General features: G+C 63.4%; 50 protein-coding genes (1 of these 50 only partly in view). 20 read left to right on the top strand and 30 right to left on the bottom strand.

The window, feature by feature from the left end; translation table 11 throughout:
• Nucleotides 1-36 precede the first annotated feature (36 nt).
• Nucleotides 37-270 (top strand): hypothetical protein, encoded by a 234-nt coding sequence (locus ACFOJ9_RS34335; RefSeq protein ID WP_352870067.1) that lies wholly within the window; start codon nt 37-39, stop codon nt 268-270.
• A gap of 216 nt (nt 271-486) precedes the next feature.
• Complete coding sequence (locus ACFOJ9_RS34330) at nt 487-1,473, top strand: methyltransferase (protein WP_378985925.1); 987 nt, start codon at nt 487-489, stop codon at nt 1,471-1,473.
• Nucleotides 1,474-1,539: 66 nt separating this feature from the next.
• On the opposite strand, the gene ACFOJ9_RS34325 is transcribed toward ACFOJ9_RS34330, so the two are convergent.
• From ACFOJ9_RS34325 to ACFOJ9_RS34245, 17 genes are all read right to left on the bottom strand, one after another.
• Nucleotides 1,540-2,598: an aminopeptidase gene (locus tag ACFOJ9_RS34325; RefSeq protein ID WP_378988244.1), complete on the bottom strand. Its 1,059-nt coding sequence runs from the start codon at nt 2,596-2,598 to the stop codon at nt 1,540-1,542.
• A gap of 93 nt (nt 2,599-2,691) precedes the next feature.
• Nucleotides 2,692-2,877: a hypothetical protein gene (locus ACFOJ9_RS34320; protein ID WP_378985923.1), complete on the bottom strand. Its 186-nt coding sequence runs from the start codon at nt 2,875-2,877 to the stop codon at nt 2,692-2,694.
• A 487-nt stretch (nt 2,878-3,364) separates the two neighbouring features.
• Entirely contained in the window at nt 3,365-5,437 is a 2,073-nt protein-coding gene (locus ACFOJ9_RS34315) for a hypothetical protein (RefSeq protein WP_378985921.1), read from the bottom strand.
• Nucleotides 5,438-6,430: 993 nt separating this feature from the next.
• A complete protein-coding gene (locus ACFOJ9_RS34310; RefSeq protein ID WP_378985918.1) occupies nt 6,431-7,402 on the bottom strand; it encodes a branched-chain amino acid ABC transporter permease in 972 nt (323 codons plus the stop codon).
• A gap of 43 nt (nt 7,403-7,445) precedes the next feature.
• Nucleotides 7,446-8,333: a branched-chain amino acid ABC transporter permease gene (locus ACFOJ9_RS34305; RefSeq protein WP_378985914.1), complete on the bottom strand. Its 888-nt coding sequence runs from the start codon at nt 8,331-8,333 to the stop codon at nt 7,446-7,448.
• 7 nt (nt 8,334-8,340) lie between these two features.
• Entirely contained in the window at nt 8,341-9,051 is a 711-nt protein-coding gene (locus ACFOJ9_RS34300; protein WP_378985911.1) for an ABC transporter ATP-binding protein, read from the bottom strand.
• Nucleotides 9,044-9,823: an ABC transporter ATP-binding protein gene (locus ACFOJ9_RS34295; RefSeq protein WP_378985909.1), complete on the bottom strand. Its 780-nt coding sequence runs from the start codon at nt 9,821-9,823 to the stop codon at nt 9,044-9,046. The genes ACFOJ9_RS34300 and ACFOJ9_RS34295 overlap by 8 nt, the downstream gene beginning before the upstream one ends.
• A 12-nt stretch (nt 9,824-9,835) precedes the next feature.
• Nucleotides 9,836-11,044 (bottom strand): ABC transporter substrate-binding protein, encoded by a 1,209-nt coding sequence (locus ACFOJ9_RS34290; protein WP_378985907.1) that lies wholly within the window; start codon nt 11,042-11,044, stop codon nt 9,836-9,838.
• 266 nt (nt 11,045-11,310) lie between these two features.
• A complete protein-coding gene (locus ACFOJ9_RS34285; RefSeq protein WP_378985905.1) occupies nt 11,311-13,074 on the bottom strand; it encodes an ABC transporter ATP-binding protein in 1,764 nt (587 codons plus the stop codon).
• A gap of 136 nt (nt 13,075-13,210) precedes the next feature.
• Entirely contained in the window at nt 13,211-14,155 is a 945-nt protein-coding gene (locus tag ACFOJ9_RS34280; RefSeq protein WP_378985903.1) for an acetamidase/formamidase family protein, read from the bottom strand.
• Complete coding sequence (locus ACFOJ9_RS34275; RefSeq protein WP_378985901.1) at nt 14,145-15,788, bottom strand: ABC transporter substrate-binding protein; 1,644 nt, start codon at nt 15,786-15,788, stop codon at nt 14,145-14,147. Before ACFOJ9_RS34275 ends, ACFOJ9_RS34280 begins: the two co-directional genes overlap by 11 nt.
• 82 nt (nt 15,789-15,870) lie before the next feature.
• The gene (locus ACFOJ9_RS34270) at nt 15,871-16,791 is read right to left on the bottom strand and encodes an ABC transporter permease (protein WP_378985899.1); all 921 of its coding nucleotides are present in this window, start codon (nt 16,789-16,791) and stop codon (nt 15,871-15,873) included.
• Nucleotides 16,788-17,654 carry an ABC transporter permease gene (locus ACFOJ9_RS34265; protein WP_378988241.1) on the bottom strand — a complete coding sequence of 289 codons (867 nt, stop codon included), beginning with the start codon at nt 17,652-17,654 and terminating at the stop codon, nt 16,788-16,790. Before ACFOJ9_RS34265 ends, ACFOJ9_RS34270 begins: the two co-directional genes overlap by 4 nt.
• Before the next feature lie 19 nt (nt 17,655-17,673).
• Nucleotides 17,674-18,291, bottom strand: coding sequence for an ANTAR domain-containing response regulator (locus tag ACFOJ9_RS34260; RefSeq protein WP_378985897.1), 618 nt, complete (start codon nt 18,289-18,291; stop codon nt 17,674-17,676).
• Nucleotides 18,288-19,382: a transporter substrate-binding protein gene (locus ACFOJ9_RS34255; protein ID WP_378985895.1), complete on the bottom strand. Its 1,095-nt coding sequence runs from the start codon at nt 19,380-19,382 to the stop codon at nt 18,288-18,290. Before ACFOJ9_RS34255 ends, ACFOJ9_RS34260 begins: the two co-directional genes overlap by 4 nt.
• Before the next feature lie 187 nt (nt 19,383-19,569).
• Nucleotides 19,570-20,058, bottom strand: coding sequence for a hypothetical protein (locus ACFOJ9_RS34250; protein WP_378985893.1), 489 nt, complete (start codon nt 20,056-20,058; stop codon nt 19,570-19,572).
• Between the two features lie 222 nt (nt 20,059-20,280).
• Nucleotides 20,281-21,150 (bottom strand): helix-turn-helix domain-containing protein, encoded by an 870-nt coding sequence (locus ACFOJ9_RS34245; RefSeq protein WP_378985891.1) that lies wholly within the window; start codon nt 21,148-21,150, stop codon nt 20,281-20,283.
• A 93-nt stretch (nt 21,151-21,243) separates the two neighbouring features.
• Between ACFOJ9_RS34245 and ACFOJ9_RS34240 the strand changes: the two genes are divergently transcribed.
• Together ACFOJ9_RS34240 and ACFOJ9_RS34235 are read left to right on the top strand one after the other, a co-directional pair.
• Nucleotides 21,244-22,788: a 4-hydroxyphenylacetate 3-hydroxylase N-terminal domain-containing protein gene (locus tag ACFOJ9_RS34240; RefSeq protein WP_378985889.1), complete on the top strand. Its 1,545-nt coding sequence runs from the start codon at nt 21,244-21,246 to the stop codon at nt 22,786-22,788.
• A gap of 6 nt (nt 22,789-22,794) precedes the next feature.
• The gene (locus tag ACFOJ9_RS34235; RefSeq protein WP_378985887.1) at nt 22,795-23,304 is read left to right on the top strand and encodes a flavin reductase; all 510 of its coding nucleotides are present in this window, start codon (nt 22,795-22,797) and stop codon (nt 23,302-23,304) included.
• A 332-nt stretch (nt 23,305-23,636) separates the two neighbouring features.
• Here ACFOJ9_RS34235 and hpaR read toward each other — a convergent pair whose 3' ends face one another.
• Nucleotides 23,637-24,113, bottom strand: coding sequence for a homoprotocatechuate degradation operon regulator HpaR (gene hpaR, locus ACFOJ9_RS34230; RefSeq protein WP_378985885.1), 477 nt, complete (start codon nt 24,111-24,113; stop codon nt 23,637-23,639).
• A 134-nt stretch (nt 24,114-24,247) separates the two neighbouring features.
• On the opposite strand from hpaR, the gene ACFOJ9_RS34225 reads away from it, so the two are divergent.
• Genes ACFOJ9_RS34225 through hpaH form a run of 5 tightly spaced genes read left to right on the top strand, consistent with a single transcriptional unit; the run spans nt 24,248 to nt 28,862 of the window.
• Nucleotides 24,248-24,634, top strand: a complete 387-nt coding sequence (locus tag ACFOJ9_RS34225) for a 5-carboxymethyl-2-hydroxymuconate Delta-isomerase (RefSeq protein ID WP_378985883.1) — start codon at nt 24,248-24,250, stop codon at nt 24,632-24,634.
• 11 nt (nt 24,635-24,645) lie between these two features.
• A complete protein-coding gene (hpaE, locus tag ACFOJ9_RS34220) occupies nt 24,646-26,163 on the top strand; it encodes a 5-carboxymethyl-2-hydroxymuconate semialdehyde dehydrogenase (protein ID WP_378985881.1) in 1,518 nt (505 codons plus the stop codon).
• A 14-nt stretch (nt 26,164-26,177) separates the two neighbouring features.
• Nucleotides 26,178-27,158 (top strand): 3,4-dihydroxyphenylacetate 2,3-dioxygenase, encoded by a 981-nt coding sequence (gene hpaD / locus ACFOJ9_RS34215; RefSeq protein ID WP_378985879.1) that lies wholly within the window; start codon nt 26,178-26,180, stop codon nt 27,156-27,158.
• Nucleotides 27,159-27,186: 28 nt separating this feature from the next.
• Nucleotides 27,187-28,059, top strand: coding sequence for a fumarylacetoacetate hydrolase family protein (locus tag ACFOJ9_RS34210; protein ID WP_378988239.1), 873 nt, complete (start codon nt 27,187-27,189; stop codon nt 28,057-28,059).
• The gene (gene hpaH, locus ACFOJ9_RS34205) at nt 28,056-28,862 is read left to right on the top strand and encodes a 2-oxo-hept-4-ene-1,7-dioate hydratase (protein ID WP_378985877.1); all 807 of its coding nucleotides are present in this window, start codon (nt 28,056-28,058) and stop codon (nt 28,860-28,862) included. The genes ACFOJ9_RS34210 and hpaH overlap by 4 nt, the downstream gene beginning before the upstream one ends.
• A gap of 30 nt (nt 28,863-28,892) precedes the next feature.
• On the opposite strand, the gene ACFOJ9_RS34200 is transcribed toward hpaH, so the two are convergent.
• The 6 genes from ACFOJ9_RS34200 to ACFOJ9_RS34175 are packed head-to-tail and all read right to left on the bottom strand — an operon-like array spanning nt 28,893 to nt 35,341.
• Nucleotides 28,893-29,915: a phosphotransferase enzyme family protein gene (locus tag ACFOJ9_RS34200; protein ID WP_378985875.1), complete on the bottom strand. Its 1,023-nt coding sequence runs from the start codon at nt 29,913-29,915 to the stop codon at nt 28,893-28,895.
• The gene (locus ACFOJ9_RS34195) at nt 29,912-31,198 is read right to left on the bottom strand and encodes an aminotransferase class III-fold pyridoxal phosphate-dependent enzyme (protein ID WP_378985873.1); all 1,287 of its coding nucleotides are present in this window, start codon (nt 31,196-31,198) and stop codon (nt 29,912-29,914) included. The genes ACFOJ9_RS34200 and ACFOJ9_RS34195 overlap by 4 nt, the downstream gene beginning before the upstream one ends.
• A gap of 56 nt (nt 31,199-31,254) precedes the next feature.
• The gene (locus ACFOJ9_RS34190) at nt 31,255-32,604 is read right to left on the bottom strand and encodes an aminotransferase class III-fold pyridoxal phosphate-dependent enzyme (RefSeq protein WP_378985871.1); all 1,350 of its coding nucleotides are present in this window, start codon (nt 32,602-32,604) and stop codon (nt 31,255-31,257) included.
• Nucleotides 32,605-32,625: 21 nt separating this feature from the next.
• A complete protein-coding gene (locus ACFOJ9_RS34185) occupies nt 32,626-33,294 on the bottom strand; it encodes an HAD family hydrolase (RefSeq protein ID WP_378985869.1) in 669 nt (222 codons plus the stop codon).
• Nucleotides 33,291-34,571: a Tm-1-like ATP-binding domain-containing protein gene (locus tag ACFOJ9_RS34180; protein ID WP_378985867.1), complete on the bottom strand. Its 1,281-nt coding sequence runs from the start codon at nt 34,569-34,571 to the stop codon at nt 33,291-33,293. The genes ACFOJ9_RS34185 and ACFOJ9_RS34180 overlap by 4 nt, the downstream gene beginning before the upstream one ends.
• Entirely contained in the window at nt 34,571-35,341 is a 771-nt protein-coding gene (locus ACFOJ9_RS34175) for an IclR family transcriptional regulator (protein WP_378985865.1), read from the bottom strand. Before ACFOJ9_RS34175 ends, ACFOJ9_RS34180 begins: the two co-directional genes overlap by 1 nt.
• A gap of 158 nt (nt 35,342-35,499) precedes the next feature.
• Between ACFOJ9_RS34175 and ACFOJ9_RS34170 the strand changes: the two genes are divergently transcribed.
• The 6 genes from ACFOJ9_RS34170 to ACFOJ9_RS34145 all read left to right on the top strand — a co-directional run bounded on the left by ACFOJ9_RS34170 (nt 35,500) and on the right by ACFOJ9_RS34145 (nt 42,609).
• Nucleotides 35,500-36,945, top strand: a complete 1,446-nt coding sequence (locus ACFOJ9_RS34170) for an APC family permease (protein WP_378985863.1) — start codon at nt 35,500-35,502, stop codon at nt 36,943-36,945.
• A gap of 58 nt (nt 36,946-37,003) precedes the next feature.
• Entirely contained in the window at nt 37,004-38,197 is a 1,194-nt protein-coding gene (locus ACFOJ9_RS34165) for a cytochrome P450 (protein ID WP_378985860.1), read from the top strand.
• Nucleotides 38,194-39,681 (top strand): aldehyde dehydrogenase, encoded by a 1,488-nt coding sequence (locus ACFOJ9_RS34160; protein WP_378985858.1) that lies wholly within the window; start codon nt 38,194-38,196, stop codon nt 39,679-39,681. Before ACFOJ9_RS34165 ends, ACFOJ9_RS34160 begins: the two co-directional genes overlap by 4 nt.
• 253 nt (nt 39,682-39,934) lie before the next feature.
• Nucleotides 39,935-40,789, top strand: a complete 855-nt coding sequence (locus ACFOJ9_RS34155) for a MetQ/NlpA family lipoprotein (protein WP_378985856.1) — start codon at nt 39,935-39,937, stop codon at nt 40,787-40,789.
• Between the two features lie 91 nt (nt 40,790-40,880).
• Entirely contained in the window at nt 40,881-41,972 is a 1,092-nt protein-coding gene (locus tag ACFOJ9_RS34150; protein WP_378985854.1) for a methionine ABC transporter ATP-binding protein, read from the top strand.
• Entirely contained in the window at nt 41,953-42,609 is a 657-nt protein-coding gene (locus ACFOJ9_RS34145) for a methionine ABC transporter permease (RefSeq protein WP_378985852.1), read from the top strand. Before ACFOJ9_RS34150 ends, ACFOJ9_RS34145 begins: the two co-directional genes overlap by 20 nt.
• A gap of 158 nt (nt 42,610-42,767) precedes the next feature.
• Here ACFOJ9_RS34145 and ACFOJ9_RS34140 read toward each other — a convergent pair whose 3' ends face one another.
• From ACFOJ9_RS34140 to ACFOJ9_RS34125, 4 genes are all read right to left on the bottom strand, one after another.
• Nucleotides 42,768-43,898 carry an aminomethyltransferase family protein gene (locus ACFOJ9_RS34140; protein WP_378985850.1) on the bottom strand — a complete coding sequence of 377 codons (1,131 nt, stop codon included), beginning with the start codon at nt 43,896-43,898 and terminating at the stop codon, nt 42,768-42,770.
• 154 nt (nt 43,899-44,052) lie between these two features.
• Nucleotides 44,053-44,826 carry an ABC transporter substrate-binding protein gene (locus ACFOJ9_RS34135; protein WP_378985848.1) on the bottom strand — a complete coding sequence of 258 codons (774 nt, stop codon included), beginning with the start codon at nt 44,824-44,826 and terminating at the stop codon, nt 44,053-44,055.
• Nucleotides 44,827-44,946: 120 nt separating this feature from the next.
• Nucleotides 44,947-46,689 carry a hydantoinase B/oxoprolinase family protein gene (locus tag ACFOJ9_RS34130; protein ID WP_378985846.1) on the bottom strand — a complete coding sequence of 581 codons (1,743 nt, stop codon included), beginning with the start codon at nt 46,687-46,689 and terminating at the stop codon, nt 44,947-44,949.
• 1 nt (nt 46,690) lies between these two features.
• Complete coding sequence (locus ACFOJ9_RS34125) at nt 46,691-48,775, bottom strand: hydantoinase/oxoprolinase family protein (protein ID WP_378985844.1); 2,085 nt, start codon at nt 48,773-48,775, stop codon at nt 46,691-46,693.
• 220 nt (nt 48,776-48,995) lie between these two features.
• Here ACFOJ9_RS34125 and ACFOJ9_RS34120 point away from each other — a divergent pair, with 220 nt between their 5' ends.
• The 5 genes from ACFOJ9_RS34120 to ACFOJ9_RS34100 all read left to right on the top strand — a co-directional run bounded on the left by ACFOJ9_RS34120 (nt 48,996) and on the right by ACFOJ9_RS34100 (nt 55,463).
• On the top strand, nt 48,996-49,823 hold the full coding sequence (locus ACFOJ9_RS34120; RefSeq protein ID WP_378985842.1) for a ferredoxin--NADP reductase: 828 nt from the start codon (nt 48,996-48,998) through the stop codon (nt 49,821-49,823).
• A gap of 157 nt (nt 49,824-49,980) precedes the next feature.
• The gene (deoC, locus tag ACFOJ9_RS34115; RefSeq protein WP_378985840.1) at nt 49,981-51,027 is read left to right on the top strand and encodes a deoxyribose-phosphate aldolase; all 1,047 of its coding nucleotides are present in this window, start codon (nt 49,981-49,983) and stop codon (nt 51,025-51,027) included.
• Nucleotides 51,028-51,098: 71 nt separating this feature from the next.
• Complete coding sequence (locus tag ACFOJ9_RS34110; RefSeq protein ID WP_378985838.1) at nt 51,099-53,471, top strand: aldehyde dehydrogenase family protein; 2,373 nt, start codon at nt 51,099-51,101, stop codon at nt 53,469-53,471.
• Between the two features lie 190 nt (nt 53,472-53,661).
• Nucleotides 53,662-54,393, top strand: a complete 732-nt coding sequence (locus tag ACFOJ9_RS34105; RefSeq protein WP_378985836.1) for an SDR family oxidoreductase — start codon at nt 53,662-53,664, stop codon at nt 54,391-54,393.
• A 224-nt stretch (nt 54,394-54,617) separates the two neighbouring features.
• Complete coding sequence (locus tag ACFOJ9_RS34100) at nt 54,618-55,463, top strand: fumarylacetoacetate hydrolase family protein (protein WP_378985834.1); 846 nt, start codon at nt 54,618-54,620, stop codon at nt 55,461-55,463.
• Nucleotides 55,464-55,777: 314 nt separating this feature from the next.
• Here ACFOJ9_RS34100 and ACFOJ9_RS34095 read toward each other — a convergent pair whose 3' ends face one another.
• On the bottom strand, nt 55,778-56,776 hold the full coding sequence (locus tag ACFOJ9_RS34095; RefSeq protein WP_128305133.1) for an ABC transporter ATP-binding protein: 999 nt from the start codon (nt 56,774-56,776) through the stop codon (nt 55,778-55,780).
• 226 nt (nt 56,777-57,002) lie between these two features.
• A protein-coding gene (locus ACFOJ9_RS34090; protein WP_378985832.1) for a Gfo/Idh/MocA family protein crosses the window boundary here: on the bottom strand, nt 57,003-57,671 show its 3' portion. The gene runs 393 nt beyond the window's last position; only the last 669 of its 1,062 coding nucleotides appear in the window; its start codon lies off the right edge, out of view — the gene reads right to left on this strand; its stop codon occupies nt 57,003-57,005.

Genomic DNA, 57,671 nt, shown 5'->3' with positions numbered 1-57,671 from the left:
CTAAGCCGCCGCCCAACCAACCAAAGGACGACACCAGTGAGCGAACCGACCGTGGCCGAGGCGACCGAAAGCATCTATGCATCGCTCCGGGCGGACAATGCCGACATCGACGCACATATCGCAACGCTTAAGGCGGCGCTGACACGAGAGGGGATAAAACAGGCGGTGTTCGATCCGACCAAGTTGGCGCAGAACAACCGCTCGGGCCGCAAATTGATGCAGGCTTATTTTCGGCAGCGCGGCGTGAGCGTGAGGTTTTCGGACCAGTAGAACCGCGCGCGGGCGATCTCAACCGCACCGTTGGGAGTTCTCGGCCGGTCCGTCGCCATCCGGACGTCGGGACTGCGCCGCATGTTGGACGTTCGAGGCGGCGATAGACATTCTCCGAAGCCGACGTTCGTTCAGCTTTGCCAGGAGTATCCGTTACGTCATCGTGTCGGTCGCTCGAAATAATGACTTGTCCTGGATCGCGGAAGGGGATGTGACATGGCGGATTCCGATCGGATCGACAAGCTGATCGCAGCGGTGCCCCCCGCCTTGGCGCTTCGCGCCGGGCTGGACCTTGGCATCTTCACCCGGCTCGGTGGCAGCGCAGCGACTGCTGACAGCCTTGGGGCCACGCTCAAAGTCGAGCCCGATCGTCTGTCGCGGCTCCTCTACGCACTCGCCAGCATCGGTCTTCTCGAAGTCGAGGATGGTCAATTTCGCAACGGAGCCGAAGCGTCGGCCTTCCTCGACGCGTCCAAGCCGAGCTATCGCGGCGGCGATCATGCGCTCCTGCGCGAGCTCTGGGGAGCCGACCTGCTGACCGCAGAGTCGCTGCGACAGAACCGGCCGGCTGCGCTGCACGACTTTTCCGAAGCGGAGCCCGACGCCGCGGCGGCCTTCAGCCGCATGCTCGCACCGGGCGGGGTGATTTTCGGCCGACATCTGGCGCAGGAGATGGACCTCTCTGCGGTCGGTTCGGTGATCGACATCGGCGGGGGCGCCGGGACTATACTCGTGGGACTTCGTGAGCGGTGGCCGCGGATTGCGGCGACGCTGATGGAACTCCCAACGGTCGCAGCGGTCGCGCCAGCTATCCTGTCAGAATACGGTGCCGACGACGTGGTTGTTGAAGAGGGGGACATAACTGTCGCGCCATCGATCGGTCGGCACGATCTGGCGATCCTGAAGGCCGTCGTCCAGGTCCTTCCGCCGGACCAGGCGCGCAGTTCGATCCTGAACGCGGCGCGTTGCCTCACACAAGGAGGCGAGATCGCAATTGCGGGGTGGGGTGTGGTCGATGACGACCGCCTCGGCCCGCCTGAGGGTGTCTTTCTGAATCTCACCTTCTTGAACCTCTATCGCCACGGCGAATCGTACACTGAAGGTCAGTATCGCGCGTGGATGACCGAGGCTGGATTCCGGGATATTTCCAGGTCGCGCCTGACGGACGGCTGCACCTTGTTTCGTGGGCGCCTCACGGGCTGATCGTGGCTGAAGGTCGGTTTCGGAGGAAAGGCTCTCCGACGCTTCAGGCCTTCACATTTGACCGGCTCAATAACAGCTATCTGCCACCGCAAGTGCTTCGGCACGGTGAGCTACGTCCAGTGCGCCAATCCGTCGAACCGACGCATAGAACCTGACATAGTCGCCCGAGCACAAGTCGAACAGGCGGAGAAACGCGGTCACCCGATCGCTATAAACGGAAGTCGCGGCGAGCTTTGCATTGTTGATTGGGGACGCGAACCAGGCATCGTATCCCCGGTATCGACCCCAGCGCCTGTCGCGCATGTGTCGGTAGCGCATCCGCAGCCGTTCAATCGCGGCCGTCTTTGCGGCCAGCTTTTGCTCCGAGGTGCCGGAGTTGGAATAGACTTTCGTCAGCTCGTCCCGGGTCTGCGACACCAGCGCAAGAAATTCAGCTTTGCGCCTCCGGGCGGCTTCGTACCGGCGCAATGCGGCGGTATCGCCAGCCGCGCGCAGCCATTTTTTCACGCCGGTTGTTTCGACGGCGACAGCGAACGCCTCATTGAATGCGGAACCGTCGTGCACGTAGACGCGCTGGTGGGCCAGTTCATGGAAAACCAGCCCTGCAAGATAGGTTTCATCCTGGCCGAGCATCGTGCTTAGCAGCGGGTCACTTGACCAGCCAAGCGTGGAATATGCAGTGATGCCCGTCACATAGACGTCCATGCCCTGTCCTTGAAGTTCGACAGCGATTTCAGTCGCGGACTTCTTGGAGAAATATCCCCGGTAGGGAACGCAGCCGAAAACAGGAAAACACCATGTTCGCGGCGTCAGCGAGAATTCCGGCGCGGCGAAGACAGCCCATGTCACCGAGTCCCGACCGATATCAACATAGCTGCGATAGCTGTTGTTGTCGGGCAGCGCCAGTTCATCTGTTGCAAACTGTCGTATGGCGCTCGCCGATGCCATTCGGGCGCGCAATACCTTCGGCGTGGAAGGATCCTCGATCAGCTTTCCGACATCCTGGCGCGCCGTCATGATCTGCAGATGACCCTTCACGGATTGCGCGTAGTAGGAAATACTGGTGCAACCGGTCACGCCGGACACCACGATCACAACGGCAACCAATCGAAAGAATGCGCGCATCACGATTTGCCCACGGCACTGCTCACCCGTTTCGATAGGGCGATTGTCGCGATTGCCCAAGGTCGCAAGCAGTCGCATTGATTTGATCGAGGTCTATAGCTTTCTAAAGAATACGGACAGGTGCTCATTGGGGAGACGCATGCGCCACGTCCGGAACCATGCGTCGCCGTCGGCGCCGAGTTCGCGCCAGCGGCAATAGGGGACGGCGACGGCCAGGTAGCGAGCCCGAAGGCCGGTGAGAAAACCCAGATCCGGGATGTGCTCAAGCACGTCGAACATGACGACGACGTCCGCATCACCAAATGCGGTATGCCATCAGCAGCATCGCCTGGAGCCGTGACGCCAACTGCGTCTACAGGCTAGGCACAATACCTGGTCCGCTCCGCCTTTGCCCTAAAACTCCATACTAAAGATTGTGATGGCATTCATGCCTGACGAGTCCACGCAAACTTTGAATGGTTCGCCCGCATCCTTTTGCCGTATGTGAATGGCACCAGCGCCCCAAGCAGTAACCTCGGCGTTCCCGCTATATGTTTCTTTCCATCCCCAAGGGCTATCACTTACGGAAATGCCAGTTCCCACCTCATAGGTCCTTCCAGGAGCACCTACGATCACATAGTCGATCGACAACACCACATGGTCACTAAACCATTCCCACTCCATTCCGACATTTTTGCACAGATAGGGTGCTGCGTAAGCGATAGGGCTTGAGACTGAGCACAATGCCAGCGTCACAAAACCTAGGAAGTGACGGCGCGTCACCACCTTAACGAACCATCGCCACACGGGTTGCTGCCATCGGCAGAGCCACTTCATCGCCTACGGAGTCGGGGTGCGCCAGCCAGTCCAGAAGTCGGACCGGGATCTGGTTCGACTGCTCAGTGCAAGGCTTCCACACGCTGAGAGTGTTGTCGCCGACAATGCAACTAGAGAGGTTAGTGGTCAGAGAGAGCAGGTCCGTTCCTTCGCTAATGTATTTGTCCCGCAAGACTAGCAGTTGCTGCCGGATTTGAGTCTTGCTCGCAAACGCCGTTTGCAGATCCGCCTCAAACGCCCTCATTTTCTCATCAACTGCCTGCTGATTTACGCAAAGGGTCTCGAAAACCGTCTCGGCAAACAGAACCTTAATGTCCGCATACAAACTCGTGCACGCCGCCAGATCGAGAAGAGCAACGCGGTCCGGCGCCGGAGGCACCACGGTCGGGTTGGCCGGGTCTACAGCCGGTCTTTCAGTCGTCTTGATGAGGGCAGCCCGGGCAACCATACCTAAAGGCAAACCGCTCGAACTCAACAAAATATCCCGGCCGGCAAGGTCCGGTATCTTCGATATTTTCTCTGCGTACTTCCGCCAAGTCGCTACAATTGCTTCGGCGGCACTGTCCCTGATTGCCTTAGAGGCTTGAATCTGTTCGACGGTTTCGTATGCGCGATACTGCGTATCTCCAACGGCAGCGTTCGAATACTGAACGACGACATCCCGGTAGAATGCGGCACTCTCGACGTTGTACATGAAGACTGGTGCGATCGACGGCGGTGCGTCGCTAGGCCGCCCAATGAAGTTCTTCGCAACCTCGGAGGCGGTCTGTATCCATCCGTCGGGTCCAATCTCTTGTTCCACGCTCCTCGAACATGCCGTAGCAATCCGGTTAATGTTCCAGCTAGGATCTGTCTTGGTAAGCCAATTTACATATGAAGCGGCCAGCCAGACATATCCAGAAGCCTGTTCGATCTGCCGTTGTTGATCAGTGACCTGCAACTTGTACTCCGCAAGAGCGCCGGCGGCCATACAGCCTGCCTTCTGCTGAGCATCGACCGTGGATGCGTTCTGCCACGCGATCATCGAAGCGGTCGCCGGCACCTCATACTTCAGAAATGCGATAGCTTCGGGAAGATTACCTTCCGAAGACACCGTCTCCCAGGTTCTGGCAATCTGCGATACGCGTGCAACAAGTTCCCGGGTGCCGCTTTCCGATGTGAAAAGCGCGCTTCGTCTCAACAGATCGCGTTGGAGGTCGGCGAACTGGACGAGGAACCTAGGTGCCAGCGCGGTTGCATCCAAAGAGCTGTACTGGGAGGCAAAGTAAACAGCACTGTCGAGGTCGCCTGAATGAACGGAGTCGCCATAGGATTTGACCAGCTGCGATCCGATCAGATTCAACTTTTCGTCGGAAGGAGGGCGCAATATCGACGTCGATAGCGCTGCAATTCCGGAGAAGAGGCCCAAAAGCGCAACGCCGTACACAAGCCCGGGCCCCAATTTGGCTACGTTCATGTCGGGCCTCCATCTTGACGCAGCTACATAGAACAGAATCGCCAAGGCAACGCTTATAAGCATCACCAGGCTTGCGTAGCGCACTACATTCATCGCAGCGATCTCGAAGTTGTTGATTTGTCGCGTCGCAATGATATCGGCGGAACCAAGTTTCGTAGTAATAACCTCGTCAACCTTCGCAATGTGTTCGCGAATTCTAACGTCCACATCCTCGATTTGCGCGGTAAGTACGGCCGAAACCTGCACAATCCTCGCTTCGGCGGCGACATTCGCATCTTTGACTAATTTATCGATCAGCCGCCCGCCCGTCCCTTCGACTCTGAGGAGGGTTTCATTGGCTACGCGCTGGAATGTGTTGGCGGTCTCGGTTACTGTTGGGCCAGCGAAGCCGGCCAGTCCCTGGCCGAATATTCCGCCTATACCCCGAGCGACAGATCCGACAGCATTGCCGATGTCCTTTAGGGGATTCCACCCAGCCTTGGAGACCTCAACCGTCGAAACCAGAGAAAGCGAAATCAAGCACGCGAGCAAAAATGCGCGGCAAGACCGATTGGTTAACGTATTCATGTATCGAATTCCCCCCCCCAGACTCACACACGGTAAGATTCTTGACCTAGTTCGGAACAAGCGTCCAAGCGTTCGAATCATCGCAAGAAGTTAGATGTACACCAACATTTCTGTCGTTGTTTATGCACTTCTGCTCTCCGTCGTTTGACTTAATTGTTACGGATCTAAGCTTGTTCATTTCGGCGAGCGCTCGATTGAGCTTCGAGATGTTGTCGTTCAGGCACTTGAATCTCATCTCAATATTCGTATTGAGATCGCAATTTGGAAGCTGCGGCAGAGCGCCTTCCCGGGCAAAAGCAGGAACGGTAAACAGTAATCCGCACGCGACAAAAAAACTAAGATTCTTTATCCACATCTGATCGATCCCCTAGGCCAAAGATTGCTTGCTTGTCCGCATGGCCAAGCATGAGCGCAAGGCTATCTATCGCCTCATGCAGCGGAAAAGACCAAGAAATCTTAGGTGCTGCCCCCATCACCTCGAAAGTTGCGCGTTTTTTGCAACTACTTTAATAAAATGTACGATGTTCTGGGAGTGGAGTCGATATCTTCGGAAAAAAATTTGAACCGGAGGTTGGGCGCGTGCTTTTTAGTTCTAGTTTTTTTCTTAGATATCGCCACTGAACTCGGTCCAGCGCTGCAACCCAGCAAGCAAAGAACCTTTGATCTTGCCCGATAAAGAGACGAGCCAAATCGATAAGTTTCGCGAACCGCCAAGGACCCAACACGACCACGGAAACCGGACAGCAGAGAAGTTGAAATACAGGGCGCCCAATCGTCGCCCAGCTTCGAAGATATTTAGCTCATGCTTTCGCCGAATCGAAAGCCGGAGCGCGTGCCAAATGACAACCCTCCGTGACTGTCCCATTATTGTTTACATCAATAAATTTAGTTCCACTACCAATGCTCTGCAACATGAAAACCAACCGATATGGGGCATTAGGAAAACGTTCTAACCGTGGTCGGTGTAAAATCCGAATTTCGACCTAGAGTTGATCAGTCCTTTCCCGCCCGCCCGAAAATCCGCGCATAAAATTCGCCGACAATGCCGCGCCGGAAGATCAGCACACACACCATGAAGATCAGCCCGGTGGCGATGGTCACCGGAAAGCCAGATGTGGCAAGGGTGTTTTCCAGGCCGATGACCAGGCTGGCGCCGATGATCGGCCCGACCATGGTGCCGATGCCGCCGAGAAGCGTCATCAGGATCACCTCGCCCGACATCTGCCAGGTAACGTCGGTGAGCGTGGCGAACTGGAAAACGATCGCCTTGAGCGAGCCGGCCAGCCCGGCCAGCGCCGCCGACATGACGAAGGCGCCCAGCTTGTAGTTGGCGACGGAATAGCCAAGCGAAATGGCGCGGTTCTCGTTTTCCCGGATCGAGCGCAGGATCATGCCGAAGGGCGAATTGACAATGCGCCAGATGGCGAAGACGCCGATCAGGAACACCGCCAGCACGAAATAATACATGTTCAGCGACACATTCACGTCGAGGACGCCAAGCAGCATGCCGCGCGGCACGCCCTGAATGCCGTCCTCGCCTTCGGTGAAGGGCGCCTGCACGCAGAAGAAGAAGAACATCTGCGACAGCGCCAGCGTGATCATGGCGAAATAGATGCCTTGCCGGCGAATGGCGAAAAAGCCCATGACAAGGCCAAGCAGGGCCGCACCCGCCATGCCGAGCAGGATGCCCGCTTCCGGCGGCCAGCCCCAGACCTTGACGGCATGCGCGGTGAAATAGGCGGCGCCGCCAAAGAAGGTGGCGTGGCCGAACGACAGGAGCCCGGTGTAGCCAAGCAGGAGATTGAACGCGCAGGCAAACAGCGCGAAACACAGCATTTTCATCAGGAAGATCGGATAGACTAGGAAAGGCGCCACCAGCAGCGCCGCGATGCCGAGCCCGACCAGCGTCCATTCAAGCCGTGCCGAGGTCCTGGCTTGGGTTTCGCGAAGCGTCAGTTCGGCCATGTCAGATGTCCCTTCCGACATCTCAGATGTCCCTTCCGACATGTCAGGCGTCCCTTCCGAACAGGCCGGCCGGCCGAACCAGAAGCACGATGGCCATGATGACGAAGACCACGAGGTTGGAGGCCTCGGGGTAGAAGACCTTGGTCAGGCCCTCGGCAAGGCCAAGCATGTAGCCGGTGACGATCGCGCCGAGGATCGATCCCATTCCGCCGACCACTACCACGGCGAAGACGACGATGATGAGATCCGATCCCATCAGCGGGCTCACCTGATAGATTGGTGCTGCCAGAATTCCGGCAAGCCCGGCAAGGGCGGAGCCCAGGCCGTAGGTCAGCGTCAGCAGCAACGGCACGTTGACGCCGAAAGCCTGGACGAGACGGGGGTTCTCGGTTGCGGCGCGCAGATAGGACCCCAGCCTGGTCTTCTCGATCAGCGCCCAGGTTCCGAAGCAGACGATCAGCGAGGCGACCACCACCCAGCCGCGATAGTTGGGCAGGAACATGAAGCCGAGATTGGTGCCGCCGGCAAGCAGCGGCGGCACGGCATAGGGGTTTCCCGACACGCCGTAATAATAGCGGAAGATGCCTTCGAGCACGAGCGCGAGGCCGAAGGTGAAGAGCAAGCCGTAGAGCGGATCGAGGTCGTACAGCCTCGACAGCGCCAGGCGCTCGACCACGATGCCAAAGATACCGACGATCAGCGGCGCAAGGATCAAGGCGGGCCAATAGCCGATGCCGAGATGCGTGAGAAGCAGATAGCCGACGAAGGCGCCGAGCATATACTGGGCGCCATGGGCGAAATTGATGACGCGCAGCAGGCCGAATATGACGGCCAGGCCCAGGCTCAGCATGGCGTAGAAAGAGCCGTTGATCAGCCCGACCAGCAACTGACCGAGCAAAGCCTGAACCGGGATTCCGAAGATCATCGTCATGGCGCCATCATACACCTAGGACTTCGTGGAGCTGCGTCATGCGGTCCGGCAGGTCGCCGACCGGAAACCCTGCCACCACCTTGCCGTGCTCCATCAGATAGAAGCGATCGGCGACACGGCTGGCGAAGCGGAAATTCTGCTCGACCAGCAGGATCGTCATGCCGCGCTTTTTCAACGTCGCCAGCAACTCGCCGATGCGCTGTACGATGACGGGGGCGAGGCCCTCCGTCGGCTCGTCGAGAAGCAGCATTTTCACGCCTGTTCTCAACATGCGCGCGATCGCCAGCATCTGCTGTTCGCCGCCCGACAGCCTCGTGCCGGGACTGTTGCGCCGCTCCTTCAGATTGGGGAAGAGATCGAATATCTCCTCGACGCTCATGCCGCCCTCGGCAACGACCGGTGGCAGCACCAGATTCTCGTCGACGGTCAGCGTCGCGAAGATGCCACGTTCCTCCGGCACGAAGCCGATGCCTTGATGGGCGGTGCGGTGCAGCGGCAGCCGCATCAAATCCGCGCCGTCGCAAGCGATCCGGCCGGTTCGCTTGCGGATCAGCCCCATGATGGCGCGCAGCGTCGTCGTCTTGCCGACGCCGTTGCGGCCCAGCAGCGTGACCGTCTCGCCGACAAACACCTCCAGATCGACGCCGTGCAGTGCATGGCTCTCGCCATACCAGGCGTTGAGACCAGCCACCGTAAGGAGAGGTGCAGCACTAGTCATCGGCGGTGCCCATATAGGCGACCTTCACGCGCTCGTCGCGGCTGACCGTGGCGTAATCGCCGGCGGCAAGGACCTCGCCGCGCTGCATGACCGTTATCCAGTCGCAAAGGTCGGCCACGACAGTCAGATTGTGCTCGACCATCAGCACGGCGCGATCCTTGGCCACCGAACGGATCAGGTCGGAAACCGTGGCCACGTCCTCGTGCCCCATGCCGGCCATCGGCTCGTCCAGCAGCAGCACTTTCGGATCGAGCGCCAGGGTGGTGGCGATCTCGAGCACGCGTTTCCTGCCATAGGAAAGATCGCCCGCGAGCCTGTTCCTGGCGTCGTCGAGACCGACCGAGCGCAGCAATTCCTCGGCGCGCGGCGTCAGCCGATCGAGCGCCGCCAGGGAGCGCCAGAACTGAACGCTGAGCCCGCCCGGCCGCTGCAGCGCGACACGCACATTGTCGAGCACGCTGAGGTGCGGAAAAATAGCCGATATCTGGAACGAGCGCACCAGACCCATCCGCGCGACCCTGGCCGGCGCCATGCGGGTGATGTCGTGGCCAAGCAACTCGATCCTGCCGCTGGTCGGCGCCAGGAACTTGGTGAGCAGATTGAAGACGGTCGTCTTGCCGGCGCCGTTGGGGCCGATCAGTGCGTGGATGTTGCCGTGGCGGACATCGAGATCGACACTCTTGACGGCGACGAAGCCGGCAAAGTCACGCCGCAACCCGCGGGCGGAAAGCACCACCCGCGGCTCGTTCGTGTCCAGGTCAGTCGGCGCCATGGGCCGTGCCGATCACTGGCCGGCTGTCGGACAGCCGCTTTCCTTCTCGCTCAGGAAGGCCTCGTTGCCGGGAATGGTGGCGAGGTATTTGTAGTAGTCCCACTCCTTGGTGCTCTCGGCCGGCGATTTGACCTGATAGAGATACATGTCGTGGACCATGTTGCCGTCCGCCTGCACCTTGCCGTTGGCCGTAAAAACGTCGTTCACCGGCATCGAATGCAATTGCTTGGCGACGGCTTCGGTCTCGTCGGTGCCAGCCTTGTCGATCGCTTTCAGATATTGCGTTACCGCCGAGTAGGTGGCGACCTGGATCATGTTCGGCATGCGGTTGGTGCGCTTGAAAAAGCGCAGCGCGAATTCGCGGCTCTTGTCATCGCGATCCCAGTAAAAGCCCTCGGTCAGCACAACGCCTTGCGCTGCCTGAAGGCCCAGCCCATGCACCTCGGCCAGCGTGAAGAGAAGCGCCGCAAGACGCTGACCGCCCTGCACGATGCCGAATTCGGCCGCCTGCTTGATGGAGTTGGAGGTATCGAGGCCGGCATTCGCCAGCCCGATGACCTTGGCGCCCGACGATTGCGCCTGCAGCAGGAAGGACGAATAATCGGTCGCCCCGAGGGGATAACGCACTTCGCCCAGCACCTTGCCGCCGTGACTGTCGACGAACTTGGCGGTCTGCTCCTTCAGCGAATAGCCGAATGCATAGTCGACGGTGACGAAGAACCAGCTGTCGCCACCCTGCTGCACCAGAGAGCCGCCGGTTCCCACTGCCTGCGAGTGGGTGTCATAGGCCCAGTGGAAGCCGTAGGGCGAGCACTGTTTGCCGGTCAGCTCCGTGGTCGCCGCACCGGTAACGATATCGATCTTCTTCTTTTCCTTGGAAATCCCCTGGACGGCGAGCGCCACCGAAGAGGTCGTCAGTTCCATGATGGCATCGACCTGTTCGGTGTCATACCACTGCCGCGCAATGTTGGAGGCAATGTCCGGCTTGTTCTGGTGGTCGGCGCTGATGACCTCGATCGGCGCTCCCTGCACCTTGCCGCCGAAATCCTCGACCGCCATCTTGGCTGCCTCGACCGACCACTTGCCGCCGAAATCGGCGTAGACGCCCGACTGGTCATTGAGGATGCCGATCTTGACCTTGCCGTCGGAAATCTCGGCGGCTGAGGCGGGAACTACAGCCGCGGCAAGAAGGGCGGCCGAAACGAAATAGGATAGCTTCATTGTCTAACTTCCTCCCATCACGATGAAGCCGACCGGCCCTCCACGATCGATCATCGGCAAGACGAACATGAGGAAGATGAGCATGATCGGCAAGAGGCCATTACGGATTTCATGGCCGAAGCGACGCGCTTTGGCGGCATAATTCCGGCCCTAAGCCCGGAGATGGAACACAAATATGTGAACCGCTCCGGCGGCACGGTGGCCGTCTTGCGCTACCGGAGTCCCGGCGCGGCTGCGGTGTGCTCTCCGCCGGACCGGTAACCGCCTCAGCCCTCGGCGGCAACGAGATGGCCGTTGCCGACATCCCTCAGCGCCAGTTTCAGCGGCGCCTCGCCGATCCCGCGGGTGGCGCTCGGGATCTCCTGGTCGAGGCGGGCGAAGCGGCTTCTGCGCTTGCCCGGATCGGGCACCGGAACGGCTTCGATCAGCCGCCTGGTGTAGGGATGGCGCGGGTTGGAAAAGACCTGGTCGCGCGTGCCCATCTCGACGATCTGGCCGAGATACATGACGGCGACGCGGTCGGAGATGTTCTCGACCACAGCCATGTCGTGCGAGATGAAGAGATAGGCGACGCCGAATTCGCGTTGCAATTCCTTCAACAGATCGAGCACGCGCGCCTGCACCGAGACGTCGAGCGCCGAGACGCTTTCGTCGGCGATGATCAGCTTCGGCCGCAGCGCAAGAGCACGCGCGATGCAGACGCGCTGGCGCTGGCCGCCGGAGAATTCATGCGGATAGAGCTCCATCTGGTCGGCCGACAGGCCGACGCGCTCGAACAAGCCCGCCACACGCTGGCTGCGCTCTTCCTTCGAGGCGATGCCATGGATCAGCAGCGGCTCCGCGACGAGGTCGCCGACGCGCATGCGTGGGTCGAGCGAGGCATAGGGGTCCTGGAAAATCATCTGCACGTCGCGGCGCACCGCCTTGCGCTCGTCGCGGCCGAGCCCCGACAGATTGCGCCCGCCAATGACGATGTCGCCGCTGTACGGCACCAGTCCGGCCAGTGCCTTGGCGGTGGTCGACTTGCCGCAACCGGATTCGCCGACCAGCGCCAGCGTCTCGTTGGGCGCGATCGAAAAGCTGACGCCTTCGACGGCATGGACACGACGGGTGACCCGGCCGAAGAAGCCGCCATGCAGGTCGAAGCGGACATGTAGATCCTTGACCTCAGCGACATTGGCCGGCGTTGCCGTCTCGACATCCCTGGATTTCTGGCGGCCGACGCCACTGCCCATGCGCGGCACGGCAGCGAGCAGCTCGCGCGTGTACTCGGCTTGCGGCCGGGCGAAAATGTCTGACGTTCTTCCCGCTTCGACCATGCGGCCATGCCGCATGACGATGACGCGGTCGGCCATTTCGGCGACGACGCCCATGTCGTGAGTGATCAGGATGACGCTGGTGCCGTGCTGGCGCTGCAGGTCGCGCAGCAGCTCAAGCACTTCGCCTTGCACAGTGACGTCGAGCGCCGTCGTCGGCTCGTCGGCGATCAGCACGTCCGGCTCAAGCGCCAGCGCCATGGCGATCATCACCCGCTGGCGCATGCCGCCAGAGAGCTCGTGCGGAAATTGCCTTAGCCGGCTTTCGGCTTCCGAAATGCGCACCGCCTTCAGCGCCTCGATGGCGCGCTGGCGGGCCTCGCTCTGTGACAGGCTGGTATGCGCCTCGATGGACTCGGTCAGTTGCCGGCCGATCGACAGAACCGGGTTGAGCGAGGTCATCGGCTCCTGGAAGATCATGGCGATACGGTCGCCGCGAATGCGGCGCATCCGGCGCTCGTCGAGATCAACCAGATCGGTATCGCCGAGACGGATCTTACCCGACGATATGCGGGCGGCAGGCTGCGGCAGCAATTGCATGATGGCCAGCGCCGTCATCGACTTGCCGGAACCGGATTCGCCGGCGATGCAGAGCGTCTCGCCGCGCGAAAGCGTCAGCGACAGGTCGGAGACGACCTCGCGCTCGCCGTCCTCGCCGCGCACGCTGACGGAGAGATTGGCGATGTGGAGGATGGGTTTTGTTTCGCTGATCATCGCAGGCGCAACCCCCACCCGGACCTTCGGTCCGACCTCCCCACAAGGGGGAGGTAGGGCGGCAGCGTTTTACCCTCCCCCTTGTGGGGAGGGTCGCTGCGAAGCAGCGGGGTGGGGGTGCGGCGCCGACCTCCAGTCATTCAAACACGCAGCGTGGGAAGTAGAACGACACCACCCAGTTCGGCATGTCGACGATCTCGCTGATGCGGAGATCTCCGCACACCGAGGCCAGCATGTAGGCTTCGACCGGATCGATCTTGTAACGGCCGGCGAGCAGGTCGACCATCTGCGCTACGGCCTCCCTGGCGCCGGCCATCAGGTCCGGACCGATGCCGGTCGTCACCTCATAGCCCTTGGCGTCGAGATGGCGCGTCACCGGACCCGACGTGGTGAAGCGCGGCGTCTTCAACCTGGCGTCCTTGACCAGATCGAGCTTGAGCACGACATCCATCGGGCTTTCGATCGCCGTACCACAGACCTCGCCGTCACCTTGCGCGGCATGGGTGTCGCCGACCGAAAACAGCGCGCCCGCCACTTCCACCGGAAGATAGAGTGTGGTGCCGGCGGCGAGATCGCGGATGTCGAGATTGCCACCGACGCGCCGTGGCGGCACCACCGAGTGGTGGCCCTTTTCGGCCGGCGCGTTGCCGATGGTGCCGGCGAAGGGTTTCAGCGGAACGCGGGCGTTTTTGCCGAACAGCGCCGGCTCGAGCGAGGCGGCATCATATTTCCAGATGTTCAGCGCCGGTTCCTTGAAGTCGTCGGCGAGCAACCCAAACCCCGGAATGTTCGCCGTCCAGCCGAAGCCGGACGGTTTGAACAGCTCGATCGTCACCTTCAGCGCGTCACCAGGCTCGGCACCCTCGACGAAGATCGGTCCGGTAACCGGATTGACCATGGCGAAATCGAGCTTGGCGACGTCGGCAACGGTGCTGTCGGGCCTCAGCTGACCGCCGCCGGCATCGAGGCACTGGAACTCGATGGTCGAGCCGGGCGCCACCCGCTCGACCGGGGCAAACGAATTGTCCCAGCCGAAATGATGATGACGCCCGTGGATGGTATAGTCGCAGTTATTGCACATCTTTTACGTACACATTGTCGTAGTTGATCGGGATATGGACCGGGTCGACATAGAGGTTGTCGGCGCCGCCCATGCGCGCCGATTTCATGGTGAAGCGCTGCTCGTTGAAGACCGGCGCCCAAGGCGCGTCCTCCATCACCTTGTCATAGATGGCGCTCCACATCTTGTCGCGCTCGCCTGCCTTGGCCGGATCGACCACCGAATCGGCCTCGGCCGCCTTGGCGTCGAGATCCTTGTTGCAGTACCACGACCAGTTCCAGCCGCCCGGCACCGCACCGGCGCAACCGAGGATCGGACCGTAGAAGTTCGACGGATCGGGGAAGTCGGCGATCCAGGCCATGCCGCCCGACCAGATCATCGGCGCACCGGCCTTGTCGCCGCCGGCGGCGATGACATTGGCCTGGGCCAGCGACTGGATGCTGGCCTTGATGCCGATGGCCGCCAGATCCTGCTGGATCGCCTGGGCGATGCGCGGGTTGGGATCGGTGTTCATGGCGAACAATTGCGTGTCGAAGCCATCAGGATGGCCGGCTTCGGCGAGCAGCGCCTTGGCCTTGGCGACGTCGTAAGCGTAGCCCTTGTATTCCTTGTCGTAGCCCGGCATCGACGGCGGCAGCGGCTGGTTGGCCGGCACGGCGCGGCCGTTGATGATCTGGATGATGCGCGCCTTGTTGATCGCCATGTTGACGGCCTGGCGCACCTTCACATTGTCGAACGGCGCCATGGTGGTGTTCATGGTGACGTAGCCGGTGTGCAGCTGGCCGCCTTCGACGACGCGCGCCTTCTGCTCGGGATCGGCCATCACCTCCTGGAATTTTGCCGGCGGAATGCCGTCGCCGGGCACGTCGATCTCGCCCTTCTGCAGGCGCAGCAGCGCCACGATCGGCTCCTGGCCGATCTCGAAGGTGATCTTGTCCAGATGCGGCAGGCCCTTGTGCCAGTAGTCCGCATTGCGCTCGAAGACGATGCGCTGGCCGAGTGTCCACTCGGCGAGCTTGAAGGCGCCGGTGCCGACCGGATGCTTGCCGAAATCGGCGCCGTATTTCTCGACCTCTTCCTTCGGCACGACATGCGAGAAGTTGATGGCCATGACATGCAGGAAGGTGGCATCGGGGCGGGTCAGTTCGAACTTGACCGTGTAGGGATCGACGACGGTGACGCCCGAGAGGCTCTCGGCCTTGCCGGCGGCGACATCGTCATAGCCCTTGATCGAGCCGAAGAAACCGGCGCCGGGACTCTGGGTCTTCGGATTGGTGACGCGGTCGAGCGAATATTTCACGTCGTCGGCCGTCATCTCGCGGCCGTTGTGGAATTTCACGCCATGGCGCAGCTTGAAGGTGAAGGTCTTGCCGTCGGGCGCGATCTCATAGCTTTCGGCAAGGTCGGGCTTCAGGTTGGTGGTGCCCGGTTCGTAGTCCATCAGCCCGTCGAACAGGCTCTTGATCATCGACCAGTTCTGCCAGTCATAGCCGATCGCCGGATCGAGCGTGGCGACATCATCCTTGTAGGTGATGGTGATGGCGCCGCCCTGTTTGGCGTTCGGATCGACGGCGTCTTCGGCGCGAACACTTGTCATGCTGAGCATCAGCGCCAGCGCCGACACTGCGACTGTGGATGCGAGAAAATTTTTCATTTTTATGTTCCCTTTCTCTGTTTGGTTTCAGTCATGTCATATTGTTTTCTCTCAGGTCTGGGTTGTCATCTGAGCTTGATGCTCACCTGAGTTTAATTCGGGGATCGATGAAGGGCGCGATGATGTCGGCCAGCAGGTTGCCAAGCACGATGGCGAAGGCCGATACCAGGGTGACGCCCATGATGATCGGGATGTCGACGCGCTGGATGGCCTGCCAGGCCAGCTGGCCGATGCCGGGCCAACCGAACACGCTTTCGACGACGACGATGCCACCCATGAAGATGCCGATGTCGATGCCGATCATGGCGATGACCGGCAGGATGGCGTTGGGCAAGGCATGGCGGAACAGGATGGCGCGTCGCGCCAGACCCTTGGCGCGTGCGGTGCGCACGTAATCCTGGCGCAGTACGTCGATCATCGACGAGCGCATCATGCGGGCGTACCAGCCGGCGCCGAGGATGCCCATGGTCAGCGACGGCAGCACCAGATGGCGCCAGGTGCCGTAGCCGCCGATCGGAAACCAGCTGAGCCGCACCGCGAAGACGTAGAGTAGCAGCAGGCCGACGACGAATTGCGGCGCGGAGACGCCGACGAAGGAGGCGACCATCAGCGTCTGATCGGTGGCGGTGCCGCGCCTGACCGCGGCGATCAGGCCCATGCTCAGGCCGAGCAGCAGCTCGCACAGGATGGCGCCGACCATCAATAGCAGGCTGGCAGGCAGCCGCGAGACGATCAGCTCGGTGACCTCGGAGCGCTGGATGTAGGAGCGGCCGAGATCGCCGCTGATGAGCTTCACCAGATAGCGCCAGTACTGGACGACGAAGGGTTGGTCGAGACCGAGCTGCTGGCGGATGTTCTCGACCGTCTGCGGCGTGGCGCTGCGGCCGGCAATCTGGCGCACCGGATCGGCCGGCAAGAGATAGAGCAGCGCGAAGGTGATCAGCGAGACGCCGAGCAGGATGAGCAGCGACTGGATCAGGCGGCGGCCGAGATAGGCGATCATGCCCGCCCCCTTTGCGTTGGATCGAGGATGTCGCGCAGCGCGTCGCCGATCAGGTTGAAGGCCAGCGCCAGCGCCAGGATCGCCGCACCGGGGAAGAACACCAGCCAGGGTGCGGCCTGGAAGTAGGTCTGGTTCTCGAAGATGATGTTGCCCCAGGACGCCGTCGGCGGCTGCACGCCGATGCCGAGGAAGGAGAGCGTCGCCTCCAGCAGCACCGTGGTCGAGATTCCGAGCGTGCCCCAGACGATGATGGTGGGCAGCAGATGCGGCAGGATGTGGCGAAACAGGATGCGCGGTGCGCCGGCGCCGATGGTGCGTTCGGCGTCGATGAACTCACGTTCGGCCAGCGAGCTGGTCTCGGTGTAGATGACGCGCGCGGTCTGCACCCAGTTGACCAGCGCGATGACCATAGCGACGATCCACAGGCTGGGCTCGAACACCGCCGCCAGGCAAATGGCGAGCAGGAGTGCGGGAAACGCCATCATCAGATCTGTGAAGCGCATCAGCGCGCTGCCGATCCAGCCTCGGAAATAGCCGGCAACAACGCCGACCAGCGTGCCGATCAGAAGCGCGACGCCATTGGCAACGATGCCGATGATCAGCGAGGTGCGGGCGCCGTAGAGGATACGGGTCAACAGGTCGCGGCCAAGCAGGTCGGTGCCCAGCCAGAATTTTGCATCCGGCGGCAAGGGCGAGCCATCGATGGTCAGGCCGTCGAACATCTGCTCGTTGGGGTCATAGCCGGTCAGCCATGGCGCCAGCACGGCACCGGCAACGACGATGGCGACGATCACCAGCCCCAGCAGCGCCAGACGGCGCCTGACCAGCCGGCGCCAGACGCCGGCGCGCGGCTTGACCGGCATGCGCCCGGCTGCCGGGAGATCAGGCGCGATGGGACTGGTCATCGCCGCCTTCTTCCCCCGTTGCTTCTTCACTTGTCATGGCCACGATCCGGCGTGCGGCATCCTCGACGCTGATCTGCCAGCTCATCGCCAGCGAGCGAAGCTGCGCATAGGCGCGCTCGTCGTCGGTACCCTTGGACAGCGCGGTCACCGCGCGCACGATGGTCTGGCGCTCGGCGACGCGCTGGCGAAGCGAGGCAATCTCGCTGGCCAGATGTTTTCGCGCCTCGAAACTCTGCCTTGCGATCAGCAGCGCGCTGTAGACGCCGGCATTGCCGACCGGCTTCAGCAACTGTGCGTCGGCCTTGTGCGACAGCGCCCATTCGATGCGGCCTGGCGCCTCCGAGCCGATCAGCGCCACCAGCGGCATCGGCGCTTCGCCCGGTTTCCACGGGAATTGCTCGTCGAAGCCGAGATCGGCATCGAAGAAGACGAAATCGGCGGCGAGCGCTTCGGGCGGCAGTTCCGGCCAACAGTCCAGCGTGACCAGGCCGATGGCCGACAATTGCCTGGTGATCGCCTGCACCGTCGGATGCTGGCGATGCAGGATGAAGGCCCTGGCGCCACCGAGATTGGGGATGCGTGGTGTTCTGGTCACGACACCACCCTCAGGCGCGGGCGGCCGAATGTTTTTGCCGGGTCGTAGCGCGACAGATACGGGTCCGGCGCGACCTCGTGCTGCCGGCTGACGACCTCGAAGAAGCCGTCCGCGATGCGCCCGATGATCACCGGCAATGTCGCGTGCTGGGAGTGGGCGTCGATGGCGATCGGCCCGAGCCTTGTGGTGAAGCGCCGTTCGGCAAAAGCTTTTGAGAATTCCGCCCGACCGGCGTCGGCATCGCGCGAGAGCACGTCGGCCATCACTTGCACCGACGCATAGGCGGAGGCCTCGAAGGACGAGGCGAAGGCGGCCGGGCGCGGCGCGAAATACGGCCCGACCGACAAATGGCCTTTCCCGGATTCGCCGATCGCCGGCAACTCGCCCTCGGTGAGGTTGCAGGAGATGACGGGGCAGATTTCAGGGCTGAAGGCCGGATCCTCGTTGCCCAAGTCGCGATAGGCAGCCAGGAAGGCGTAGGACGAGGTGCCGATCAAATTGTTGAGGATGAAGTTCGGCCGCGTGGCCCGGATTTCAGCGATCAGGCGCGACACGTCGGTCTCGCCGATACGCAGATAGCGTTCGCCCAGGACCTTGCCGCCGGCATCGGCGATCAGGTCGCGTGCGACGCGGTTCATCTCCCAACCCCAGATATAGTTCGAGCCGAGCAGGAAGCCGTTGGCGCCGAAGCGCGGCACGACATGGGCCATCAGCGGCACCAGATGCTGGTTGGGGCAAGCGTGCATATAGACGACGTGCTCGTTGGCCTCGAAGCCCTCATAGGGGCAGGCGTACCAGAGCATGCCGCCGGCTTTCTCCAAAACCGGGATCGTCTCCTTGCGGCTCCAGGAGGTGACACAGCCGACCACATGGCGGGCGCTGCTGGTCTTGAAGATGTCCTCGCAGAGCGTCGCGTAGCGATCCGCGTTGCTCTGCGGATCGCGCTCGACCGGCACCAGCTCGATGCCTGAGCTCCGGTCGGCGTTGATGTCGGCGATCGCCCGCATGGCGCCCATGCGGCACGCATCGGAGACGAGCTGATAGCTCCCCGAGCGGGAATAGAGGATACCGATCTCGATGCGCCGTTTCAAACAGATCCCCAAAATGACAATGCCCCGCAGCCAGCGCCGGAGGGCGAGGCATACGAGGCATTCTTGCCGCCCGGCGATCAGAGCCGGTATTTTTCCAATCACTAACCTATTCCGTACGGGCGGTCAGTCAAGCCCTCAACAATATCCGCGTGCAACACCCATGCCATCGCTGTTTCGTCGCCGTCAGCTATCTGGCTGCCGGCCTCCGACCGTGTTGGCGAGCATAGGCCACACAGGCGTCCACCGTGCTGACACAAAGCGCATCGCGACTGTTCGGCAAATTGTTGTCGCCAGCGTAGGCAACTTCGGCGACGCGGCCGTCGACCATGCGAATTTGCGTGTCGCAATAACCGCCGGGAGCGACATTTACGGAGCCGCCGACCGCCGGGATCGCACCGACCGCCAGGGTCGGGACGACAACGCTGAGATTGCCGCGCTGAACGACGCGCTTATAGGTCCAGATCTGGCTCGATTGGCCAGCATCCGCGGTGGCGGTCGGAAACCCCGCGCACATTCGAACGTCGGCCTCGCTGAGCCCGACCATCTCCTTGCGAGCCGCCGCCACGGTGGGGTCAACCTTGGCGATGCGCGACGTATCGTCGGGAATGACGCAGGAAGACTGGATGCCGACGAAGAGAACAGGAAGGGCAAGCTTTCGAATACAGGAAAATGTCATACCGATTGTGGGATTTGCCCGATTGTAGGATTTGCGTGGCGCCCGCCGCTCCTTCTACCTAGGCAAACAGGCGATCGGATCAACCCGTGCAACTTCACGAAAAAGTGGCCATGGCTGCATCATGGCCGGCGACTGGGAAGCGGGCGGAAGCGGGCTCGCGCCGGGGGGCGGCCATCGGAAACCGGATGCGAGCCGCAAGGGCCGCATCCTCCAGCGGGCGGATCAATGCCCCTGCAACTGCTTCCTCCGCCAGGCGGCGGGCGCTTCGCCGACCCGTTCGCGAAAAAACCGTGAAAAATAGGCCGGGTCGTCGAAGCCGATTTCGTAGGCGATGTCCTCGACCGTGCGTACGGTGAACAGCAGCAGCCGCTTGGCTTCTAGCAGCCGCCGTTCGCTGACGATGCGCTTGACGCCGCTGCCCAGCACCGCGCGGGCGGCCTTGTCGAGAAGATGCGGTGTCGTGGCCAGCGCCTCGACATAGCGGTCGACCGGCCAGTTGTCGCGAAAATGCGCATCGGCGAGTCGGCGCAACTCCAGCGCCAGCGAAGCGTCGGAAGAGGTTGCGGAGTCCTTCACCTCAGGGCTGAGGCGCGCGATGTGGGAGAGCGCGACGGCGATCAGCGCCGGCAGGACCCTGTCGTTGCCGGCTTGCGCCTCGGCATATTCGGCGGCGATCATCTCCAGCACCGCCGCCAATCTCGCCCACGCTGCGTGCTGCGGCAGACCGTCGGCGAAGACCGGCCTGTCCAGCGGCAGCAGGCTGTGACTGGCGATTGCGGCGAGCGCGCCGTCGGCGACCGAGACGACGACGGCGTCGGTGCCGGGCCCGATCGAGAAGCCATGCACGACATTGCTCGGCACGAAGCTGACGGCGGGCGCCGAAAAGTCCCAGGACCGGTCTTCGATGCGATAGGCGCCGGAGCCGCTGGTCCAGTAGGTGATCTGGCCCATCTGTGGATGCTTGTGCGCCGCGACCTGACCAAGATGGATATTGCTGCGCGCAAGCACCGTCTCGACATGCAGGAAACCGACATCGAGCGGCCGCACCGGCTCGCCATAGACGAAGAAGTCGGGGATGGAATTCTGGCTCATGGCGCCGGAAAAAGTCCAATCGGTTTTGCCGTTCCGTCCATAGCCGATGCATGCCCCGGGCGCTAGGGTTGCGGCTTAAGAGGAGGGACCATCATGCGATCAGAAGACTTCCGCGCCGACAAGGGACGCCCGTTCACCGGTGCCGAGTATCTGGAGAGCCTGCGCGACGGCCGCGAGGTCTATATCAACGGCGAACGCATTGCCGACGTCACCACGCATCCTTCGATGCGCAACTCGGCGCGGTCGCTGGCACGCCTCTACGACGCCCTGCATGACGCCAAGCGGCGGGACACGCTGACTTCGCCGACCGACACCGGCTCGGGCGGCTACACCCACAAATATTTCCGCGTTGCCAAGTCCTCCGCCGAGCTTGTCGCCCAGCAGACGGCGATCGCCGAGTGGTCGCGCATGTCCTATGGCTGGATGGGGCGCACGCCCGACTACAAGGCGGCGCTGATGAACACGCTCGGCGCCAATGCCGACTGGTACGGGCCGTTCAAGGACAATGCTCTGTCCTGGCACAAACGTGCCCAGGAAGCCGCACTGTTCATGAACCACGCCATCGTCAACCCGCCGATCGACCGCCACAAGCCGGCCGAACAGGTGAAGGACGTCTTCGTGCACATCACCAGGGAGACGGACGCAGGCATCTACGTGTCAGGCGCCAAGGTGGTGGCGACGTCGTCGGCGCTGACCCATTACAATTTCCTAGCGCAGGGCTCGGCGACGGTCACCGAGGATCCGTCGCTGTCGGTGATGTTCATCGTGCCGATGAATGCGCCGGGCATCAAGATGTTCTGCCGCGTTTCCTACGAGCAGACGGCCAACACGGTGGCGGCACCCTTCGACTATCCGCTGTCGTCACGCTTCGATGAGAACGACGCGATCCTGGTGCTCGACAATGTCTTCATCCCCTGGGAGGACGTTCTGGTGCTGCGCGACGCGCAGAAAATCCTGTCCTTCCATCCGGCGTCGGGCTTCATGCATGGCTACTGTTTTCAGGGCTGCACGCGTTTCGCCGTCAAGCTCGACTTCCTCGCCGGCCTGCTGGCCAAGGCGTTGCGCGCCACCGGCGGCGATGCCTTCCGCGGCAACCAGGCGGCGCTTGGCGAGGTCATTGCGCTCAGGCACATGTTCTGGAGTTTTTCCAACGCCATGGCCTACAACCCGATCCCGTGGGCGAATGGCGCGGTGCTGCCCAATCTGGAAGCAGCACTGGCCTACCGGACCTTCATGTCGGAAGCTTATCCGCGCGTCATCGATACCGTGCGCCGGGTGATCGCCTCGGGGCTGATCTACCTGCCGTCATCGGTGCGCGACTTCAACAACCCCGAGATCGACAGATATCTCGCGCAATATGTGCGCGGCTCCAACGATATGGGTCACATCGAGCGCATCAAGATCATGAAGCTGTTGTGGGACGCCACCGGCACCGAGTTCGGCGGCCGCCACGCGCTCTACGAGCTCAACTATGCCGGCGCGCCGGAAGAGGTGCGGCTGCAGGTGCTGAAGGGGGCTGAGCGCGGCGGCCGGCTGAAGGCGATGGAAGAGCTGGTCGACACCTGCATGGCCGACTATGACGAGAGTGGCTGGACCGGCGATACCTGGCTCAACCCGCTTGCCTCAATGGCCGAGTGAAATCAGATGGCCACGCAGATTTCGAAAGCCGATTTCCGCGACGCCATGGCGAGGGTCTGCGCGCCGGTCAACATCGTCACCACCGACGGGCCGGCTGGACGCGGCGGCTTCACCGCCACCGCCATGTGCAGCGTTTCCGACGAGCCGCCGACGCTGCTCGTCTGCATGAACGGACGTTCTACGCAGGCCGCCATGTTCCTGTCCAACCAGCGCTTCTGCGTCAACGTGCTGACGCATGACCATATGCATCTGGCGGGAAAGTTCGCCGGCGCGACCAGGGACATGGAAGCCCGCTATTCCGCGGCGCGATGGCAGACGCTGACCTCAGGCACGCCGGCGCTGTCGGATGCGATCGTCAATTTCGATTGCGAGATCGAGACTGTGCATGTCGTCGGCACGCACAATGTCATGATCGGCCGCGTCATCGATGTCAGGCACGGCAGCGGCGGCTCGGCCCTGCTCTATGTCGACCGCAATTACACGCAGCCGACGCGGCTTGGCAGCTTTGGCGGGTGAGTTTTCGCTGGTAGTGCAGACAGGGGATTCTATGAGCGGAGGCGAAGCCCTCTCGACTTCGTCATCCCAGGGCGGAGCAGGAGCGAAGCTCCGTCGCGAAGACCCTGGGATCCATGCCGCGAGGCGAATGAAGACCGCAGCGGTGCAGGAACAGGCGCCACTCGGCATATTGCAGATTTTGCACCGTGGCAGCGCTCGGAAGTCGCGGCAGGATCCTAGGGTCTGCGCCGCGTCGCTTCGCTCCTTGCTACGCCCTAGGATGACGAAACGATGGGAGTTTTCGCCAATCTTCGAGGCATGGGGACCGTTAACACGAGCGCCCGCCGTAGCGCTCAGCTCTCGCCGTCGATCAAGCTCTCCAGGAGATCGAGCAGCTGCTCAAGCTTCTCGTGGCCAAAACGTTGTTCGATGTCGTCATAAATGACGCGACGCTCTGGTGAAAGCGCATCGATCAGGGCGGAACCGGCAGGCGCAATAGTCAGCACGACGCGGCGGCCGTCGCCTTCGGCCTTGTTGCGGGTGATGAATTTGCGTCCCTCGAGCGCCTTGATGATACGCGTCAGGCTGGGCGGTAAAACCGATGCGCGATCGGCAAGCTCCGTTGCCTCGACCGGGCCGGCTTCGCTCAACACACGCAGCACGCGCCATTGCTGCTCGGTCACGTCATGCGCCGCAAGCATCGGGCGGAACCGCACCATCACCGCTTCGCGGGCATGAAGAAGCGCCATCGGCAGGGAACGACGAGTGTTTTCAGGCAGCAAGAAGAACGTCCCCAATATCGCGGTCGTCAACGGGTCTTTGGCCAGCATGGACCGCGTGCCAAAACCCGACCTTTCCATCCCGTATCGTTGCGCCAAGCCCGATGCAAGACTTGACTTCGCGCATGCTGCATGTAATTAACACGTTAACTACAACAAAGCAATAACCCAGGGAACGAAACGCCGTGCCTCACTTCTCCATCGAGTATTCGGCCAATCTCGATGCCAAGGTCGATATGGGCGAATTGTGCGCTCTGGTGTTGCGCACAGTGCTGGACACCGGGCTGTTCGAGACCGGCGCCGTGCGGGTGCGGGCGTTTCGCGCCGAGGCCTACGCTGTGGCCGACAGGCTGCCGGAAAACGCCTTTCTCGACATGTCGTTTCGCATCGGCACCGGCCGCAGCGCCGACGACAAGAAGCGGACCGGCGAAGCCGTCTTCGCGGCGGTGAGCGCATACCTTGCGACCCTGTTCGAGACCCCGCATTTCGCCCTGTCGCTCGAGATCCGGGAAATCGACCCCGTGCTGAGCTGGAAGAAAAACGCAATCCACCCGCGACTGCGCGGCAAGTGACGGAACCCGATATGTCCGACCTGCAAGGCAATCTGAACAAGGCCGAGGCCTATCTGGCCCGCTTCAAGCGCGATGGCGTGTTGAACCAGATCGGCGGCGAGGCGGTGCCGGCGCTCGACGGCGCGACATTTGAAACGCTGTCGCCGGTCGATCTGAAGCCGCTGGCCAAAGTCGCACGCGGCGGAGCCGTCGACATCGACCGTGCCGCCAAGGCGGCAAAGGCGGCGTTCCCGGTCTGGGCCGCCATGCCGGGCGAAGCGCGCAAGAAGCTGCTGCACAGAATCGCCGACGCGATCGAGGCGCGTGCCGAGGAGATCGCCTTCGTCGAATGCATGGATACCGGCCAGGCGCTGAAGTTCATGGCCAAGGCGGCGTTGCGCGGTGCCGAGAATTTCCGCTTCTTCGCCGACCGTGCGCCCGAAGCGCGCGACGGCGAGACGCTGCGGACCATGGGCCAGGTCAACCTGACCACACGGGTGCCAATCGGCCCGGTCGGCATCATCACGCCGTGGAACACGCCGTTCATGCTGTCGACCTGGAAGATCGCGCCGGCGCTGGCGGCCGGCTGCACCGTGGTTCATAAGCCGGCTGAATTCTCGCCGCTAACCGCTCGCCTGCTCGTCGAGATCGCCGAGGAGGCCGGCCTGCCGAAAGGCGTCTGGAACCTGGTCAACGGTCTGGGTGAAGACGCCGGCAAGGCGCTGACCGAGCATCCCGACATCAAGGCGATCGGCTTTGTCGGCGAAAGCCGCACCGGTTCGATGATCATGCGCCAAGGCGCCGACACGCTGAAGCGCGTGCATTTCGAACTTGGCGGCAAGAACCCGGTGATCGTCTTTGCCGATGCCGATCTCGAGCGCGCCGCCGACGCCGCGGTGTTCATGATCTATTCGCTGAATGGCGAACGCTGCACCTCGTCCTCGCGCCTGCTGATCGAAGCCCCGATCTATGAGAGCTTCACCGCCAAAGTCGCGGAGAGGGCTAAGCGCATCGTCGTCGGCCACCCGCTCGATCCGAAAACGGTGGTCGGTCCGCTGATCCATCCGGAGCACGAAAAGAAGGTGCTGTCTTATATCGACATCGGCAGGTCGGAGGGGGCCACGCTCGCCGTCGGCGGCGGCAAGGTCGTTGGGCCGGGCGGCGGCTGTTATGTCGGCCCGACCCTGTTCACCAACGTCACCAACGGCATGCGCATCGCGCAGGAGGAGATTTTCGGGCCGGTGCTGAGCGCTATTCCCTTCAAGGACGAGGCTGACGCGCTGACGCTGGCCAATGACACGCAATACGGCCTGACCGGCTATCTCTGGACCTCGGACGTCACCCGCGCGTTTCGCTTCACCGACGCGCTGGATGCCGGCATGATCTGGGTCAATTCGGAGAATGTGCGCCATTTGCCGACACCGTTCGGCGGCGTCAAGAATTCCGGCATCGGCCGCGACGGCGGTGACCATTCCTTCGATTTCTACATGGAGACGAAGAACGTAGCCTTCGCGACGACAGAGCACGCGATCCAGAAACTCGGCGGCTGACCGGAGGAAATCAGATGCCCTTGCCCAAGCCCAATCTCTATCCCGCCTTCAACATCGTGCGCCTCAGCCATGTCGAGCTGGCCGTCACCGATCTCGCCAAATCCCGAGCGTTCTATGTCGATACGCTCGGCCTGCAGGTCACCGACGAGACATCAGACACCATCTATCTCAGGGCGCTGGAGGAGCGTGGGCACCATTGTATCGTGCTGAAGAAGGCGGCCACGGCCGAAGCGCGCGACCTCGGCTTCAAGGTCTTCTCGGACGAGGATCTCGACAAGGCAGTGCATTTCTTCAAAGGCAAGGGCCTGCCGGTGGAATGGGTCGAACGGCCTTACCAGTCGCGCACCTTCCGCACGCGCGATCCGCACGGCATTCCGCTTGAATTCTACGCCCAGATGGAGCGGCTGCCGCCGATCCACCAGAAATATGCACTCTACAAAGGCGTCAAGCCGCTGCGCATCGACCACTTCAACTGCTTCTCGCCCAATGTCGACGAGTCCGTCGCCTTCTACAACGAGCTCGGCTTCCGCGTCACCGAATACACCGAGGATGCTGCAACCGGAAAGCTGTGGGCGGCGTGGACGCACCGCAAGGGCGGCGTTCACGACATCGCCTTCACCAACGGCATCGGGCCGCGCCTGCACCACGTCGCCTTCTGGGTGCCGACGCCGCTCAACATCATCGACCTGCTCGATCTGATGGCAACGACCGGCTATTTGCCGAACATCGAACGCGGCCCCGGCCGGCACGGCATCTCCAACGCCTTCTTCCTCTATGTCAGAGATCCGGACAACCACCGCATCGAGATCTACTGTTCGGACTACCAGACGGTCGATCCGGACCTCGAGCCGATCAAGTGGGATCTCAAGGACCCGCAGCGCCAGACGCTGTGGGGCGCACCGGCGCCGAAAAGCTGGTTTGAGGAGGGCAGCTTGTTTGCCGGCGCCAAGGCACGCCAACCGGATTTGACGGCTTCGCCGATCATTGCGCCGTGACTATGGACCTGACGAGGAGACCCGCATGATTGCACATGGGCGGCTCGCCACCTTCACCGTCGGCGGCAAGGCGCGCTATGGCGCGATATCAGGCAAGGGCGTCGTCGATCTGTCGGCGCGCCACGGCCAGTGGCCGACGCTGCGGGAAGTGATCGAGGCCGGCGCCTTGCGGCGGCTGGCGGAAGAGGCCGAGGCGTTCCCAATCGATTTCCCACTCGACGCCATCGCCTACGAAATCCCGATCTCGTCGCCGGAAAAGATCATCTGCGTCGGCGTCAACTATCCGGACCGCAACGAGGAGTACAAGGACGGCCAGGCGGCACCCTCTAATCCGTCGCTGTTCATCCGCTTTCCCCGTTCGTTCGTCGGCCATGGCGCGCCGCTGGTGCGGCCACCGGACTCTTCGCAGCTCGACTATGAGGGCGAGGTCGTCATCGTCATCGGCAAGGCCGGACGGCGCATCGCCGAGGCCGACGCGCTCGGCCATATCGCGGCGCTGTCGCTGTGCAACGAGGGCACGATCCGCGACTGGGTGCGGCATGCCAAGTTCAACGTCACGCAAGGCAAAAATTTCGACCGCAGCGGCTCGATCGGCCCCTGGTTGGTGCCGTTCACGGACGAGGCGCAGATCGCCGACATCGCGCTGACCACCCGCGTCAATGGCGAGCTGCGCCAGCAGGACCGCACCAGCCGGATGATCTTCTCGTTCCGCAGGATTATCGCCTATGTCTCGACCTTCACCACGCTCGTGCCGGGCGATATCATCGTCACCGGCACGCCGACGGGTGCCGGCGCCCGCTTCGAGCCGCCGATCTGGCTGAAGCCCGGCGATGTGATCGAGGTTGAGGCCGATGGCCTCGGCGTGCTTCAAAACGGCGTCGTCGACGAGGCAGCGCAATGACCCCGGAGCAAGTGGAGGACGCCGCCACGCGGCTGTTCGAGGCTGAGCGGTCGCGCCGTCAGATCCGTCTGCTCAGCCTCGATTTTCCCGAGGCGACGATGGAAGATGCCTATCGCGTGCAGGCGGCGCTGGTGACGCGCAAGATCGATGCCGGGCTGAAGCCGAAGGGCTGGAAGATCGGCCTGACCTCCAAGGCAATGCAATATGCGCTCGCCATCGACACACCGGATTCCGGCGTGCTGTTCGACGACATGTTCTTCAACGACGGCGCGACGGTGCCGGCCGGCCGCTTCATCCAGCCGCGCGTCGAGGCCGAGATCGCCTTTGTCATGAAGGCGCCGCTAAAGGGTCCTGGCGTGACGATCTTCGACGTGCTCAATGCCACCGACTACATCACGCCGGCGCTCGAAATCCTCGATACGCGCATCGAGCGCGTCAATGCCGAGACGAAGAAGGCGCGCACCTTCTTCGACACGATTTCCGACAATGCCGCCAATGCCGGCATCGTCATCGGCGGCCGGTCGCAGCGACCTGAGGAAGCCGACATGCGCTGGATCGGCGCCATCGTCTCGCGCAACGCCGAGGTCGAGGAGACCGGGCTTGGCGCCGGCGTGCTCAACCATCCCGCCATGGGCATCGCCTGGCTGGCGGACCGGCTCGCCCGCTACGACATGTCGATCGCCGCGGGCGAGGTCGTTCTCTCCGGGTCGTTCGTGCGCCCGGTCGAGGCGCGGCCCGGCGACACGATCGTCGCCGATTTCGGCAGCTCGGGAACCGTCAGCATTCATTTCGCGAAGGGCTAACGGTTCTATCGTCAGCCCGCACAGCAGTCCTTATTCGCTACGCAGGTAGGCAATCACCACATCGGCTGCGATGGCCGACATGCGCATGCCGACATCCCTGGTGATGTCGCCTTCGACGCGGCTCTGCACCCAGCCGAGGAAGGCAAAGGCGCGCAATGCCGAGAACAGCGGCAGCGCGGCGACGTCCTGCGCCGTCAGCTCCCGCTCCTGCCGATAGCCGTCGAGCAGAGCGGCCTCGATCAGCGGATAGATCGCCTCCTCGCGGTTCTGGTACAGCGCAACGGCAAGGTCGTACATGTGCCAGCCATAGCCGCAATCGTCGAAGTCGATGATGCGGATCGCACCCTCGTGGACGAGCACGTTCTCGCGCACCAGATCGGCGTGGATGATGCCGAAATTGCGGGCGCTGCGTTCATGCTCCGTCAGCGCCTTCACGGCCTTTTCCCGCGCCTGGAAAACCAGCTCGCGACGGGAGCCGTCGAGGAAGGGCGAGGTCTCGAAGCGGCCCCAGGTCGGGTTCGCGCCGAAGAAGCCGTCGAAATCCCAGGCGTGGCGGGCGAAGCCGGGCGGAGGCCCCCAGGTAGACGTGGCATTGTGCATGTGGGCGATGGTTCGCCCGATCGCCGTGAAGACCTGTCTTGCCTGCTCGGGCGTGTAATCCAATGGCACGCCTCGCGCCCCGACGGCGCGGCCTTCCAGCCAGCTCAGGCAATCGGCTTGCCGGGGCTGCACTGAGGCGGCCGTGCTGACGAGCACGAACAGATCGCCGGCCGACGTGGCGACCGCAGACGGCGTCGCGATCCCGGCGGATTGCAGAAAGCCCATCCATTGCAGTTCCGAACGCAACGCGGCATCGGTGTGATAGCCGAGCCGGTGAATGCGCATGGCAGCCGGCTGGCCGTCGGGCAAGCGGATGCGGAAGACCGCGTTCTCGCGGTATTTCAGCAGCTCCGGCTCACCCTCACGAATGCCCCAAAGTTCGAGCGCACGCCTGGCAAGAGCCGTGACATCGGCTGCCGTCTCGGGCTCGGATTGCGCGGAAACAGCGCTCACGCCTTCACTCCGCCGACTTCACCCAGCACCTCGTCGAGGACGCCGATCAGGAAGTCGGCATTGTCGCGGGAGAATGGCATGGGCGGGCGGATCTTGAGCACATTGCCGTGGATGCCGGTCTTGCCCATCAGCACGCCGCGATGGCGCATGCGGTTGGCGACCTGCTCGGCGATGTCGGGCGCGGGTTCGCGCGTCTTGCGGTCGTGAACCAGTTCGGCACCGAAGAACAGGCCGGCGCCCCTGACCTCGCCGATGCATTCATGGCGCTCGGCCAGCGGGCGCAGCAGTCCGAGCGCATAGGCGCCGACATCGCGCGCGTTGGCGACAAGATTTTCCTGCTCGATGACATCGAGGACGGCATTGGCCACCGCGCAGGAAACCGGATTGCCGCCAAAGGTGTTGAAGTAGCGGAAGGCGTTGCGGAAGGTCGCCAATATATCCCTGGTGGTGACCACGGCGGCGACCGGATGGCCGTTGCCCATCGGCTTGCCCATGGTGACGATGTCGGGCACGAAGCCGGCGCGCTGATGGCCCCAGAAATGGCTGCCGGTGCGGCCGAAGCCAGGCTGCACCTCGTCGGCGATGACCAATCCTCCGGCGTCACGCACCGCGCGCATCGCGTCGTCGAAAAATCCGGATGGGAGCGTCGGAAATCCTTCATTGGCGAGCAGCGGACACAGGATGATGCCGGACAGGCCGATGCCATCCTGCTCCAGAGAGGCGATCGCTTCGCGCACCGCATCGCCAAACGCCTTGCCATTGGCCATCGCATCCGGGTGGCGAAAACTATCGGGCGCCGGCACCAGCCTGACATGGCGGGCGCGGCCACCGACCGGCGGCATGCGCGTGCTGAGCTGCGAAACCGCCGTGGTGTTGCCATGGTAGGTGGCGTCGGTGGCGATGATGCCCATGCGGCCGGTCGCGGCCTGCGCCATGCGCAGCGCGATGTCATTGGCCTCGCTGCCGGTGCAGGTCAGGATGGCGGTCGACAGGCTGGCATCGAAAGTCGCCGTCAGCCGTTCGACATAGTCGAGGATCGCGGTGTGCAGATAGCGCGTGTGGGTGTTGAGCAGGCTTGCCTGCCGGCACAAGGCCTCGACCACATGCGGGTGGCAGTGGCCGACATGCGCGACATTGTTGTAGGCGTCGAGATATTTCCGACCATCGGCATCGTAGAGCCAGACGCCTTCGCCGCGCACCAGATGCACGGGCTCGTCGTAGAACAATTGCGATTTCGCGCCAAGCAGGCGGGAACGCCGGCTAACCAGTGCTTCCTCAGCCATTTTTTCCTGCGATTGAGCCATCTGTGTACCAAAACTCCGTTGTAACAGTCGATCCGTCAGACCTTCGACAAGCCTGCACCCAGCGCTTCGCCGATCTTCGTCACATCGGCGGCGGTGATGATGAGCGGCGGCGACAAGATGACGGTGTTGCCGGACACGCGCAGCATGACGCCGGCTTCGTAGGCCGCCTCCGAAACCACGGCCATGGTTTTCTTGTCGGTCGGCTTCTTGGTGGTGCGATCCGAGACCAGTTCCAGCGCCGCCATCAGGCCCTTGTACCTGACATCGCCGACGATGGCGTGCTTGGCCTTCAGCCCTTCCAGCACGGCCGCGAGTTCGATACCTCGCGCCGCCGCATTTTCGTTCAGGCGAAGCCGTTTGGTCTCGGCAAGCGCCGCCAGCCCCGCCGCACAACCGACCGGGTGGCCGGAATAGGTATAGCCATGCCCGATCGCACCAAAACTGGTCTTGTCGGCCTCGAAGACATCAGCGACCTTTCCACCGATCAGCGTGGCGCCTAGCGGGAAGTAGCCGGAGGTGATCGCCTTGGCGATGGTCATAAAATCGGGCTTCACGCCCGACAGCCGCGAGCCCGACCAGGCGCCGGTGCGGCCGAAGCCAGTCACCACCTCGTCGGCGATCAGCAGGATTTCATGGCGGTCGCAGATCTCGCGCACCAGCGGCATGAAGCTCTCATGCGGAACGATGACGCCGCCGGCGCCCAGCACCGGCTCCATGATGAAAGCGGCGATGGTGTCGCCGCCCTGGAAGGCGATCTCGTCCTCCAGCGCCCTGGCGCACAGCTTCGCCAGCCGCTCGGGATCGGTCTCGTCGAACGGGTTGCGGAAGGTCCAGGGCGCGGGAATGTGGAAAACGCCGGGCAGCAGCGGCTCGTAGTTGCGGCGGAAATTGGCGTTGCCGTTGACCGACGCGCCGCCGAAATGCGTACCGTGATAGCCTTTCTTCAACGCGAGGAACTTGGTGCGGTCTGCCTGGCCGCGTATTTTCCAGTACTGCCGGGCCAGCCGTAGCGCCGTCTCGACCGAATCCGAACCGCCCGAGGTGAAGAACGTCCGCACCATGCCTTCCCCTTGGAACCATTCGCAGAGTTCGTGGGCGAGCTCTATCGACGGGCCGGTCGAAGTGCCGCGGAAGCCGGAATAGTACGGCAGCGCCGAAAGCTGGTCGGCGATCGCCTTCTTGATCGGGTCGCAGCTGTAGCCGAGATTGACGTTCCACAGGCCGCCGACGGCGTCGAGCACGGTGTTGCCGGCGATGTCGGTGACCATCACGCCCTCGCCCTTCATGATCACCTTTGGCGGGTTGGCCCGCATCTCGGCCGGATGCGCCATCGGGTGCCAGATCGGCTTGGCGTTCGTCTCGGTAAGGAAGTTGATGTCGCGCATGAAAAGGCTCCGCAAATGGTCTCAGGCAACCGGGATGAGATCGAAATGGCCGAGTGCTTCGGCATAGGAAAGTGCTGGCCGGGCAACGTCGAAATGGACCGTACGCATGCCGGCAGCACGCCCGCCATCGACATTGCGCTGCTGGTCGTCGACGAAGACGCAAGTACCGGCAGGCAGGCCGAGCGCCTCGGTGACCAAGGCATAGGCGCGAGGGTCGGGTTTGAGGATGCCGGTATAGGTCGCGTCGACGATTGTGTCGAACAGGCCGAGCAACGGCAGCCGCCGGCGGAAGTCGGCACCGTAGAACAGGTCGAGCTCGTTGGACAGGATCGCCAGCCGAAAACCGGCTGCATGCACGGCACGGATGGCGCTGTCGGCTTCGGGCCGCACCACCTTTTCTGGCTCGGCGCCGCGCGCACGCTGGACGAAGGTTTCTATCGCCTGCCAGTCCTCGCCGACCAGACGGCCAACCTCACTGGTGCGGGAGCGCCAGTAGTCGCGCTCGCTGATCTCATCGGCTTGCATCGCGCGCCACAGCGGATCGCTGTCCGGATCGAACGGCCCGCGCCATTGCAGCGTTCCCGGCGCAAGGCCGAGCGCCTGTTCGGTCAAGGCATGCGTCTCGAACAGCGTGCGGGTGACGACGCCGCCGAAATCAAGGACAAGCGCCTGGGCCGGCAGAGCGCTCACGCGGCCACTCCCTTGACCGGCATGCCGCGCGGGACGATGCCCTCCTCGACCCAGCGATCGAAGATCTCGAGCGCCTTGCCGACGAAGTCGTCGCTGTTGATGTGGGCGTCGATCTCGTGGAACTCCACGTCGGCGGGAATGGCCTTGCGCATTTCATCGGCGAAGGCGGCCAGGGCTTCGGGTTCATAGAGCGGCTCACCCTGCGTATCCCATTCCTGGATGCCGCCGACCGGCAGGATGAAGGCGGAGCGGCCTTTCGCGGCGCCGAGCTTGGCGGCGATGGTTCTGGCGACCTTGCGGCGATCATCGGCATCGACAGTGACCGAGCCAATCAGCCTGTTGTGGGCATGGAACGGACGTTGCAAAAATTTGGCCGGCAGATCCTGCCAGGTCGGCAGGTCGACCATATCCACGGCGCCAGGGGCAGCGATCTGGGGAATGCCGCGGGCGCCGGCATTCTCCAGCCGATCCGCGCCGGAACTGACGACGGAGCCGGCCAGGTGATTGGTGATTTCCTGCAGGCTGAAATCGAAGACGGCGCAGAAATGCCCTTGTCCGGCGATCGATTCGAAGGCGCGGCCGCCCATTCCGGTGGTGTGGAAGACGGCAACGTCATAGCCGCGCTGCTCCAGCGCCGGCTTCAGCGTCTTCATGTAACGCAGACAGCTGCCGCCGAGCGAGGTCATGCCAATGGTCGGGCCGATGGCCGGCGCCGAGGCGCGGGCCTCAAGCACGATCCTGGCCGCGCCGACGACCGCGCCGCAGGCCTGCGACAGCACCAGCTTGCAGATGCTGTTGAGGCCGTACAATCCGCCAGCCCAGAGGATCATCATCAGGTCGGGGGCGACGCGCTCGGGCGGAATGAGATGCGAATAGGCGATGGTCGAGACAACGAATTTCGGCACGCCGAGCGGCAGGCAGAGCGCCACGTCGAGCGCCAGATCGGTCCCCATCGAGCCGCCAATGGCGATGAAGGCATCGATCTCGCCACTTTGATGGAGCTTGCGCGCCAGTTGCACGGCGCCGCCGGCCATCAGGGTCATGGCGGTGTTCTCGTCGCCGCTCGAGACGATCTCCGATATCGTCACATCCACGGCGCGGGCAACGGCATGCTTGTCGTGATCCGGGCTGTAGGGCGGGTCGCCGAGCACGCTGACATCCATCATCACGGCGCTGCCGCCCGATGCCTCGATGCACTCTCTCATGAACAACAGCTCTTCGGCCTTCGTGTCGCCGGTGCCGATGACCAGGATGCGGGGCGCAGTGTCTGCAGACATCAGGCCTGCCTCCTCAGGGTTTGCAGGTTCTCGCCGTTGAGGCGCATCGAAATCTCCCGTGCCGCTTCCATCACGGCAAGTCCCCGTTCCGCGATCGCGGCTGCCGTCGTTCTGGCCTTCGGCGCGGCCACCGCGATGGTGCCGAGCGCAAAGCCGTCCGCCGTGAGGATCGCTGCCGCGACGCTGATCACACCTTCCTCATAACCCTGGTCGCAGATCGAATAGCCGCGCTCGCGCGCCTCGCCGATCGATCTTGAGATGGCGGCCGGCTCGATCAGCGTATGCGCCGTGAAGGCGTAGAGCGAACCCGCCAGGCACGCCTTGACGGTCTCGTCGCGGGCGAAGGCCAGATAGGCGATGCCGGAGGCGGTCGAATGCAGCGGCAGAAGCTGGCCGATGTCGATGTTGACCCGGTTTGCCCAGGCCGGATGTTCGACATGGACGGTGACCAGCGTGTCGGCGCCGAATTCCGACAGATGCACGGTCTCGGCCGTCGATGCCGCCAGATCCCGCACCAGTGGAACAGCCGTCTGCAGGAAGGGAAAGCGGGCTTCACGGATGCGCGCCAGCCGCGACAGGCCGGCACCGAGGCGATAGTGCCGCGTGCCGGTATCCTGCTCGACAAAACCATGGCCGGTCAACGCCATCAGCAGCCGCCGCGTCGTCGCCTTGTCGAAGCCCGAGCGGCGCGCCAGATCGGACAGTCCGAGCTCGGGCTCGTCGACGGTGAACAGCTCCAGAAGTGAGATCGCTTTTCCGACCGTACCCAAATTTGCCTCTCCGCTCGGATCAATCATTTAACGTGTGAATTAACTTGACAGGCATCGGCTTTGTTTGCAAGTCTATATTCAAAATAATGGTTCAAATAATGAACCGACCACCAGAGTGCATGGGACAGGCCATTTCGGCCGGTAAATAGGAGGGACCAATGTCAGCAGTTTCGGAACAGGCGCCGGCCAACAGGCTGCGCAAGAACAGTCTTGGCGTCGGCGCCATCACCTTCATGGTGATTTCGGCCGCCGCACCGCTTACCGCGGTCGCCGGCGGTACGCCGCTCGGCATGCTGATGGGCAATGGCGCCGGCTTTGCCGGAACCTATCTCATTGTGACCATCCTGCTGCTGTTGTTCGCGGTCGGCTATGTCGCCATGTCACGCCATGTCGGCAATGCCGGCGCCTTCTATGCCTATGCGGCGCGCGGCCTCGGCAGCATGGCCGGCGGTGCCACGGCGCTGATCGCCATCCTGTCCTACAACGCCATGCAGATCGGCGTCATGGGCCTGCTCGGTGCCGCGACCGCCGGACTGTTCGCCGGCTGGGGCATCAATTTGCCGTGGTGGGTGTGGAGCTTCATCGCCATCGCGCTGGTCGCGGTGCTCGGCTATCGACAGGTCGATTTGTCGGCCAAGATCCTGACGGTGCTGGTGCTGTGCGAATATCTGGTGGTGCTGATCCTCGACATAGCGATCCTCAAGACCGGCGGCGATAGCGGCCTGTCGGCGGCGCCGTTCAGCTGGAGCCAGATCACGTCAGGCGCGCCGGCCATCGCCATACTGTTCTGCTTCGCCGCCTTCATCGGTTTCGAGGCGACGACCATCTATGCCGAGGAAGCTCGCGACCCCGAGGTCACGGTTCCCCGCGCCACCTATTTCTCCGTCCTGCTGATCGGCGTCTTCTACATGCTCACGGCATGGCTGATGGCCGTCGGCGCCGGTGTCGACAAGCTGCTGCCGACGCTGCAGGGCTTGCCGGATCCGACGACCTTCCTGTTCGGCCTGTCCGACCGTTACGCTGGAACGATGCTGTCGCAGGCGATGAGCATCCTGTTCGTGTCGAGCCTGTTTGCCGGCGTGCTGGCGTTCCACAATGCGGTTGCCCGCTACATCTATGTCTCGGGCCGCGAAAAGCTGTTGCCGCAGACGATCGGCGTGACGCATTCCGTGCACCAAAGCCCGCATGTCGCCTCCGTCATCCAGAGCGTGCTCGCCGCCGTCGTCGTCGGGCTGTTCGCCGTGCTCGGCCTCGATCCGGTGCTGGCGCTGTTTTCCTGGCTGACCAATGTCGCGACGCTCGGCGTCATCGTCATGATGGCGGTGGCCTCGCTCGCCGTGGTGATGTTCTTCCGCGCCAACCCGGCTCAGGAGAATGCGCTGAAGACCACCATCCTGCCCGGACTGACCTTCATCGCTTTCGTCGTCATCATCTACCTGATCGTCATCAATTTCGGCGGCCTGTCGGGGGCCAGCGGCGTCCTCGGTGTGTTCCTGCCCGGGCTGGTGCTGATTGCCGCGGTTGTCGGCCTGCTGCTGGCGAGCGCGCTGAAGAGCCGCGACCCGGTCGCGTTCAAAAACCTCGGCCAGCCGCTGAAAGATTGAGAAAAGCAAAGGGGCGGCGTGCCACGCCGCCCCTTCCACCACAAAGGGAGTGGCGACCTTGAGCTTTGCCGAAAACATCACCGTCGAGGCATTGGAAGCCGATCCGTACCCGATCTATGCCGAGCTCAGGCGCAGCGCGCCGGTCGCCTTCGTGCCGGCGGTCAATCTGTGGTTCGTCACCCGCTGGAAGGATGTCGAGAGCGTCGCCAAGTCTCCCGACATCTTCTCCGCCGTTGTCGGCTCGTCGCCCGTCGAGCGCTCCTTCGGCAAGCCGACCATCCTGACCACCGATGGCGAGACGCACAAACAGCTGCGACAGGGCGTCGACCCGAAATACCGGCCGCGCACCGTCGCCGCCTATGCCGGCGACCTCGTGCGATCGATCGCCGAGCCCTACCTCGACCGGATCGCCGAACAGGGTGCGGCCGAACTAATGGCCGATTATTTCGAGCCGGTGTCGACGCTCAGCCTGGCGCGCTCGCTCGGTCTTGCCGACATCGACATGCCGACGCTGCGTCGCTGGTTCTATGGCCTCGCCCAGGGCGCCATCAATTTCGAGAACGACCCGAAACGACAAGAGATCGCCGACGCGATCAGCGCCGAGGTTGGCGATGCGATCCTGCCGACGCTGGAAAGGCTTGCCCACGCACCGGATGATTCCGCGCTGTCGCATATGCTGCACGACGGCATGCCGGAAGGCACGACGCGGCCGATCGACTTCCTGATGCCGAGCATCAAGGTCATCCTGCTTGGCGGCATGCAGGAGCCCGGACATGGCGCCGGCTCGATTCTGGCCGGCCTGCTTTCGCATCCCGAGCAATTGCGGCAGGTGCTCGCCGATCCCGAGAGCTTCGTGCCGAAGGCCGTAGACGAGGGCTTGCGCTGGGTGGCGCCGATCGGCACGCAGACGCGGCAGACGACACGCGCGGTCGAGCTTGGTGGCGTGACGATCCCGGCCGGCGCTGCGGTCGCGGCACTCGTCTCCTCGGCAAGCCGCGACGAGAGCCGCTTCGCCGATCCCAACCGCTTCGACATCAACCGCGACGAGGGCAACCATGCAGCCTTCGGCTTTGGCCATCATTTCTGCTCGGGCCGGTTTTTCGCGCGCGAGCAGATGTGCCTTGCGGTAAGGCTGCTGCTCCTGCGCTTCCCCGATCTCAGCCTGGTGCCGGGCAAGGCGCCGGTCTTTCGCGGCTGGGAATTCCGGGCGCCAACCACATTGCATGTTTCCCTGGGAGTCCGTCACCAATGATCAGTCAGAATGCCATCGATACGCTGCGCAAGACGGAGATCGGCGCGCGGGGCTTGTTCATCGATGGCGCACAGACCGATGGTATGGAAGGCGCGAGCCTGACGGTGACGTCGCCGATCGACGGCCAACCTTTCGCCAGCATCGCCGACGGCAACGCCGCCGACATCGACCGCACCGTCAAGTCGGCGCGCAAGGCGTTCGAGAAGGGCTCGTGGTCGCGCGCAGCACCGGCGTTTCGCAAGAAGGTGCTGGCGCGGTTCGCCGAGCTGGTCGAAAAGCATGCCGACGAGCTGGCCGTGCTCGGCGTGCGCGACAACGGCACCGAGATCGGCATGGCCTACAAGGCCGAACCGCTCTCGGCGGCAGGCACCATCCGCTACTATGCCGAGGCGATCGACAAGGTCTATGGCGAGATCGCGCCGACGGCCGACAATGTGCTCGGGCTGATCCACAAGGAGCCGCTCGGCGTCGTCGGCGTCATCGTGCCGTGGAATTTCCCGCTGATGATCGGCGCCTGGAAGATCGCGCCGGCGCTGGCCGCCGGCAATTGCGTGGTGGTCAAGCCGCCGGAAATCGCTTCGCTGACGCTGCTGCGGCTGGCCGAACTGGCCAGCGAGGCCGGCCTGCCCGCCGGCGTGCTCAATGTCGTCACCGGTCGTGGCGCGGTCGCCGGCGAGGCGCTCGGCCTGCATATGGATGTCGACGCCATCGCCTTCACCGGTTCGGGGCCGGTTGGCCGGCGGCTGCTCGAATATTCCGCGCGTTCCAATCTGAAGCGCGTCTTCCTCGAACTCGGCGGCAAATCGCCCAACATCGTCTTTGCCGACGCCCCGGACCTGAAGCAGGCGGCGGTCGTCTCGGCCAATGGCATTTTTCGCAACTCCGGCCAGGTCTGCGTCGCCGGCTCGCGGCTTCTCGTCCAGTCGTCGGTCTATGACCGCTTCATGGACGCGCTTCTCGCTGCGACCACGCGGCTGAAAGTCGGCGATCCGCTCGATCTGACCAGTGATGTCGGCGCGGTATCGAGCGCCGAACAGCTGAACAAGAATCTCGGCTTCGTTACCAGGGCCACCGAAGAAGGCGCCCGTCTCGTCACCGGCGGCGAACGGATCCTCACCGAGACCGGCGGCAGCTACATGGCACCGACCATCTTCGAGAATGTCACGCAGGACATGCAGCTGGCCCGCGAGGAGGTGTTCGGGCCGGTGCTCGGCGTCATGCGCTTCGAGACCGAGGAGGAAGCGGTGCGGCTTGCCAATTCGACCGTCTACGGGCTTGCCTCGGCGGTGTGGACCGCCAACCTTTCCACCGCGCACCGCATGGTGCGCGCCATCAATGCCGGCGTCGTCCACGTCAACACCTATGGCGGTGCCGACATCACCGTGCCGCTTGGCGGCGTCAAGCAGTCCGGCTTCGGCCGAGACAAGTCGCTGCATGCGCTGGAGAAATATTTGGAACTCAAGACGGCCTGGATCGCTCTTTGAGGCCGACAGTCGCGCCCGGTTCTGACTAAATCTGATCTCCCTCCCGAGGCGCACAGGATCGCACCCCGACCCACTGCGGCCGGTCAAGCGGCGGCTTTTGCTCACGCTCTTGAAAATTTTGAGAGAATATTCCCGGCTTTGACGAGAACGGCGAAACGCGTTCTTTGATATAATCGATAGAATTTCTGAGGATGTGACCAAGGCTAGGCGATCCGCCTGGCTGCCATGACTTCACAACCGCAGAGAATCAATCATGTCCGACTTCAAAAACACTTTGCCATCTTCCCTTTGGTCAACTCTCAGCCGGCGCAGCAGCCTTGCTCTGCTGTTTGCCTCGGCCGTCGCGATCGGCAGCCTGATGGCGCCCGGCGCGTCTTTCGCCGAGGACAAGAAGGCGATCAAGGTCGGCATCATCAGTGGCGAGGACGAGGATGTCTGGCGGGTCGTCGTCGCCCAGGCGGCCGAAAAGGGCCTGGCCATCGAGACCGTGGTGTTCAACGACTACACCCAGCCCAACGAGGCGCTGGAGCGGGGCGAGATCGATGCCAACGCCTTCCAGCACCAGCCCTATCTCGACAACCAGATCAAGACGCAGGGCTACCACATCGTGCGCGTCGGCTATACCGGCGTCTGGCCGATCGGCCTCTATTCGAAGAAGTACACCAAGGTTGCCGACCTGCCCGAGGGCGCGGTCATCGGCGTGCCCAATGACCCATCCAACGAAGGCCGGGCGCTGCGCGTGCTGCAGAACGAGGGCGTGATCAAGCTGAAAGACGGCATCGGCATTCTGGCCACCACCGCCGACATCGCCGAGAATGCGAAGAAAGTGGTGATCAAGGAGCTCGACGCCGGCATTGTCGGCCGCTCGGTCGAGGATCTCGACGCGGCCGTGGTCAACACCGACTGGGCGCTGAAAAGCGGCCTGACGCCGGAAAACCGCATCGCGCAGGAGCCCATCGCCGACAATCCGTACCGCAACTTCATCGCGGTGAAGGTCGGCAATGAGAATGAAGCCTGGGTGAAGACGCTGGTGGCGTCCTATCAGAACGAGGCGGTGAAGGCCGAGTTCGACAAGGTCTACAAGGGCACCGGCCTCAGCGCCTATTGATCCGATTCTCGACCGGAGACCCGGTTCGAGAGCAACAGCGGTCCGCGCTCAGGCGCGGGCCGCGATTGCATTTTCGAGAACAGGAACATTCATGAACCAGCATATCAAGGCATCCGGGGACACCGCCAATCCGACCCGGGCCGACACATCTCAGCATGTCGTGCGCCTTGTTGACCTGAAGCGCCGTTTCGGTGTGACGGCGGCGCTCGACGGCGTGTCGCTGACCGTGCGCAAGGGCGAGATTCTCGGCATCATCGGCCGCAGCGGCGCCGGCAAGTCGACGCTGATCCGCTGCCTGAATGGGCTGGAACGGCCTGACTCCGGCGAGGTGTTCATCGAAGGCCGCGAGATCAGCCGGCTCGGCGAGCGCGACCTGCAGCCGCTGCGGCGGCGCATCGGCATGATCTTCCAGCATTTCAATCTGCTGTCGGCCAAGACCGTCGAGGACAATGTGGCGCTGCCGCTGAAGATCGAGGGCCGCCCCAAAGCCGAGCGGCTGGCACGTGCGGCCGAACTGCTCGATCTCGTCGGCCTATCGGAGAAAGCAAAAGCCTATCCGGCGTCGCTGTCGGGCGGCCAGAAGCAGCGCGTCGGCATCGCCCGGGCGCTTGCCGCGCGCCCGGCGCTACTTTTGTCGGACGAAGCCACTTCGGCGCTCGATCCGGAGACCACTCGCTCCATCCTCGCACTGCTCAAAGACATCAACCGGCAGCTTGGCCTGACCATCCTGCTGATCACCCATGAAATGGAGGTGATCCGCTCGATCGCCGACCGCGTTGCGGTGATCGACGCCGGGCGCATCGTCGAGCAAGGATCGGTGTGGTCGGTGTTTGCTGACCCGCGCTCCGAGATCACACGCAGCCTGCTCGGCGCTATCCGGCCGCAGCTGCCGACCGAACTGGCGGCCCGGCTGCTGCCGGCGGCCGGCGCGGAGACGATCCTGCGTGTGGATGTAGCCGGCGAAGCGGCAAGCGGCCCATTGCTATCCGACCTTGCCACCGCGGTTCCCGGCGCCTTCCGCCTCGTCCATGGCGGCGTCGACCATATCCAGCAGCAGCCTGTCGGGACGCTGTTCCTGTCTGTACCGGGCAGCGATGTAAGCCATCTCGCTGGAATCATCACATTCCTGAAATCCCGCCAGGCGCGGGTGGAGGTGCTTGGCCATGTCGCCAATCCTGTTTGAGCTTCTGCTGCGTTCGATCTGGGAGACAGTGCTGATGACGGCCGCCTCCGGTCTGATCTCGCTGGTCTTCGGCCTGCCGCTCGGCCTGGCACTGATTGCCACCGAACGCGGCGGTATCGCCGAAAGCCTGTGGGTGAACCGCGTGCTCGGCGCCGTCATCAACGGCTTCCGCTCGGTGCCCTTCATCATCCTTCTGGTGGCGCTGATCCCGGTGACGCGGCTGATCGTCGGCACCTCGATCGGCACATGGGCGGCCATCGTGCCGCTGTCGATCGCCGCCACGCCCTATTATGCGCGCATCGCCGAAGTGTCGCTGCGCGAGGTCGACCGCGGTCTGATCGAGGCGGCGCGGGCAATGGGCGGCAACCGCTGGACGATCATCCGCGAGGTGCTGGTGCCCGAAGCCCTGCCCGGCATCGTCGCCGGCTTCACGGTGACGCTAGTGACGCTGATCGGCGCGTCGGCCATGGCCGGCGCCATCGGCGCCGGCGGGCTCGGCGACCTCGCCATCCGCTACGGCTACCAGCGTTTTGAGACCAGCGTCATGGTGGCAGTGGTCATCGTGCTGATCATCCTGGTCTGCGGCATCCAATGGGTGGGGGATCGGCTGGTGGCGAGGCTGGACCGGAGGGGGTAGGCCGAGCCGGCTAAACATTCGAGATGAGTCGAGACTTCCCCAACTTCGTCATCCACGGGCGGAGCAGCCGCGAAGCGGCGTCGCGGAGACCCGAGGATGACGAATTGGTGGGCGTTTCCGCCGATCACCAACGCACGCAGTGATTGACGCGAGCCGTGCTAAGCCCGCAACCTCACCCCCTCCGGATCGAAGAACGGTATCGGCGCCACCACCGCGCGGGTCAGCTTACCACCGATATCGATGCTGAGTTCCGTGCCGATAGCGGTGAACGGCAGCTGCAGATGCGCGGTGGCCAGCACCTTGCCGAGGGAATTGCCGTGGTCGCTGTAGGTGACGATGCCGGCGTCCTCGCCATCGGCCACAACCCTGGCATCGGTCGCCGCCGGCTTGTCGCCGTCGAGGATCAGCCCGACCCATTGCTCGTCGAGGCCGGTGTCTCGGACCTTGAGCAAAGCTTCGCGGCCGATAAAATCGCCCTTGTCGAATTTGATCCAGCGGTCGAGGCCGACATGGAACGGCGTGCGACTCTCGTCCATGTCGATGCCATGCGCCGGATAGGCCTTTTCCAGGCCCAGCGTGAACATCGCCAGCACGCCATAGGGTTTCAGGCCAAAGTCCCGGCCGGTGCGCATCAGCGCATCCCAGACCGAGGCCGCCTCGTCGGCGGGCACGAACAGTTCGAAGCCGAGTTCACCGGTGACGCCGGTGCGCGAGATCAGCACCCGCGTGCCGTTGATATGGCCCGACGTGAACGACCAGCGCTTCAGCCCATCCAGATCGGCATCCGCAACCAGCGCCTTCAAGAGTTCGCGCGAGCGCGGACCCTGGATGGTCGGGAAGGCGATGGAAGCGGTGATGTCGGTGACATAGGCCTTGCGCCCTTCTGCATGATGCAACAGCCAGGGCAGCATCTTCAGCCGGTTGACCGAGCCGGTCACCAGCATGAAGTGCTCCGGCGCCAGACGGAACACGGTGAGGTCATCCATGATGCCGCCATCCTCGCGGCAGATCGTGGAATAGCGCACCTGGCCCGGCTTCATCGCAGCCGCATCGTTGACGATGACATGGTTGACCAGCGCCTCGGCGTCCGGCCCCTTGATGTCCATCTTGCCCATGGTGCTGAGATCCTGAACACCGACATTTTCGCGGGTGTTCAGGTGCTCGTCGGCAATGCCCGAGTAATATTTGGCCGAGATGAAATCGCCGCCAACCCGACCCATGGTCGCGCCCAGCCCGACGATACTGCTGTAGAAGGGGGATCGCCGCTCAGCCAAGAAAGCCTCCATCATTTAGTGCGGCCCGGAGACCGTTTCGAAATTCGCTCTGGCGAGTCATATGATGGTGGTTTCGAGAACCGGAGCGCAGCGGACATTCAGGTCCGTGAGCACCGGAAGCGCAGAAAATGCCTTCAGATGGCCGCCAGAGTAGAGTTTCCAAACGGTCTCAGCTGCCGTAGACGTCGAAGGAAAAGTACTTGTCGTTGATTTCCTTGTACTTGCCATTGGCGCGCAGCGCGTCGATCGCGGCATTGAGCTTGTCGGCCAGCTCCTTGTTGCCCTTCTGCAGGGCGATGCCGACGCCGGGGCCGTGTATGGCCGGATCGGCCGTCAGCGTGCCGAGCAGCTTGCAGCAGGCACCGTCGGGCTTCTCCAACCACTCGGTCAGGATGATCGAGCCGTCCATCATCGCGTCGAGGCGGCCATTGGCCATGTCGGTGCGGGCGTCGTCGCCGGTCGGATAGGCCTTGACCGTCGAGCCTGCATATTTCTGATCGGCGAATTTCTGGTGGATGGTCGCGGTCTGCACGCCGAGCGCCGTGCCTTTCAGATCGTCCGGCGAGGTGCCCCCGATTATCGAATCCTTCGGCACCGCGATGGCCGGCGGCGTCTGATAGTATTTGTGGGTGAACTCGACCTTTTCGGCCCGCTCGGGCGTGATGGTGATGTTGATGATCGCGTCGAACTTGCCGGCCTGCAGGGCCGGGATCGAGCCGTCGAAATCCTGCACAGTGAATTCGCACTCGGCCTTCATCTGCGCGCACAGCGCCCTGCCGAGATCGATGTCGAAGCCGCCCAGCGTGCCGTCGGCACTGGCGTAATTGAAGGGCGGATAGGCGCCTTCGGTGCCGATCCTGAGCTTCTTGTCCTGGGCGGAAGCACCCGTGGCCAGCGTAAGGGCGACGGAAGCGGCAAGCACGAAACGACCGAAAAGACGCATGTTCGAGATCTCCGTTGAGCGCGAGAAGTCTACGGGCTTTCGTGCCTCCGGCGGAGACGGAAACGACATGCGCTGCGGCGATCGCGGCGGACGATCCGCGCCATGGTGGTCGGCGGTGCGTCAGCTGGCGCGCTGCTTGTCCGTTGCCCTCTGGTCAACGGCGAGTTCGCCTGCCGACAGGACAACGCCAAATTTTTCGCTGGCTTCTTCAGCCGTATAGTATCCCAACGCCACGTCGCGCAGCACCTGGTCGGCATCGCGCTCGAACGGATCGCCATAGCCGCCACCGCCCGGCGTGCCGACGCGCACGCGGTCGCCGGCCTTCAGCGCAATGTCCTGCTCCTTGGATAGGTGTGGCGGCACGTGTTCCTCGCCGTTGCGGAAAACGGTCACCGTGTTGACGGCGCCATCCTTGCCGCCGAGCGCGCCCTGCGGGCCGAAACGGCCGTGGTCCATGACGAAGGAGGCGCGGGCGTCGCCGCGCAGGATCTCGACCTCATAGGCGAGCCCGAAACCGCCGCGATGCTTGCCGGCGCCGCCCGAGCCTTCGCGCAGGGCATAATGGCGGTAGAGCACCGGAAAGGCCTGCTCCATGATCTCGACCGGCGGCGATTTGGAAATGCCGATGGTCGAGCAGCCATTGGTCAGGCCGTCATGCCCTGAATTGCCGCCATAGCCGCCACCAGAGATCTGGTACATCACATAATCGCGGCCGCGCGCCGGGTCGTTGCCGCCGAGCGCGAAATTGCCGCTGGAGCCGGCGGGCGCCGCCGTCACCTTGTCCGGCAACGCCTGCACCATCGCCGCGAACACCGCCTCGGCGATGCGCTGCGACACTTCGGCCGCGCAACCCGAGACGGGGCGCGGATATTTGGCGTCAAGGAACGTGCCTTCCGGCCGCTTGACGATCAGCGGCTCGAAAGCGCCGGCGCTGATCGGCACATCGGGGAAAATGTGGCGCATGGCGAGATAGACCGAGGACAAGGTGGTCGCCAGCACGCTGTTCATCGGCCCGGCGCAGGGCTTTGACGAACCGGCGAAATCGAAGGTCAGCGTATCGCCCTGTTTCTCGACCGCGAGCGCGATGGTCAGCGGCTCGTTGACCACCCCGTCGGAATCGACAAAGGCCTCGGAGCGGTAGGTGCCATCTGGGATCGCCGCGATGTTGGCGCGCATCTGTTCGGCGGCACGGCGGCGCAGTTCGGCGATTGCCTCGACAACAGTTTCGTCACCGTAACGATCCAGGATTCCATTGAGCCGGTCCTGGCCGATCAGCAGTGCGGCGGCCTGGGCTCGGATATCCCCGATGCGCTGGTCGGCAACGCGGATGTTGGAGCAGATGATGGCGTAGATCTCGCGATCGAGCACGCCCTTCTTGAACAGTTTGACCGGCGGCAGCCGCAGGCCTTCCTGCTCGACAGCCGTTGCCGAGGCTGAAAAACCGCCAGGCACCGAACCGCCAATGTCGGGCCAATGGCCGGTGTTCGACAGCCAGCAGAAAATCTTGCCGTCCCGGTAGACCGGCATGGCAAAGCGCACATCCATCAGATGGGTGCCGCCGAGATAGGGATCGTTGACGATGTAGATGTCGCCCGGCTCCGGCGGCAGGCAGCGGCCATCGGCGATCATCTCGATCACCGTCCTGGTCGAATACTGCATGACGCCAACGAACACCGGCAGGCCCTGGCTGCCTTGCGCGATCAGCGAGCCATCGAGCGCCGAATAGATGCCGTCGGAGCGGTCGTTGGCCTCGGCGATGACCGGCGAGAAAGCGGCGCGCGAAAAGGTCAGGTCCATCTCGTCGCAGACCTGCTGCAACGCCGCCTGGAGGACCGAAAGCGTGATGGCGTCGAGCTTTTCCATCTCAGGCCTCGCCAATGTCGATGATGATGTTGCCGTCGGCGTCGCAGCGTGCGCGGTCGCCGGGTTCGAGCACGGTGGTGGCGTCCATCTGTTCGAGGATCGCCGGCCCTTCTATGACGGCGTCGAGCGGCAGCTTTTCGCGTGCGTATACCGGCGTGTCGTGCCAGCGTCCGCCATACCAGACCGGCCGGATCTCGCGCCGCGCCTCGTCGAGCGTTGTTGCGCGTCCCGCCGGGTCGATCAGCCGGGACAGATCGATCGCCGGACGCACGCCGGTGACCGAGGTGTTGAGGTTGACGAGGTTGGCGCGGATTTCCGGCAGTTCGACCTTGAAGCGGGCGAAATAGGCCTTTTCGAAAAGCTGCTGCAGCGCAGCCCGTGTCACTGACGAGGATGGCAACGGCACGTTGATGATGTGGGTCTGGCCGACGAACTGCATGTCGGCGGAGTGGGTAACGCGGATCGTCTCCGGCTTCACCGCTTCCTTGCCGATCAGCTCCTCGCCTTCGTTTCGGTGCCGTTCCAATACGGCATGTAGCTGGGTTTCGTTGAGCACCGCCACTGGCTGGTTGATGGTGTTGACGAAGTCGTGGCGCAGATCGGCGACGACGCAGCCGAGCGCGTTGGTGATGCCGGGCCGCGCCGGCACCAATACCCGGGGCAGGCCGAGTTCGCGCGCCAGCGCCGTCGCATGCAGCGGACCGGCGCCGCCAAAGGCGAACAATGCGAAATCGCGCGGGTCATGGCCGCGTGATACCGAGACCATGCGGATGGCGCCGGCCATCTTCATGTTGCCGAGCCGCAGCACCGCGCCCGCGGCCTCGACGCCGGACAGGCCGGTCGCCTTGCCGATCTTGTCCTCGAAGATACCGGTGACGTGCTCTGATGTGACCGGATTTTCGACCGCCAGCAGCTTCTTCGGCGCCAGCCGGCCGAGCACCAGATTGGCGTCGGTGATGGTCGGCTCCACGCCGCCGCGCCCGTAGCAGATCGGGCCGGGATTGGCGCCGGCACTTTCCGGGCCGATCTGGATCAGGCCGGCGGCGTCGACACGCGCGATCGAGCCGCCACCGGCGCCGACCGTGTGCACCGCCACCATCGGCACATGGATCGGCATCGCATATTCGATCTCGATCTCGTTCGAAACAGCCGGCTCGGCGTTGCGGATCAGCGCCACGTCGGTCGAGGTGCCGCCCATGTCGTAGGTGACGAGGTTTTCGAAGCCGGCGCGCTTTCCGGTATAGGCGGCGGCGATGACGCCCGAGGCCGGACCGGACATGACGGTCTTGGCCGATTCACGTGTGACGAAGCGGGCCGAGATCATGCCGCCATTGCCGTTCATGATCAGGAAGTCGCGGGCATAGCCTTTCGCGCCCAACTCCTTGCGCAGCCGCTCGACGTAGCGCTCGAGGATCGGCTGCACGGAGGCATTGACCGAAGCGGTGACGCCGCGCTCGAATTCGCGCGCTTCCGACAGCAGTGCGTGGCCTGCCGTGATGTAGCCGTTCGGCCAGAGCTCGGCGGCGATTTCAGCGGCGCGCCGCTCATGCGCCGGGTTGGCGTAGGAATGCAGGAAATGGATGACGAGAGATTCGCAGCCGGCCGCGATCAGGTTCTTCACCGCCTCGCGCATTTCGGCTTCGTCGAGCGGCGTGCGTATCGCACCCGACGCCTCGACGCGCTCCGACACTTCAAGCCTGAGATTGCGCGGGATGATCGGCACAAAGCTGCCGGTCATGCCATAGGCCTGCGGCCGCGTGCGCCGGCCAAGCTCGATCACGTCGCGAAAGCCGCGCGTGGTGATCATGCCGGTTTTCGCCAGCCGCCGTTCGAGCACCGCATTGGTGGTGGTGGTCGTGCCATGCACGATGAGGTCGATGCCGTCGATCGGAAATCCGGTGGCGCCGAGCGCCGAAACGACGCCGAACGCCTGGTTGTCGACCGTGGTCGGAGTCTTGGCGATATGCACCCGGCCACCGTCGCGTCCGTCGATCAGGAGCAGGTCGGTGAAGGTACCGCCGACATCGATGCCGGCGACGACATTTCCCCGGGAATTGCGCGCTTGCGCCGAAATATTCTCTTCCATCGTCGAAACCCGAAATGCGCGGACTACGGATATGCGTCAGTTTGGAAAGCTGTTTTAAGGGAGCATCTTGACGCAAATATCGTTTGTATACTAATAAATTCCGGACACAAGAGCTTGCCGCTTTGCAGTGTGCGAACAGCACGCCGGGACCTGAATGGTCCGGGCGCGCAGGTGAAGATTTGGTGCCCGCGTCCGCAGCCGGGCCAGAAGGTTGGATTTGATGAACACCACATCCGCTCTCAACATCGCCGGCGCCCGACCGCTGCAGTTCCCGATTCCGGCCAACGTCTATGCCGAGACCGTCGTCTCGGTGAAGCACTACACCGACCGGCTGTTCTCGTTCCGCATCACCCGTCCGCAGTCGCTGCGCTTCCGCTCCGGCGAGTTCGTCATGATCGGCCTGCCCAATGCCGAAAAGCCGGTTTATCGCGCCTATTCGGTGGCCAGCCCGGCCTGGGACGAAGAGCTGGAATTCTTCTCGATCAAGGTGCCGGACGGCCCGCTCACCTCGGAACTGCAGAAGATCCAGGTCGGCGACACGGTCATCATGCGGCAGAAGTCGACCGGTACGCTGGTGGTCGACGCGCTGACCCCGGCCAAGCGGCTGTTCATGATCTCCACCGGCACCGGCATCGCACCCTTCGCCAGCCTGCTGCGCGATCCCGACACCTATGAGAAGTTCGACCAGCTGATCCTGACCCACACCTGCCGCGACAACGCCGAACTGACCTACGGCCAGGAACTGGTCGCGGCGCTGGAAAGCGATCCGCTGATCGGTGAGCTGACCGGCGGCCGCGTCGCGCTTTACAATTCGACGACCCGCGAGGAATCGGCACGCATGGGCCGCATCACCGCGCTGATCGGCTCCGGCAAGTTCTACAGCGATCTCGGCATCGACAAGCTCAACCCGGAAACCGACCGCATCATGATCTGCGGCTCGATGCACATGCTGAAGGACGTCAAGGAACTGGCCGAAAGCCTCGGCTTCGAGGAAGGCTCGCTGCATCATCCGGCAACCTTCGTCGTCGAGCGCGCCTTCGTCGGCTAGAGCCGGGCGTCGACACTCTACAGAATCTGCATTTTGACCTTTCGGTCAAAAACTAGCTGCTTTCGCAGCCTTTTTCAGCTATCCCTCGCTTGAGGACTCGTGAAGCATCCATTCACGGGCTATCTTCGGCGCACGTCGCTGAATGAAAGGGCAGGAGATGAGCAGCACAATCCGCGAAGCCGATCTTGGCACCAAGGTGACGCCGCTGCCCGCGCGTGCCGCCGCCAACACAGCCGTTCCGCTGGACCATCGCATTGCGCGCAACCCCGGCATGAAGCTCGACCTCGGCTTCATGGAATCGGTGCGCAGCGTCAACCGCTCGGCGCTGGAACGGCGCGTCGCCAGCCTGACCAAGCGGCGTTCGATCAAGGCGGACAACCAGGCGGCCTGGCTGCTGCGCGCCGTCGCCTGCATGGATCTGACGACGCTGAATTCCAATGATACCGAGGAGCGCGTGCGCCGGCTCTGCGCCAAGGCGATCAATCCGTTCCGCCGCGACATCGTCGAGGGCCTCGGCATTGCGGGCGAGATCATCCGCCCGGCAGCCGTCTGCGTCTACCATCCCTTCGTCGCCACCGCCGTCGATGCCGTGCGCGGCACTGGCATCCATGTCGCCGCGGTCTCCACCGCCTTCCCGCATGGCCTTACGCCGCTGTCGACCCGCCTGCAGGAAATCGAGGCCTCGGTCCGCGACGGCGCCGACGAGATCGACGTCGTCATCCCGCGCGGCCTGGTGTTCGGGGCCAAGTGGCGGGAGCTTTACAATGAGATCGTCTCGATGCGCGCCGCCTGCGGTGACGCGCATCTGAAGGTCATCCTCGGCACCGGCGATCTCGCCACGCTGCGCAATGTCATGCTGGCCTCGATGGTGGCGATGATGGCGGGCGCCGACTTCATCAAGACCTCGACCGGCAAGGAAAGCGTCAACGCGACGCTGCCCGTCGGCCTCGCCATGGTGCGCGCCATCAGGGCCTATTTCGAGGAAACCGGCTATCTCATCGGTTTCAAGCCGGCCGGTGGCATTTCCACGGCCAAGGCCTCGCTCGACTGGCTGGTGCTGATGAAGGAAGAACTCGGCCGGCCATGGCTGGAGCCCGAGCTGTTTCGCTTCGGCGCGTCAAGCCTTTTGACCGACATCGAGCGCCAGCTCGAGCACCATCTGACCGGGCACTATTCGGCCAATCATCGCCACGCAATGGCTTGAGCGCACCACCCCCCACCCCGATCGGCTTTGCCGATCGACCCTCCCAGGCGGGAGGGTGAAGGAGGCACCTGATGAACATCCTCGACCGCTATCACGCCATGGAATACAGCCCGGCGCCGGAGGCCCGCAACGAGGCCGATGCGTGGCTTGCCGCGCGCGACTTTTCCAAGGCGCTGTTCATCGACGGTGCCTGGAAAGCCGCTTCCGGCGGGAGGACCTTCGAGACCAGCGAGCCGTCTTCCGGCAAGCTGCTGGCGAAAGTGTCCGACGCCAGTGCCGCCGACATCGACGCGGCGGTTGCGGCGGCCACCAAGGCGCTGCCGAAGTGGTCGGCAGCGTCAGGCTATCAGCGCGCCAAGGTGCTTTATGCCATCGGCCGCGCCATGCAGCGGCATCAGCGTCTGTTCGCTGTGCTTGAGACAATCGACAACGGCAAGCCGATCCGCGAAAGCCGCGATATCGACGTGCCGCTGGCGATCCGTCATTTCATCCACCATGCCGGCTGGGCGCAGGCGCTGGACAGGGATTTCCCCGGCCACAAGGGTGTCGGCGTCGTCGGCCAGATCATCCCGTGGAATTTCCCGCTGCTGATGCTGGCCTGGAAGATCGCCCCGGCGCTCGCCGCCGGCTGTACCGTCGTGCTGAAGCCGGCCGAATTCACGCCGCTGACATCAATCCTGTTCGCCGAGATCTGCGAGCGCGCCGGCGTTCCGAAAGGCGTCGTCAACATCGTCCAGGGTGGGCCGGAAGCGGGCGTGGCCATCGTCAACCATCCCGGCATCCAGAAGATCGCCTTCACCGGTTCCTCCGAGGTCGGCAAGATCATCCGCAAGGCGACCGCCGGCTCGGGCAAGAAGCTCTCGCTGGAGCTCGGCGGCAAGTCGGCCTTCATCGTCTTCGAGGATGCCGATCTCGACAGCGCGGTCGAAGGCCTGGTCGACGGCATCTGGTTCAACCAGGGCCAGGTCTGCTGCGCCGGCTCGCGCCTGCTGGTGCAGGAAGGCATCGCCGATGCCCTGATCGCCAAGGTCAAGACGCGGATGGGCCGGTTGCGCGTCGGCAGCCCGCTCGACAAGAACACCGACATCGGTCCGCTGGTCGACTTGACCCAGCTCGAACGTGTCAAGGGACTGATCGCCGAAGGCGCCAGGCAGGGCGCCGTCTGCTGGCAGCCGGACGCTGCGCTGCCTTCGTCCGGCTACTATCATCTGCCGACACTCGCCACTGGTGTTTCGCCGGCTAACATTCTCGCGCAGGAAGAGGTGTTCGGCCCGGTTCTGGCCACCATGACCTTCCGCAACACCGAGGAAGCGATCGAGCTTGCCAACAACACGCGTTACGGGCTCGCTGCCTCGGTGTGGAGCGAGAACGTCAATCTCGCTCTGCACGTCGCGCCGCAGCTGAAGGCCGGCGTCGTCTGGGTCAACGGCACCAACATGTTCGACGCCGCCTGCGGATTCGGCGGTTACCGCGAAAGCGGATTCGGCCGCGAAGGCGGCCGCGAGGGCATGTTCGAATATCTCACGGCGAAACTGCCGCTCGGCCCGGTCATCAAGCCGGCGACGGTCTCGGCGCAACCCGTCGAGCAAACCGACGGCTCCGCGATCGACCGCACGGCAAAGCTGTTCATCGGCGGGAAGCAAATTCGGCCGGATGGCAATTATTCGCTGGCTGTCGCTACCGCCAAGGGCAAGCTTGCCGGCGAGGTCGGGCTGGGCAGCCGCAAGGATATCCGCGACGCCGTCTCTGCCGCCCGCGCCTGCAAAGCCTGGCCGGAGGCGACCGCCTATAACCGCAGTCAAGTGCTTTACTATCTGGCCGAAAACCTTTCCGGCCGCGCCGGCGAGTTTGCCGCCCGCCTCACCGAGTTGACCGGCGCCAGCGCCAAGGCCGCGCGGGAAGAAGTAGATCAGTCGATCGAGCGGCTGTTCCTCTATGCCGGGCTTGCGGACAAATTCGAGGGCCGCGTGCACCAGCCACCGGCGCGCGCCGTGACACTGGCACTGCACGAACCGGTCGGCGTCGTCGGCATCGTCGCGCCTGATAGCTCGCCGCTGCTCGGCCTGATCTCGCTGGTCGCGCCGGCGCTCGCCATGGGCAACACGGTGGTCGCGGTGCCTTCGGAACGCTATCCGCTGCTGGCAACCGATCTCTATCAAGTGATAGAATATTCCGACGTTCCGGCTGGCGCCATCAACATCGTCACCGGCCGCAGCGCTGAACTTGCCGGCGTGTTGGCCAAGCATGACGATGTCGACGGCCTGTGGGTGTTCGCCGACGCAGAGACCTGCGCCAAGGCGGAAGCCGAGTCCATCGGCAACCTCAAGCGCGTCTGGAGCGGCAATGGCTGCGGCCTCGACTGGGCCTCCGACGAAGCCGCCGGCGATGCTTTCCTGCGCCGTGCCGTCGAGATCAAGAATGTCTGGGTGCCTTACGGAGACTGAGCCCGCGTGGCTATTGCGATGGAGATCGTGTTCGGGCTTGACGCCCGGATGCATGTTCTTTAACGAGAAAAAACATCTTTATCTGTGGGCTGACAGGCGCGCAGGCCGCATGATGGCGTCCGACTGGCACATGACGCCCTGGCCGGCTGCCGATAAACCCGAACGATCCCAAGCGGGCTAGGAGAAAAGCATGGCGGATCTGGCAGGCAAGGTCGTTGTCGTCACGGCAGCGGCGCAAGGCATCGGCAAGGCGAGCGCACTGGCCTTTGCAAAAGCTGGCGCCACCGTCTACGCCACCGACATCAACGAGGCGCTGCTGGCGGAACTCGCCAAGACCTCGGGGATCAAGACCCGCAAGCTGGACGTGCTCAACGATGAGGCCGTCAACGCCGCCTTTGCCGAGATCGGTGTCGTCGACGTGCTGTTCAATTGCGCCGGTTTCGTCCACGCGGGCTCGATCCTCGAGATGAAGGACGCCGATCTCGATTTCGCGCTGAACCTCAATGTCCGCGCCATGATCCGCACCAGCCGGGCTGTGCTGCCAGGCATGCTGGAACGCGGCGACGGATCGATCATCAACATGGCCTCGCTGGCCAGTTCGACCAAGGGCGTGCCCAACCGCTTCGTCTACGGCCTGACCAAGGCCGCCGTCATCGGCCTGACCAAGGCGATCGCCGCCGACTATGTCGGCAAGGGCATACGCTGCAACGCCATTTGCCCCGGCACGGTCGAGAGCCCGTCGCTGCAGGATCGCATGCACGCGCAAGGCGACTACGATGCCGCCCGCGCCGCCTTCATCGCCCGCCAGCCAATGGGCCGGCTCGGCACGCCGGAGGAAATCGCCGATCTCGCCGTCTATCTGGCCGGCGCCACCTATACGTCCGGGCAGGCCTATAATATCGACGGCGGCTGGTCGATCTGATCGCAGGTTCGAAAGGATCTTGGGCAGACAGGACGATCGGACTCCTTCCCGGCGTTTACCAGGGGATCGAGGAGTCTGAAAATCCCGCTCGCCGGCTATCTTATATGGCGACCGCGCTTGTCCGGGATCGGGTCGATGGTTACGGTCCGCCGGTTCCTCGGAGCCATCGCCTTGGCGGAAAGTTTGCAAAAGGCCACGAGGCCGCAATCAGGAGAAGGATTTAAATGAAACTGCTGCGCTATGGCGAGATCGGGAGCGAACGCCCCGGCCTGCTCGATGCGGATGGAACGATCCGTGATCTCACTGGCCACGTCACCGACATCGGCGGCAAGACGCTCGACCCGGCATCGCTGGCGGCACTGGCCAAGCTCGATCCGAAGTCGCTACCGGCGGTTTCCGGCAGCCCGCGCCTCGGCGCCTGCGTTGCCGGCACCGGCAAGTTCATCTGCATCGGCCTCAACTATTCCGACCATGCCGCCGAAACCGGCGCCACCGTGCCGCCGGAGCCGATCATCTTCATGAAGGCGAGCTCGGCCATTGTCGGGCCGGATGACGACGTGCTGATCCCACGCGGCTCGGTGAAGACCGACTGGGAAGTCGAGCTGGCCGTGGTCATCGGCAAAACCGCCAAATATGTCAGCGAGGCCGACGCGCTCGACTATGTCGCCGGCTATAGCGTTGCCCACGACGTCTCCGAACGCGCCTTCCAGGCCGAGCGGCAGGGCCAGTGGACCAAGGGCAAGTCCTGCGACACGTTCGGCCCGACCGGCCCATGGCTGGTGACCAAGGACGAAGTGGCCGATCCGCAGAACCTCAAAATGTGGCTGACGGTCAACGGCAAGACGATGCAGAACGGCTCGACCAAGACCATGGTCTATGGCGTCAAGTATCTGGTTTCCTATCTCAGCCAGTTCATGTCGCTGCACCCCGGCGACATCATCTCCACCGGCACGCCACCCGGCGTCGGCCTCGGCATGAAACCGCCGGTGTTCCTGAAGGCCGGCGATGTGGTGGAGCTGGGCATTGAGGGCCTGGGTCAGCAGAAGCAGACGTTCAAGGCTGACGTTTAGGCGCAGCTTCTCCGTTCTCTCCTTGTGGTCTTCCGGAAGGAGAGAAGAGGCGGTTTAGCGCCCTTCCTCTACCCCGTCGATCGGGGGAGAGGTGGCGAGCGAAGCTCGACGGAGTGGGGGCTCGACCCGCTCGTCAAGACCAACACCAAGGATTCAAAGAATTCGTCATCGCCCGTCTGTCGAAGCGACACTGACGCGTCGGTTCCTATTCTATGGCGGTTTCGGCTTGGGTCCAGGTCTTCCCCCACTCCGTCGCCGCTTCGCGGCGCCACCTCTCCCCCCTCCGGAGGGAGAGGAAAGAAGAGGGTGTCAAGCTACTTCAACACCTTCCCATCCGCTCCAAACCGGTACGTCTTGGCCGGATCCGGCGTCGCATAAAGCGTGGCCCCAGGCTCAGCATCATAGACACCGAAAATCCGCACGGTGATCAGCCCGGCCTTCTCGCAGTCGAGATAGAGGTTGGTGTCGGCGCCGAGATGTTCGGCGTGCACCACCGTTCCCTTCCAGGCACCGGATTTCGGATCGACGGTCAGATGTTCCGGCCGCACGCCGATGGTCTTGGCTGTTTCGCCGAGCCTGGCGCCGTCGACAAAATTCATCTTCGGTGAACCGATGAAGCCGGCGACGAACTCATTTGCGGGCGAATTGTAGAGCTCCATCGGGCCGCCGATCTGCTCGATGCGACCGGCATTGAGTACGACGATCTTGTCGGCCAGCGTCATTGCCTCGACCTGATCGTGGGTGACGTAGATCATCGTCGCCTTCAGCCGGCGGTGCAGCTGCGCGATCTCCAGCCGCGTGTTGACGCGCAGTGCCGCGTCGAGGTTCGACAACGGTTCGTCGAACAGGAACAATTTCGGCTCGCGCACCACGGCGCGGCCGATGGCGACGCGCTGCCGCTGGCCGCCGGAGAGCTCGGCCGGCCGCCTCCCGAGATAGGGCTCCAGCGACAGCATCGACGAGGCGATGCCGATGCGCCGCTCGATCTCGGCCGCCGGCGTGCCGGCCTGCTTGAGGCCGAGGCCCATATTGTTCTTCACCGTCAGATGCGGGTAGAGCGCATAGGTCTGGAACACCATGGCGATGCCGCGCTTGGCAGGCGGCGTGGCGGAGACATCCGCGCCGTCGATCACCACACGGCCCGAGGTCGAATCCTCCAGTCCGGCGATGACCCTGAGCAAGGTCGACTTGCCGCAACCGGACGGGCCGACGAAGACGACGAATTCGCCGTCGTTCACTTCGAGGTTGATGCCCTTCAGCACCTCGACCGGCCCGAAGGCCTTCTTCACGTTCTCGATGTTCAGCGAGCCCACTTCGTTCCTCCGGATTGGAATGCGGGCGCCCAGACACCCCCCTCTGGCCTGCCGGCCATCTCCCCCTCAAGGGGGGAGATTGGCAGCTTTGACGCCGCCGCACTCTTTTCAACGTTGGTGATTGGCGAAGGCCGTGTGGAAAGCTGATCTCCCTCCTTGAGGGGGAGATGGCCGGCAGGCCAGAGGGGGGCGCCGTAGAGCGCAACCCCTGACGACAATTGCCTCGTCATAACCGCACCGCCTTTCCACTGCGCACGCTCTCGTCGGCTGCAAGGCAGACCGCGAGCGATCTGACCGCGTCGTCCATGTGTTTGGTGAGATCGAGATCCTCGCGGATCGCCTTCAGCACGAAGGCCTGTTCGAGGTCGCAGAGGTCCTGATGGCCGGGCTCGCCTTCCATCGACAGCATCTCGTCCGGCCCGGCGAATTTGCCGTCCGCACCGGTCGCGGCACTGTGCAGTCGGATGGTGGAGGTCTTGGTGTGGGTGTCGATGTCGTCGGACTTGACGCCCTCCTTCATGACGATCGACACGCAGCCATTCGGCGAAATCACGTCCTTCACGAAGAACGCCGTTTCCGAAATCATCGGCCCCCAGCCGGCTTCATACCAGCCGACCGAACCGTCATCGAACAGCACCTGCAGGTGGCCGTAATTATACATCGAGGTCGCCACCTCGTCTGTCAGCCGCACGCCCATGCCACGCACTTCCACAGGCTTCGCATCGGTGATCTGCAGCATGACGTCGAGATAATGCACGCCGCAGTCGACGATCGGCGAGGTCGTCTGCATCAACTGCTTGTGCGTTTCCCAGGTGTGGCCTGAGGATTGCTGATTGAGGTTCATGCGGAAGACGTAGGGGCCGCCGAGCTTGCGCGCCTCGGCGATCAGCCTGAT

Source organism: Mesorhizobium cantuariense, from assembly GCF_042647205.1.
Classification (GTDB): domain Bacteria; phylum Pseudomonadota; class Alphaproteobacteria; order Rhizobiales; family Rhizobiaceae; genus Mesorhizobium; species Mesorhizobium cantuariense.
The sequence above is the reverse complement of the archived record's forward strand: the minus strand, read 5'-3'. Positions and strand labels throughout refer to the sequence as shown.

Coding starts and splice junctions, on each gene's coding strand:
- ACFOJ9_RS34330 (WP_378985925.1), top strand. CDS start 487: ATGGCGGATTCCGATCGGATCGACAAGCTGATCGCAGCGGTGCCCCCC.
- ACFOJ9_RS34325 (WP_378988244.1), bottom strand. CDS start 2,598: ATGCGCGCATTCTTTCGATTGGTTGCCGTTGTGATCGTGGTGTCCGGC.
- ACFOJ9_RS34320 (WP_378985923.1), bottom strand. CDS start 2,877: ATGTTCGACGTGCTTGAGCACATCCCGGATCTGGGTTTTCTCACCGGC.
- ACFOJ9_RS34315 (WP_378985921.1), bottom strand. CDS start 5,437: ATGAATACGTTAACCAATCGGTCTTGCCGCGCATTTTTGCTCGCGTGC.
- ACFOJ9_RS34310 (WP_378985918.1), bottom strand. CDS start 7,402: ATGGCCGAACTGACGCTTCGCGAAACCCAAGCCAGGACCTCGGCACGG.
- ACFOJ9_RS34305 (WP_378985914.1), bottom strand. CDS start 8,333: ATGACGATGATCTTCGGAATCCCGGTTCAGGCTTTGCTCGGTCAGTTG.
- ACFOJ9_RS34300 (WP_378985911.1), bottom strand. CDS start 9,051: ATGACTAGTGCTGCACCTCTCCTTACGGTGGCTGGTCTCAACGCCTGG.
- ACFOJ9_RS34295 (WP_378985909.1), bottom strand. CDS start 9,823: ATGGCGCCGACTGACCTGGACACGAACGAGCCGCGGGTGGTGCTTTCC.
- ACFOJ9_RS34290 (WP_378985907.1), bottom strand. CDS start 11,044: ATGAAGCTATCCTATTTCGTTTCGGCCGCCCTTCTTGCCGCGGCTGTA.
- ACFOJ9_RS34285 (WP_378985905.1), bottom strand. CDS start 13,074: ATGATCAGCGAAACAAAACCCATCCTCCACATCGCCAATCTCTCCGTC.
- ACFOJ9_RS34280 (WP_378985903.1), bottom strand. CDS start 14,155: ATGTGCAATAACTGCGACTATACCATCCACGGGCGTCATCATCATTTC.
- ACFOJ9_RS34275 (WP_378985901.1), bottom strand. CDS start 15,788: ATGAAAAATTTTCTCGCATCCACAGTCGCAGTGTCGGCGCTGGCGCTG.
- ACFOJ9_RS34270 (WP_378985899.1), bottom strand. CDS start 16,791: ATGATCGCCTATCTCGGCCGCCGCCTGATCCAGTCGCTGCTCATCCTG.
- ACFOJ9_RS34265 (WP_378988241.1), bottom strand. CDS start 17,654: ATGCCGGTCAAGCCGCGCGCCGGCGTCTGGCGCCGGCTGGTCAGGCGC.
- ACFOJ9_RS34250 (WP_378985893.1), bottom strand. CDS start 20,058: ATGACATTTTCCTGTATTCGAAAGCTTGCCCTTCCTGTTCTCTTCGTC.
- ACFOJ9_RS34245 (WP_378985891.1), bottom strand. CDS start 21,150: ATGAGCCAGAATTCCATCCCCGACTTCTTCGTCTATGGCGAGCCGGTG.
- ACFOJ9_RS34240 (WP_378985889.1), top strand. CDS start 21,244: ATGCGATCAGAAGACTTCCGCGCCGACAAGGGACGCCCGTTCACCGGT.
- ACFOJ9_RS34235 (WP_378985887.1), top strand. CDS start 22,795: ATGGCCACGCAGATTTCGAAAGCCGATTTCCGCGACGCCATGGCGAGG.
- hpaR (WP_378985885.1), bottom strand. CDS start 24,113: ATGCTGGCCAAAGACCCGTTGACGACCGCGATATTGGGGACGTTCTTC.
- hpaE (WP_378985881.1), top strand. CDS start 24,646: ATGTCCGACCTGCAAGGCAATCTGAACAAGGCCGAGGCCTATCTGGCC.
- hpaD (WP_378985879.1), top strand. CDS start 26,178: ATGCCCTTGCCCAAGCCCAATCTCTATCCCGCCTTCAACATCGTGCGC.
- hpaH (WP_378985877.1), top strand. CDS start 28,056: ATGACCCCGGAGCAAGTGGAGGACGCCGCCACGCGGCTGTTCGAGGCT.
- ACFOJ9_RS34195 (WP_378985873.1), bottom strand. CDS start 31,198: ATGGCTGAGGAAGCACTGGTTAGCCGGCGTTCCCGCCTGCTTGGCGCG.
- ACFOJ9_RS34190 (WP_378985871.1), bottom strand. CDS start 32,604: ATGCGCGACATCAACTTCCTTACCGAGACGAACGCCAAGCCGATCTGG.
- ACFOJ9_RS34180 (WP_378985867.1), bottom strand. CDS start 34,571: ATGTCTGCAGACACTGCGCCCCGCATCCTGGTCATCGGCACCGGCGAC.
- ACFOJ9_RS34170 (WP_378985863.1), top strand. CDS start 35,500: ATGTCAGCAGTTTCGGAACAGGCGCCGGCCAACAGGCTGCGCAAGAAC.
- ACFOJ9_RS34160 (WP_378985858.1), top strand. CDS start 38,194: ATGATCAGTCAGAATGCCATCGATACGCTGCGCAAGACGGAGATCGGC.
- ACFOJ9_RS34155 (WP_378985856.1), top strand. CDS start 39,935: ATGTCCGACTTCAAAAACACTTTGCCATCTTCCCTTTGGTCAACTCTC.
- ACFOJ9_RS34150 (WP_378985854.1), top strand. CDS start 40,881: ATGAACCAGCATATCAAGGCATCCGGGGACACCGCCAATCCGACCCGG.
- ACFOJ9_RS34145 (WP_378985852.1), top strand. CDS start 41,953: ATGTCGCCAATCCTGTTTGAGCTTCTGCTGCGTTCGATCTGGGAGACA.
- ACFOJ9_RS34140 (WP_378985850.1), bottom strand. CDS start 43,898: ATGATGGAGGCTTTCTTGGCTGAGCGGCGATCCCCCTTCTACAGCAGT.
- ACFOJ9_RS34135 (WP_378985848.1), bottom strand. CDS start 44,826: ATGCGTCTTTTCGGTCGTTTCGTGCTTGCCGCTTCCGTCGCCCTTACG.
- ACFOJ9_RS34130 (WP_378985846.1), bottom strand. CDS start 46,689: ATGGAAAAGCTCGACGCCATCACGCTTTCGGTCCTCCAGGCGGCGTTG.
- ACFOJ9_RS34125 (WP_378985844.1), bottom strand. CDS start 48,775: ATGGAAGAGAATATTTCGGCGCAAGCGCGCAATTCCCGGGGAAATGTC.
- ACFOJ9_RS34120 (WP_378985842.1), top strand. CDS start 48,996: ATGAACACCACATCCGCTCTCAACATCGCCGGCGCCCGACCGCTGCAG.
- deoC (WP_378985840.1), top strand. CDS start 49,981: ATGAGCAGCACAATCCGCGAAGCCGATCTTGGCACCAAGGTGACGCCG.
- ACFOJ9_RS34110 (WP_378985838.1), top strand. CDS start 51,099: ATGAACATCCTCGACCGCTATCACGCCATGGAATACAGCCCGGCGCCG.
- ACFOJ9_RS34105 (WP_378985836.1), top strand. CDS start 53,662: ATGGCGGATCTGGCAGGCAAGGTCGTTGTCGTCACGGCAGCGGCGCAA.
- ACFOJ9_RS34100 (WP_378985834.1), top strand. CDS start 54,618: ATGAAACTGCTGCGCTATGGCGAGATCGGGAGCGAACGCCCCGGCCTG.